Origin of the sequence: Bradyrhizobium sp. IC4060, from assembly GCF_020193715.1 — a bacterium.
GTDB lineage: Bacteria > Pseudomonadota > Alphaproteobacteria > Rhizobiales > Xanthobacteraceae > Bradyrhizobium > Bradyrhizobium yuanmingense.
In genome coordinates this window covers 397,450-452,979 of record NZ_JADYVJ010000002.1, presented here as the reverse complement: position 1 = coordinate 452,979, position 55,530 = coordinate 397,450, and the positions used below count along the sequence as shown (strand labels likewise).

Below are 55,530 nucleotides of genomic sequence, written 5' to 3'. Positions count from 1 at the left end.
CCGCAGCCGCATCGGCACGCCGCCGCCGCGCGGCGGGTCGTCATTGTCGTTGTCGCCGTCGAGCTTGCGCAAGGCGGCTAGAATGTCGACGAGCCGGACCATGTGGCTCATGCCGGGAATCTCGCGCAAGGCGGGACAGGATTCGACCGCATACATGTCCGATGCCCAGGACGACAGGATGACGCGCTTCTCGGGCGACGAGAGATCCTCGGCATTCAGGACGTCGGCAGGCGAGTCGTAGTGGGCGGCGGGATGAAACAGCGGATTGAGAGTGCCGGAATTGGTATTCACGTTGGTCATCGATGGGTCTCCCACATGCTCCTTTCCAGGGGGACGGCGTGTTGACAGGAGACGGCGGCGCCACATCGCCGCCGTCCCGCTTGACTAGTGTGTGTTGATCGCGATGCGCTTGACGCCTTCGCGTGCCTTCTCCGACTTCGGCAGCGACACGGTCAGGACGCCGTTCTTGAACGACGCCTCTGCCTTGTCCTCCTCGACACCCTCCAGCGGAATCTGCCGTTCGAAGGCGCCGTAATAGCACTCGGTGAAGAACCTGCCTTCGCCGTTGCGCTCCGCCTTCTTCTCGCCGCGGACGGTCAGCACGCCATTGGCGATCTCGACCTGAACGTCCTTCTCCGTCAGGCCGGGAAGCTCCGCCGAGACGGTCAGCGTCTTGTCGGTCTCGCTGAGCTCGACCTTCGGCCAGCCGAAACGGCCCTCCATCAGCGGCGACAGGCTGGTCGCCCCGAAGCCGCGGAAGACATCGTCGAACAGACGGTTCATCTCGCGGTGAAGCGTCAGGAACGGATCGAAATTGTCGCGCGCCGGCGCAAGCTCCTGGTTCTTCGACCAGGGAATGAGATCACGAAAAGCCATGGTACCCTCCTTCATGCATCGGAAAGCGCGGCCCGCGCACGCGCGCGCCGCGTTCCGCTACCTGTTCGATCGAGCGATCAGGCTGCTTTCTTCTGCTCGATCTGCGTTGCCGCAGGAGCGCCGCCCGCGATCGGAATGCGGCGCGGCTTCATGGCTTCCGGAACCTCGCGGACGAGGTCGATGATCAGGAGCCCGTCCTGGAACGAGGCCTGCTTCACCTGGACATAGTCGGCGAGGTTGAACACGCGCCGGAACGGACGCGCGGCGATGCCCTGGTAGAGGTATTCGCGCGCAGCCGTCTCGGGCTTCTTGCCCTCGATGGTGAGCGCGTTCTGTTCGGCCGTCACGGTGATGTCGTTGGCGCCGAAGCCTGCCACCGCAAGGCTGATCCGGTAATGGTCTTCGCCGGATCGCTCGATGTTGTAGGGGGGATAATTGTCCTCGGTCGCCTGGCGGAGCGTGCTGTCGACGAGGTCGGCCAGGTGGTCGAAGCCGATGGTGGAGCGCCACAGCGGCGCAAAGTCAAAGCTGGTCCTCATAACCAAGTCCTCCAAAGAGCAAGATGGATACGAAGGAGCGCAAGGCGGGATTTCAGACGGGTCCGAAAGACCAACCCGGCGCCCGTGCCGGACCCGGTTGGCATCCGACACACCGCTCTCGCGGCGAAAAACGACTTAGAAAACCGCAAACCGGTTTCAAGAGGGGCCAACGGATTTTTTTCGACCCCATCGATGGTCCGCCGAGCCCGGACGCACTTGGCGGCAACGGCAAGGTAAAAAAGGGGTAAAATGGGCGGGTCGAGGGTAAGGCCAGGTTGCCTCCGCGCGTCTGGCCCCGGGGCAACGCGCATGACGAACCAGGCGGCAGCACACCGCAGACCAGGGACCCGACCGCGTCCGGCCGGTCGCACGGCCGGCGCGATTGCCCTGCTGGCCGCCGCAACCACCTTTGCGGCGCAGGCCGACGACATTGCCATCTCGCCTGCCGGGCTAAAGACGCTCGGAACGATCGATGCGCGCTTTCAATCCTACAACATCGAGATGGTGGAGGTGACCGGCGGACGGTTCTGGAAGCCTTATCCGCGAACCGCACGTGCCTTCGACGAACGGGATCGTTACAGCGCGCGGCCGCCGATCGATCTTGCCAATGCGCGACTGCGCCTGCTCGCCGCGGCGTTGTCGCCGGCCTATCTTCGCGTGAGCGGCACCTGGGCCAATGCGACGTTCTTTGCCGAGGCGCCGGGAGCCCCACCGCCGGGATTCAAGACGGTGCTCAGCCGAGCGCAGTGGCGCGGCGTCGTGGAGTTCGCGCATGCGGTCGATGCGGAGATCGTCACCTCCTTTGCGATCAGTCCCGGCAGCCGCGATGACCACGGCATATGGAAGCCGGATCAGGCGCAGCAGCTGGTCGACACCACGCGCGCTCTGGGTGGGCGCATCGCCGCCGCCGAATTCATGAACGAGCCGACGCTCGCAGCGACGGGCGGTGCACCGGCGGGCTATGACGCGGCCGCGTATGGCCGCGACTTCAAGGTCTTTCGCGAGTGGATGCGGCGCGCCGCACCGGAGACGCTGATCCTCGGTCCCGGCTCGGTCGGCGATGCACCATCGCCGTCCGGAGCGGGGCTCACCACGCGGGACCTGCTTGCCGCATCCGGTCCCGGCGTCGATCGGTTCTCTTATCACCATTACAACACGATCTCACCGCGATGCGGCGGGCACGACGATCCGGCGCAGGCCCTCTCGGAGCAATGGCTGGGCCGCACGGATACGACACTCCGGACCTACCAGGCGCTGCGCGACGCATTCGAGCCGGGCAAGTCGATCTGGCTGACCGAGACGGCTGATGCCGCCTGCGGCGGCGGCTTATGGGACAGGACTTTTCTGGACACGTTCCGCTATCTCGACCAGCTCGGACGCCTGGCGAAGGCCGGCGTTCAAGTGGTGATGCACAACACGCTGGCTGCCAGCGATTACGGCCTGCTCGACGAAACAACGTTCGGACCGCGGCCGAGCTATTGGGCCGCGCTGCTCTGGCGCCGGCTGATGGGGACGATCGTGCTCGACGCAGGCAAACCTGCTGCGCGCGATCTCCATCTTTACGCGCATTGCCACCCAGCCACGACAGGTGCGGTGTCGCTGCTCGCAATCAACACGTCGCGCGGCACATCGCGCACGCTATCGCTGCCGGATTCCGCCGAGCGGTACACGCTGCACGCAGCGCAGTTGCAGGGTACGATTGTGCAGTTGAACGGCAAGAGGCTCACGCTGACCCCTGAGGGCCAGCTGCCCCGGCTCGAGGCACGCGCAGCACCGCCGGGAGCAGTCAGGCTTGCGCCGACGACCATCACCTTCCTGGTGTTTCCGAACGCTGCAAATCCGGCTTGCTTGTCCCGACGCTCAGGATCTTAGCGAGTCCCGCGCCGTCTCCGGCGCCAGCAGCGTCGCGACGATCGTGATGACCGACAGCGCGACGATGTAGACCGACACCGCCCAGTACGATCCGGCCCAGGCCAGCAGCGCCGCCGCGATCAGCGGCGAGAAGCCGCCGCTGAGCGCCGCCGCGACGTTGGCGCCGAGCGAGGCGCCGCTGTAGCGCACCTGGGTGCGGAACAGCTCCGGCATGAACGCGGCCTTGGGCCCGAACAGCAGCGCATGGGTGAGCGTCATCGTGACGACGAGCGCAAGCGTGATCAGCGCCGGTTCCCTGGTGTCGAGGAACCAGAACAGCGGAAACGCCAACGCCACCGAGAACACGCCGCCGGCCAGATACAGCGCCTTGCGTCCGAAGATGTCGGACAGCCAGCCGGCAAGCGGCAGCGTCGCGAACTCGACGATCGCGGCATAGACCACCGCATCCAGGATCACCTGCCGGGGCAGGCCGAGCTTGGTCGTCGCGTAAACCACCGTGAACACGGTGAGGAGATAAGCGAGCCCGACCTCCGACACCGTGATGCCGATCGCGAGCAGAAAGCTGCGCCAGTCGCGGCGCAGCACTTCGAGGGCCGGCTGCGCCAGCACCTCCTTGCGCTCGACGATCTCCTTGAAGTGAGGCGTCTCCGCGAGCTTGAGCCGCACGATGAAGCCGACGCCGACCAGCAGAATGCTGATCAGGAACGGCACGCGCCAGCCCCAGCTGAGGAAGTCCGCCTCGGGCAGCTTCGTCATCAGGGCGAAGATGCCGGTGGAGGCGGCGACGCCGACGGGGAAGCCGACCTGCACCAGGCTGCCGTAGAAGCCGCGGCGATTGCCGGCGTGCTCGATCACCATAACGACCGCGCCGCTCCACTCGCCCCCGAGCCCGATGCCCTGAACGAAACGGAGGATCACGAGCAGGATCGGGGCCCAGACGCCGATCTGATCGTAGGTCGGCAGGCAGCCGATCAGGAAGGTGCCGAACCCCATCGCGATCATGGTCGCAACCAGCATGGTCTTGCGGCCGAGCCGGTCGCCGTAATGGCCGATGATGGCACCGCCGATCGGCCGCGCGACGAAGCCGACCGCATAGGTCGAGAATGCCGCCAGCGTGCCGACAAAGGGATCGAAGCTCGGGAAGAACAGCTTGTTGAAGACCAGCGCCGCCGCCGTGCCGTAGATCAGAAAATCGTACCACTCGATCGCGGTGCCGAGCGCGCTCGCCCACACCACATGCGCCGTCGTCGATCGCTCCGCGGAAGCGGAGACCCGCGTTGCTGTCGTCATGCCCTGCCCCAACGATTCCAGTGGGCATCATGGCCAAACGTTGTGACGGCTGCAATCTGTGGAGGTGCTGCCTCCCACAGGATTACGGCGCGGGATTTTGTGCGCAGGTGGCGCAACACCCGTCATTGCGAGGAGCCCTTGCGACGAAGCAATCCAGACCGCCTCCGCGGCAAGACTCTGGATTGCTTCGCGGAGCCTGTCATCGGGCCGCGCTTCGCGCGGACCCGGTGGCTCGCAATGACGGGTGTTGAGGCAGGAGCGCTCCTTACGCGGCATCACCCGGCCATCGTGGAACCGGCCCGACAGCCGTTATTCGCCATTGACAAACTAATTTGCTATTATCTAATTTGCCTCCACAACGACCCTGCCGCGCCAAGCGGCCAATGAAGAGAGGAAACGATAATGAGAGGGCTTCTGGCCTGCGCCGTGCTCGCGGCCATGACTTCGGCTGCCATGACCACAGGGGCCAGCGCGCAAGTGTCCGACGACGCGGTGCGGATCGGCGTGCTGACGGACCTGTCGAGCTGGGGCCGCGACAACTCTGGGCCGGGCTCGGTCGAGGCCGCCAAGATGGCCGTGGAGGAATTCGGGCCGACCGTGCTCGGCAAGCCCATCGAGATCATCAGCGCCGACCACCAGATGAAGACCGATGTCGGCGTTCAGATCGTCCGCGGCTGGTTCGACAACGGCAAGGTCGACGCCGTCGTCGACATCCCCAATTCCGGCATCGCCATCGCCGTGCACAACATGGTGCGCGAGCGCGGCAAGGTCGCCCTGCTCTCCGGCCCCGGCGCGAGCTCGCTGACCGACGAGCTGTGCAGCCCGAACACCGTGCACTTCACCTACGATACCTATGCGCTCTCGAAGGTGACGGCCTCCGCCGTCATCAAGGAAGGCGGCAAGTCCTGGTACTTCATCACCGCGGACTATGCCTTCGGCCAGCAGCTCGAGAAGGACGCCACGCGCTTCATCAACGAGATGGGCGGCAAGGTGCTCGGCGGCGTCAGGCATCCGACCAACACCGCCGACTTCTCCTCTTTCGCGCTGCAGGCGCAGAGCTCGAAATCCGACGTTGTCGCCTTCGCCAATGCCGGCCAGGACACGGACAACGCCATCAAGCAATCCGGCGAATTCGGCCTGGTCCAGGGCGGCCAGAAGCTGGTCGGCCTCTTGATGTTCGACACCGACGTGCACGCCATCGGCCTCAAAGCCGCGCAGGGCACCTATATGACCACGGCGTCCTACTGGGCCATGGACGAGGCGACCCGCGCCTGGTCGAAGAAGTTCTACGAGCGCACCAAGGTGATGCCGACGATGATCCAGACCGGCGTCTACGGCGCGGTGCTGCATTATCTCAAGGCGATCAAGGCGGCCGGCACCGACGATTCCGCCAAGGTGATGGCGAAGATGCGCGAGCTGCCGATCGAGGATATCTTCGTCCATGGCGGCAAGTTGCGCGAGGACGGCCGCGTCATCCGCGACATGTATCTCGCCAAGGTGAAGACCCCCGCGCAGTCCAAGGAGCCGTGGGATTATCTGGACATCGTCAAGACCGTGAAGGGCGATGACGCCTTCCGTCCGGTCTCCGAGTCCAAATGTCCGCTCCTGAAGAAGTGAGGCCCGATATGGCTGGCAACGAGCATGGCACCATGGAGACGTACGAGTGCGACGTGCTCGTGGCCGGATCGGGTTGCTCCGGCATGTCGGCCGCGATCACCGCGCGTTATCGCGGGCTCGACGTGCTGATCGTCGAGAAGGAGCAGCGCTTCGGCGGCACCACCGCCCGCTCCGGCGGCTGGCTGTGGATTCCCGGCACGTCGCTGGCAAAGGCATATGGCATCGAGGAGACGCCGGAGCAGGCCCGCACGTATTTGCGGCATGAGGCGGGCAACAATTACGACGCAGCACGCGTCGATGCCTTTCTGAGCGCCGGCCCCGAGGCGGTCGATTTCTTCACCACCAAGACGGCGCTGCGCTTCGACATGCCGCTGGTGTTTCCCGATTATCACGCGGAAGCGCCCGGCGGTGCCCAGGGCGGCCGCTCCATGGTGACGCGCCCGTTCGACGGCCGCGAGCTCGGCATTCTCATCAAATCGCTCGGCATGCCGCTGCCCGAGCTCACCGTGTTCGGCATGATGTTGGGAAGCGGCAAGGAGATCATCCACTTCATGCGGGTGACGAAGTCGCTGACCTCGGCGGTCTATGTCGCGAAGCGCCTGACGCGGCATTTCACGGACGTGCTGCGCTATGGCCGCGGCATGACGCTCACCAACGGCAATGCGCTCGCAGGCCGCCTCGCAAAGTCAGCGCTCGACCTGAAGATTCCGATGTGGCTGTCCTCGCCGGTGCGCCAGCTGACGGTCGAGAACGGCGCCGTGACCGGCGCCATCGTCTCGCGCGAGGGACGCGAGGTGCGCGTTCGTGCACGACAGGGCGTTGTGCTCGCCTCCGGCGGCTTTCCGCATGACGTCGGGCGGCGCAGGAAGATGTTCCCGCATGCGCCGACCGGCGTTGAGCATTATTCGCCCGGGCCTACGGGCAATACCGGCGACGGCTTGCGCCTTGCAGAAGGCGCCGGCGGCCGCATCGAGGACCGCCTGCCGAACGCGGCGGCCTGGGTGCCGGTATCGCTGACCACGCGCAAGGACGGCTCCAAGGGAGTGATGCCGCACTTCATCGATCGCGCCAAGCCCGGCGTGATCGCGGTGATGCGCGACGGCAGGCGTTTCGCCAATGAGGGCAATTCCTATCACGACTTCGTCCAGGCCATGATCAAGGCCGCCAAGCCCGGCGAGGAGATCGCCGCATTTCTCGTCTGCGATCACAAGACGCTGCGCAAATACGGCCTCGGCTGCGTGCCGCCGTTTCCGATGCCGCTGGGTCATCATTTGAAGACCGGCTATCTCATGCGCGGCCACACGTTGGAAGCGCTGGCGGCGAAAGCCGGGATCGATTCCAAGGCGTTCGCCGAGACGGTCAGGCAGTTCAATGAGACGGCGCCGCTGGGACGCGACGCCGCTTTCGGCAAGGGCTCAAAGGCCTATAACCGCTACCAGGGCGATGCGTTGCACGGCCCCAACCCCTGCGTCGCACCGATCGAGAACGGCCCGTTCTACGCCATCAAGATGGTGATCGGCGATCTCGGCACCTATGCCGGCATCGTCACCGACGCGAACGCACGGGCGCTCGATGCCGAGGGCCGCGTGATCCCCGGCCTCTATGCCGCCGGCAACGACATGGCGAGCATCATGGGCGGCAATTATCCGGGCGCCGGCATCACGCTTGGGCCGGCGCTGACCTTCGGCTACATTGCCGGCAGACATCTTGCCGACAGCGCCGCCAAGCGCGACGCGGCGTAGAGCATGATCCGGAAAAGTGTGCAGCGGTTTTCCGAAGAGATCATGCTCAAACAACGACCCAAGCGCATCGGAGGCGCATGAAGAGAGAGAGCCGCGGCATCCAGTCGATCGAGGTCGGCGGCGAATTGCTCCGCGCGCTCGCCCGCAGCGGCGAGCCGATGATGCTGCGCGATCTCGCCCGCGAGGCCGGCATGACGCCGGCCAAGGCGCATCCTTATCTCGCCAGCTTTTCCCGCATCGGCCTGATCGAGCAGGACGAGAGCACCGGCCGCTACGAGATCGGCGCACTGGCGCTGGAGCTCGGCCTGATCAGCCTGCGCCGCCTCTCCGGCGTACGCATCGCGCGTCCCAGGATCGCGGGCCTTGCGAGCCAGATCGGCCACCCCGTCTCGCTCGCGGTCTGGGGCACGCACGGCCCCACCGTTGTGCAGCTCGAAGAGCCGGCCCAGCCGGTGCACATCGTGATGCGCGTCGGTTCGGTGATGGCGCTCTTGGAGACCGCGACGGGCCGCGCGTTTGCCGCGTTCCTGCCGGAGAAGACCATCAGCGCCGCGCTCGACAGCGGCCTCGACCGCCACGGCGTCGGCTACAACCCGAAGCGCACCGTGAAGGGGGCCAAGGTCGCCGACATGCTCGCCGAGGTGCGCAAGCACGGTCTCGCCCGCGCGCTCGGCGATCCCCTACCTGGCGTGAACGCGTTCGCCGCGCCGGTGTTCGATCATTCCGGCCACGTCGCGCTGGTCATCACCGCGATGGGCCCGGAAGGCACCTTTGATGCCCGCTGGGACAGCCCGATCGCGCACGCGCTGCGCGATTGCGCCGGGGGCATCTCCAAGCGGCTGGGTTACGGGATCAATGTTGCGGCGGAGTGAGGCCCTACTTCTCCTTCACCGGCACCGTGTAATTCAGGACCAGTCGGCCGCCGTCCGGATAGATCGTCTGCCCGGTGATATAGGACGCATCGTCGCTGGCAAGGAAGGCCACGACGGAGGCCACCTCGCTCGGCTCGCCGCCGCGGCCCGCCGGCGTGCGCGACAGCACGGTCTTGCGCGCATCCTCGGACGTGTAGATCGCCGAAGCCACCATGTCGGTCAGGATCGTGCCCGGCCCGACCGCGACGACACGAATGTTGTGCGGGGCCAGCGCGACGGCGGCGACCGATGTCAGCTGCTTCATGCCGCCCTTTGACATGGCGTAGGTCGCCAGCGCCGGGATCGCCAGTAGCGCGTTCACCGAGGACATGTTGATGATGACCCCGCCGCCGCCTTGCGCGATCATTTGCCTCGCCGCCGCCTGCACGCCGAAGAACGCGCCCTTCAAATTGATGCCGATGATCTCGTCGAATTCCTGCTCGGTGATATCGAGGATATCCCGGTTGCGGGCGACCCCGGCATTGTTGACCATGATGTCGAGCCGGCCGAACTCCTTCACCGCGGTCGCGACCAGCTGATCGACATCGGCACGCCTGGCGACGTTGCCCACGACGGTACGCAACGCATCCGGCCGCCCGAGCTCGGCGGCCGTCGCAGCCAAGCCTTCGGCATCGACGTCGGAGATGACGACCTTGACGCCGTCGTCCAAAAATCTCTTCGCGCAGGCCTTGCCGATGCCGCGCGCCGCGCCGGTGATGGCGGCGACCTTGCCGGATAGTTTCATGGGTTCACTCCTGGACTTGAGACAATCTCACGCAAAGACGCGCGGGCGCAGCCCGGCATGAAACCAGGTAATCATGGAATAGATGTCGTAGACCGGCAGCCCCACCTCGGCCTGAAGTGCTGCGGCATAAGGCGGCATGTTGGTGCATTCGAGCACGATGGCGCCGACATCCGGATGCTTGGCAACGAGCTCCTTGCCGGCCTCGACCACGTCGCGCTCGGCTTGCGCGATATCCATGTCGTCCTTCTCGGCCTTGATCAGGACGCGGAAGAACTCCTTGCCGCTCTCGGTGCCGACCAGCGGCGTGTCGAGCGGCACGCCGGCGCCTTCGAGATGGGCCGGTGTCAAGGTCGAGCCCGACACCGTGACGAGGCCGACGCGCTTGCCGGGCGGCAGGGTCGCCTGCACCCACGGCACCTGCATCAGCGAGGAAGTCGCGACGGGAACGCCGACGGCCGCCGCGATCTCCTTCTGGAACAGCGAGAGGAAGCCGCAATTGGTGGTGATGGCCTCCGCCCCGAGCCGCACCAGATCCTTGGCCGCATCGATGAAGTCGGGCAAGAGGCCGGCCGCGCCCTTCAGCACGACCTTTTCCGGCGAGGCGCCGCTCACCACGCGATAGAGCACCGGGAATGGCCAGGTCGTGCCGTTGCCCATGTCGCCGGGAATGCGGGGAAAGCGCGCCTCCAGCATCAGGATGCCGAGCGGCGCGCCGTAGATGGCCTTGCCGCCACGGGCGATGCGGGAGGACGAGCTGGCTGAGGTGGTCATGGTGCGCTCTCAGAGGAAACGATCGGGCGCGAACGGCGCGAGTGGAATCTCCGGCGCCTTGCCGCTCACGAGCTGGGCGACCAGACGGCCGGTGCGGGCCGAGCCGACCAGGCCGACATGGCCGTGGCCGAAAGCATAGACGATGTCGCGCGAGGCGCGCGCATAGCCGATGCAGGGACGTCCGTCCGGCATGCTCGGCCGATGGCCGAACCAGGTCTTGACGCGCGAGACCGGAATGTCCTTCGGCAGTTTCGGGAACATGCTGACGAGGTGGTTGCGCAGAATCTCGGCGCGCTTCCAGTTCGGCGCGGCCTCGAGGCCGGCGATCTCGACCGTGCCGGCGGCGCGCAGGCCCTTGTTGGTCCAGTTCACCACCAGCTTGGCGTCGGAGGCCATGATCGAGCTGCGCGGGCCGACTTCCGGATTCTCGATCACGACATGATAGCCGCGCTCGGTCTCGAGCGGGAGGGGATCGCCGACCGACGCGGTGAGCTGCTTCGAGCGGGCACCGGCCGCGACCACCGCGGCGTCACAGGCGATCTCGCCGGTCTCGGTGACCACAGCGACGAGCTTGCCGCCCTTGAGCTTCAGCCCGGTCGCCTTGGCGCGTACGTGCTTCGCGCCGCTGGCAATCGCATGATTGGCAAGGGCTGCAACATAAGCGCCGGGATCGCGGCAGCGCCCGGCTTCCTCCACCACGACGCCAAAGGTGTAGCGCGGATGCAGATCCGGCTCACGCTGGCGCATTTCGTCGGCATTGAGCTCCAGCCATTCGACGCCAACCTTCCTGCGCAGGCGCCAGCCGAGATCATTGTCGAAATTGCCGCGCGATGTGAACACGTGCATCACGCCGTTGCGCTCGATCAGCTCGGGGACGCCGGCTTCTTCCGCGAGCTTCCTGTGCAGCAGCGGCGCGTCCTTCAGGAGATCGCGCAGCGCGAACGCCGTGGTCTCGACCCGCGCCGCGGTCCAGCCCGACAGCAGATACTTGATCAGCCAGGGCAGCGCCTTCGGCAGGTAAGACCAGCGGATCGCAAGCGGGCCGAGCGGGTCCAGGAGATAGCCAGGCACCTTCTTCCAGACGCCCGGCTCCGCCGGCGGGATCACCGAATGCGACGACAGCCAGCCGGCATTGCCGTAGCTCGCCGCCTGCTCGCCGCCGGGCTCGCCCGGATCGATCAGCGTCACGCGATGTCCCTCGCGCAGCGCCTCGATGGCGCTGATCACACCGATCGCGCCGGCTCCGATGATGGCGACGTGGCGACCTTCAGGCATCGCCCTAAGCCTTCACCGCCGAGACAAAATCCTTGCCGACCGAGATCGCCCTGGGATCGATGATGCAATGGAGGATCGACGGCTTGCCCGAGGCGAGCGCGCGCTCGAACGCCGGTGCGAACTCTTCGGTGCGCTCGACGCGCTCGCCATGCCCGCCGAACGCCTTCGCATACATCGCGAAATCCGGGTTCTTGAGCTGGGTGCCGACGACGCGGCCGGGATAGTAGCGCTCCTGGTGCATGCGGATGGTGCCGTATTGCGAATTGTCGATGATAATGACGACGAGCGGCGCGTCGTACTGCACGGCGGTGGCGAATTCCTGGCCGTTCATCAGGAAGCAGCCGTCGCCCGCAAACGCGACGACGACGCGATCCGGATATTGCCGCTTGGCCAGCACGCCCGCCGGCACGCCATAGCCCATCGAGCCCGAGGTCGGCGCGAGCTGGGCGGCGAAGCTGTGGAAGCGGTGATGGCGATGGATCCAGCCGGCGTAATTGCCGGCGCCGTTGCAGACGATCGCGTCGTTCGGCAGGCGGTCGCGCAGCCAGGTCATCACCTCGCCGTACTGGAACCTGCCCGGCAGCTCGCGCGCCTTCTCGGTCCAGGCCAGATAATCGGCATGCGCCTTCGCGGCCTCGCCCTTCCATGCCACCGCACCTGACGGCTTCAACGTCTCGACGGCGGCGGCGAAGGCGGCCGGCGTCGCCTGGATCGCCAGTTCAGGCTGATAGATGCGGCCGAGCTCTTCGGAGCCCGGATGCACATGGATCAGCTTCTGCTTCGGATTGGGAATGTCGAGCAGCGTATAGGACGACGATGGCATCTCCGACATGCGGCCGCCGATCAGCAGGACGACGTCGGCATTGTCGATGCGCGCCTTCAGGCCGGGGCTCGGCCCGATGCCGAGGTCGCCGGCATAATGCGAATGGTCGGCGTCGATCAGCGCGGCCCGGCGGAACGAGGTCGCGACCGGCAGGTCGAACCGCTCGGCGAACCGCGCGATGCTCTTGGCCGCCTCGTCGGTCCAGCGCGAGCCGCCGAGAATGACGAGCGGCGCCCTTGCGCCGGCCAGCATGGCGCCGAGCTTTTCGATATCGGCAGGCGCCGGCCAGCTCACGGCGGGCTCGATGCGCATGGCATCGGCAACGGCCGCGGTCTCGGTCAGCATGTTCTCCGGCAGCGCGATCACCACGGGACCGGGGCGGCCCTGCATGGCGACGCGGAAGGCGCGCGCGACCAGCTCCGGAATGCGGTCGGGACGGTCGATCTCGACCGCCCATTTCGCCATCGAGCCGAACACCGCCTTGTAGTCGAGCTCCTGGAACGCCTCGCGCTCGCGCATGCCGGTGTCGACCTGGCCGACGAACAGGATCATCGGGGTCGAATCCTGCATCGCGATGTGGACGCCGTGGCTGGCATTGGTGGCACCGGGGCCGCGGGTGACGAAGCAGACGCCCGGCCGCCCCGTGAGCTTGCCATAGGCTTCCGCCATCATCGCCGCGCCGCCTTCGGCGCGGCAGATCACGACGTCGATCGGGCTGTCATGCAGCGCATCGAGCGCCGCCAGATAGCTCTCGCCCGGCACGCAGGTGACGCGCTCGACGCCCTGGGCGACGAGCTGATCGATCAGGATCTGGCCCCCGGTGCGGGTGTTGCGAATGGTCATGTCGGCTCCCTCAAGACTTCGGCGATACGCACGTGTTCGGGAACTGGCCTAAGACAGGCCGAGAGCGTGCGCAAGGTCGAAAGGCTTCTCGCAGCCTGCGCAGGCGTCATGCCCGTCCCTGCCGTTTGCACTACAGGCCCTGCCGCGGCCATGATGGCGAGCTTCGGCATCTTCGTCTAAGATCCCTCTGAATCACTGTTCGGGAGCACCGGAATGCAAACCATTGGCCTGATCGGAGGCATGAGCTGGGAGAGCACCGCGCTTTACTACAAGCTCATCAACGAGCGGGTCCGCGACCGCATCGGCAAGCTGCATTCGGCCCCGCTTCTGATGTATTCCTACGATTTCGAGGAGATCAAGCAGATGCAATATGCTGGCCGCTGGCAGGAGGCGGCGGCGAGCCTGGCGGAGGTCGCGCGGCTGCTCGAAAGTGCCGGCGCGCGGGCCATCGTGCTGTGCACCAACACGATGCATAAATTGGCGCCGGAGATCATCTCCAGCGTCAACGTTCCGTTCATCCACATCGGCGATGCGACGGCCGAGCGGATTCGCGCCAAAGGATATCGGCGGGTCGGCTTGCTCGGCACCAAGTTCACGATGGAGGAAGACTTCTACATCGACCGATTGCGCGCGCACGACCTCGACGCCATGGTCCCTCCCGCGGACGAGCGCGTCGAGGTGAACCGCATCATCTACGACGAGCTGTGCCTCGGGAACGTCGCCGCGCCCTCGCGCCGCCGCTACCAGGAGGTGATGGCGGCGCTCGTCGCCGGCGGCGCCGAGTGCATCATCCTCGGCTGCACCGAGATCACCATGCTGGTCGGCCCTGATGACACGTCGGTCGAGACATTCGACACCACCGCCATTCACGCAGAGACGGCCGCCGATTTCGCGATCGGGTGAATTGATCTCCTCAGTCCAGCCCGTGCCGCGAGGTCCCGGGGGACGTGGACTACCCTGACCCGCTCCGCTTCTGTCGCGCGCTCGCCAGCAGCACCAGCATGAATGAGGCCGCCGTCATCAAGGTCGAGATCGCGGCGATGGTCGGATCGATCTCGTCGCGCAGCGCGGTGAACATGCGCTTGGTCAACGGCTGATACTGGCCGCCGGAAATGAACAGCGCGACGATGGTCTCGTCCATCGCCGAGATGAAGGCGAAGATTCCGCCCGCAACCACGCTGGACTTGATCTGCGGCAGCGTCACCGCGAAGAAGCTGCGCAGGCGGTTCATGCCGAGGCTGCGCGCCACCATCTCCTGCGCCGGATCGAAACTCTGCAGGCCCGCGAGCACCGAGATGACGACATAGGGCAGGCCCAGCATCACGTTCGCCAGCACGAGGCCGGGCATGGTCGCGACCAGACCGACTTTGGCATAGACGAAGAAGATGCCGACGGCGGTGATGATGATCGGCACCACCAGCGGCAACAGCAGCGCCAAGTGGATCAGCCTCATGATGCGTAGCTTCGACTGGCTGATGGCATAGGCAGCGGCCACCCCGAACGGGGTCGCGATCACGACGGTGAGGAGGGCGACGGTCAGCGTCACCCGCGTCGCCTGCATCCAGGCGGGATTTGAGAAATATTGCTGGTACCAGCGCAGCGAAAAGGACGGTGGCGGAAAGGTCAGAAAGCGCGCGCTGGAGAACGAGATCGGCGCGATGATCAGAACGGGAATGATCAGATAGACCAGCACCAGCGCGCTGATCACGTAGAGGGCAATCCGTGCGGGCGAGGCGCGCATCATTTCTGCCCCAACACGCGGTCGAGCGAGATGAAGCGGCTTACAATGAAGAAGATCACGAGCACACTGATGAGCAGCACGACGGCGACCGCGCTGGCCGCGCCGAACTGGTTGTAGAGCTCGACATTGCGGCTCACCAGCATCGACACCATCACGGTGCGGCCGCCGCCGAGCAGCTCCGGCGTGATGTAGAAGCCGAGGCAGAGCACGAACACCATGGTGCAGCCGGCGAGCACACCCGGCAGCGACAGCGGCAGGAACACGCGCATGAAGGTGAGCGACGGGCTCGCGCCCAGGCTGGCGCCGGCCTGCATGAGATCGTTCGGAATCTTCTGCATGGTGGCGTAGAGCGGCAACACCATGAAGGGCAGCAGGATGTGCACGGTCGCAACCACCGTGCCAAAGGTGTTGTGGACCAGCGCGAGCGGCTCGGAGATGACATCGAGGTAGCGCAGGAGCTGGTTGATCACGCCGGTGCGCTGCAGCAGCGCCAGCCAGGCATAGGCGCGGACCAGCACGCTGGTCCAGAACGGCAGCACGACCAGCGAGAGGATGACGATGCTCCACCCTTTCGGCACCGAATTGGCAAGGTAGGCCACGGGATAGCCGAGCAGCAGCGCGATGGCCGTGACCGCGAGGCTGATCTCGAAGGTCAGCGCAAAGCTGCGCCAGTAGACGTCTTCGGTGAAGACGCGGCGATAATTCTCCAGCGTGAAGCCGTCATGGTAGATCGACTGCCAGGCCAGCCAGCCCACCGGCAGCACGATCAGAGCCAGGATCACCAGCAGCGCCGGCGAGACCAGTGCCAGCATCAGGCCGTGCTCACGGCGCTGATGTTTTTGGGAGGGATCTGGCACTGAAGTCGTCAACGTTGCCTCGCTCACTTCTGCATGAAGGACGCCCAGCGCTTCTCGGCGGCTTCGCCCGCCGGCGAGGACCACCAGGCGTAGGACATCAGCGCCTGCTTGGCCGCATTGGCCGGCTCGCTCGGCAATTGCGCGGCGCGCTCGGGCTTGATCACGCTGGTCTCGAACGCCTTCGGGTTGCCCGGACCATAGTCGATGTGCAGTGGCAGATTGGCCTGGTGCACGGGATCGACGGCCTCGTTGAGGAATTTTATCGCGGTGGCGAGATTCGGCGCGCCCTTGAGGATGCAGAGCGAGGTACTCTGCAGGATGCCCTGGTTGTAGGTGAAGGTGACCTTCGCGCCTTCCTTGGCGACCGCGCTGACGCGACCGTTCCAGGCCATCTCCATGTCGACCTCGCCGTCATTGAGCAACTGCGCCGACTGCGCGCCCGAGGTCCACCACACCGTGATGTGCGGCTTGATCTCTTCCAGCTTCTTGAAGGCGCGGTCGACGTCGAGCGGATAAAGCTTGTCCGGTGCGACGCCGTCGGCCATCAGCGCCGCCTCTAACGTTGCAAACGGATGGTTGCGCAGCGCGCGGCGGCCGGGGAATTTCTTCACGTCCCAGAAATCGGCCCAGCTGTTCGGCGCGTCCTTCGGGAATTTCTTCTGGCTGTAGGCAAGTACGCTCGAATAGAACTCGTAGGACACTGAATAGGGGCTGCGATAGGCCTCCGGCATCGCCGCGCCGTTTGGAATCTTCGAGAAGTCGAGCTTCTCCATCAGCCCCTGTTCGCCGCCGCGCAGGCAGTTACCGGTCGGGGTGTCGACGACGTCCCAGATCGGCTTGCCGCTGCCGACCTGCGTCTTGATCGCGGGCCAGGCATCGGGAATGGAGTCTTGGTTGATGGTGATGCCGAGCTTCTTGGCGGAGGGATCGAGGATCGCCACCGTCTGCGCCTGCTGATAGGCGCCGCCCTGCGAGACGAAGGTGATCTGCTCGGCGGCATCAGCCGCGCTGGTCAGTCCGATTGCGCCCAGCAGCGCGCAGCCCAATCCAAATTTCTGCTTCATCGTCATCCTCACCTCCTCCAAATGATCTCACCGACCGATCGCATCGAGAAACTGGTACCAGCCGGCGACCATGCGCACGGCGGGCTCCCGCAGCGGATAGAACGGAATCGCCTTCATGCGCCGCGCGTCGAGCAGGCCGACGTCGGGCGTCTCGCCGCGCACGAAGGCAGCGAGATAGCGGCCCATCAGGCTCGACATCGCGACGCCTGCGCCGTTGTAGCCGACCGAGAAGAGCGTGCGGTCATCGAGCCGGCCGATATGCGGGACCGAGTCCAGCGTCATCGCGACCAGGCCCGACCATTTGTATGCGAGCGGGACATCGGCGAGATCGGGGAAGATGCCGACCATCGCCTTGCGCAAGGCGTCGAATGCGGCCTGCGAGTCCTGCTTGCCGAAGGCGCCGCGGCCGCCAAAGATGACGCGGTTGTCGACCATGCGGAACCAGCGCATCATGCGCTTGGTCTCGGTGTAGGTGCGCCCCGTCGGCATCAGTTTTCCCGCGAGATTGCCGGGAAGCCGCTCGGTTGCGACCATGGCGCTGCGGAACGGGATCAGCGTGCGCTGCAGATGCGCGGTGGCACCGGTCAGATCCGAATAGCTGTTGGTGGCAATGATCGCCTGTTTTGCGCGCACCGCGCCTTGCGGTGTCTCGGCAACGATGCCGTCCTTCTCGCGCCGGAGCTTGACGACCGGCGACTCCTGGAAAATCGGAACGCCGCGGCTTGCAACGCCGTTTGCGAGGCCGCGCAGATAGTTCAGCGGATGGATCCCGCCCGAGCCGGGATTGAGCACACCGCCGACAAAGATCTCGGAGCCGGTCTCCTCGCGCACCTGTCCCTTGTCGAGGATGCGAACGGCGGCGGAGCCCATTTCGCGCGTCATCCAGTTGGCCTCGTCGGTCGCGGCCTTGAGCGTCGTCTCATTGTGCGCGGCCTTGACCTGGCCGGTGCGCACAAGGTTCGCGCTGGTAATGCCGAATTCGGAGACGAGCTCCTCGACCATGTCGGTCGATTCATGCGCGATCTCGTACATGCGCCGCGCCATGGCGCGACCATGCGCGGCGTCGATCTCGCGGAACGAGAGACGGAATTTTGCGGTGATCACGCCGCCATTGCGCCCGCTCGCGCCCCAGCCGGGACGGTTGGCCTCGAGCACGACGGGGCTGAGCCCGCTCCTGGCAATGTGGTGCGCGGCGGAGAGGCCAGTGTAGCCGGCGCCGATGATCACCACATCCGCCTGTTGCTCGCCCGACAGCACGGGAAACGCGCGCGCCGGCTCCGCCGTGGCTTCCCACAGCGAATTGACGGAAGGCAGCGCGCGCCAGTCCCGTGTCATGCCACAGCTCTCCGTTACGTCGCCGGCCCGATGGCCGCGTCGGCAAGCGCCTTCAACGTCGGATAATGGAAGTCCGGCTTGGTCAGCGTCTCCACCGCCGGCGTGCCGCCGAATCCGGCGATGCCCTGGCGGCGCTCGATCCAGCACACCTTGTAGCCGAGCTTCCGCGCGATCCCGATGTCGTGATATTGGCTCTGCGCGACGTGCAGAATGTCGGACTGCTTGTACCCGAAGGCGGACTGGCGGCCCTTGTTGTAGGCGAAGAATTCCGGGTTCGGTTTTGCAACGCCGGTGTCGTCGGCGCAGACGGTGTCATCGAAGGGATTACCGAGCGCATGCGCGTAGCATGAGAGTGCCACGCGGTCGGCATTGGTCATCGCGACCAGGCGGAATTTTGTGCGCAAGCGCTTCAGCGCCTCAACGGAATCGGAGAACGGGCCCCAGCGCAGCACGGCGAGCTGGAACACGTCGCAGGAGGCATCGTCCGCCGGCAGCCCCAGCTCCTTGGCGAGATAGCGATACACGTGGAACATCACCTCGCTCGAGCGCTCGTAATGCTTGTCGCGCCCGCGCTTGTAGGATTCGAAGATCTGGTCATCACTGAGCTCGGCCGCCTTCTTGCCTCCGATCTTGCGCACCGCTTCAAGTACGCCGGTCTCGAAATCGATCAGGGTGCCGACGACGTCGAAGGTGAGGACCTTGAAATTGCTGAACGCGGCTTGGGTCGACATATCAGTTTCTTCTCTCGGGTTGGATGAGGCTTGAGTTCAGTCCCTCACCCTGGGCACGACGATGGTGTCCTCGGGATGAAGGGTGACGGTGAGGCTGCCGCCGAGCGGCGGAATGCGGTGATAGGCCTGGTGATAGCTCGGCTGGCGCAGGCTGAGCGCGACGCCGCCTTCGAGCGCGAGGAAAATGCGCAGGCTCTCGCCCTGATAGACGATGTCGGTGACAGTCCCGGTCAGCCGGTTGCAGGCGGCATCCTGCGCGCCATCATCGATCAGCAGTTTCTCGCTGTGCACGGCCAGCATCAGGGCATCGCCATCCGGAATGGCGCGTGCGCTGCGCAGCAAGGCATTACCGAGCGCAACGCTGGAGCCACCGACGCGGCGGACCGGCAGCATCGTGGCTTCGCCGATGAAGCTGGCGACGAAGGAATCGACGGGATGGTCATGCAGCCGCGCCGGCTCATCGATCTGAACCAGCCGGCCGTCCTTCATGACGGCGACGCGGTCGCTCATGGTCAGCGCCTCGCGCTGGTCATGGGTGACGTAGATGATGGTCGCGCCGATCCGCTTGTGCAACGCGCGCAGCTCGATCTGCATGGATTCGCGCAGCTGCTTGTCGAGCGCGGAAAGCGGCTCGTCCATCAGGATCAGGCGCGGCTCGAAGATCATGGCGCGCGCCAACGCCACGCGCTGGCGCTGACCGCCGGAGAGCTGCGCGATGCCGCGCTCTTCATAGCCGGCAAGCCCGACCATGCTGAGCGCTGCGCGCACCTTGTCCGGCCAGATGGATTTCGGCAGGCGTCGCGCGCGCAAGGGAAAGGCGACGTTCTCGCCGACGCTCATGTGCGGAAACAGCGCGTAATTCTGGAACACCACGCCGATGTCGCGCTTGTGCGGCGGCATGTAGGTGACGTCACGGCCTCCGAATAGAATCGTGCCTGAGGTCGGCAGGATGAAGCCGCCCAAAATGCCGAGCAGCGTGGTCTTGCCGGAGCCGGACGGGCCAAGCAGTGAGACGAATTCACCGGCGCTGACATTGAGCGAAACGTCGTCGAGGGCGCGAACGGCGCCATAGGCCTTGCTGGCGGACCTGATCTCGACGCTCTCCGCGCGCTTGTCCAACGATCGACCTCGCGATGTCCCTCAGCCGGCGTGCCTCACTACGCGCCATAAGCCTGCTTTATAGACAGGGATTTGGAGCACTCACGGCAAAGCGTGCGCTGCACCAAATCCTCTCTCGAAGGGCCTGTCTTTAAGCTGTCATGCTGATGACACCAGACTTGGCAAAATCCGGCAATTGCCAAATTCTCACCGCGCCCATAACATGACGTTATGCCAGAGCTCCGTCGCATGCTGCCGTCCAGCAACGCCCTGTTCGTCTTCGACGCGGCGGCGCGCAATGGCAGCTTCACGGCTGCGGCCGCCGAGCTGAACGTCACGCAGCCGGCGGTGAGCCGGATGCTCGGCCAGTTCGAGGAGCATCTCGGCGTTCGCCTGTTCGATCGCAAGGCGGGCCGCGCGGTGCTCACCGAAGAAGGCGAGCTGCTCTATCGCCGCGTGCTCGAAGGCTTCCGCAGCATCGAGAGCGGGCTCGTCGAGATCGAGCGGCGCCGCAAGGGCACCGAGACGGTGACGCTGTCGGTCTCCTCCGCCTTCACCACGCACTGGCTAATGCCGCGCATCGACAAGCTGCAGAAACAGTTTCCGCAGGTCGATCTGCGTTTCCAGCTGATCTCCGGCGCGCTGCGCGGACCGGTGGAGAATGTCGATCTCGGCATGCGCTTCCGTGACCGCGACGAGCCGCCCTCCGGCGGCACGCTGGTGATGAAGGAAGTGATGCTGCCGATGTGCAGCCCTACCTATCTCGGCGAGACCGATCCCGCCGAGGGCAACACCATCATTCGCCTCGCCGAGACACCGGGCGACTGGGCTGCGGATTACACTTCGCTCCTCACCGGCCGCCGCGGCGCGGCCAAGGCGCTGAGCTTCACGGATTATGCCGTGGTGGTGCAGGCCGCGCTGCTCGGCCAGGGCATCGCGCTCGGCTGGCTGACGGTCGCCTCGCACTGGCTGCTCACCGGCGCGCTGGTGCCGGCCTCCGACCGGCTCACCACCACGCGCCGCATCTGCGAATTCCTGCCGCCGCGCAACCGCCCGATGCGCCCGATCGCCGCCGAGATCCGCGACTGGATCATCGCGCAGATGAAAAGCGAGATCGCCGCGATCGACCGGCTCTATCCGAAGCTCGGCGCCATGGATGCGTGCTATTGAGGCGCCCTCTCCCCGTCTATCGCAGATGACTTGTGGCGGCCGCCTGCGCGCACGCCTCGTCCTTCGAGACGGCGCTGACGCGCCTCCTCAGGATGAGGCTAATCAGCATCAGTGCTCGTTGAAACTGTTACCGCGCACTCGGCCCTCATCCTGAGGAGCCCGCCCAAAGCGGGCGTCTCGAAGGATGGCCGCAGGGAAAACTCCCAGATGCGATAGCTCTGCCGCAAGCGGGGAGAGGCGCACCATCCCTCACCGATGCTCGATCGCCCTGATCGCGCCGCGCAATTCCGCGAGGCCGCGCAGGCGGCCGATCGCGGTGTAGCCGGGATTGGTGCGCTTGGTGGCGGCGAGATCGTCGAGCATGCGGTGGCCGTGATCGGGACGGAACACGATTCTCTTGTCCGGTGCGCGCCGCGCGTTCTCCTTCAACAGCGCCTTGAGCACCGCGATCATGTCGACGTCACCGTCGAGATGGTCGGACTCGTAGAACGACAGGACGTCCGCCTCGCGCTTGGTCGCGCGCAGATGGGCGAACGCGATGCGCGGGCCGAAGCGCTCGGCCATATCAGGGAGATTGTTCTCCGCGCGCACGCCGAGCGAGCCGGTGCAGAAGCAGATGCCGTTGGCCTTGGACGGCACGGCATCGAACAGCGCCTGATAATCGTCGGCGCTGGAAGCAATGCGCGGCAGGCCGAACAGCGGCCGCGGCGGATCGTCCGGATGCAGCGTCAAGGAGAGACCGAGCTGCTCGGCCACCGGCGTCACGCGCGCGAGGAATTCCGCGAGATGCTGCCGCAATATCTTTGGCGTGATGTCGCGATAGGTGTCCAGCCGATCGCGGAATTGCGGGATCGTCATCGGCTCGGTGGTCGAGCCCGGCAGCGCGCTGGCAATGACCATGACGAGATAGTCGATATCCGCCTGGCTCATCTGCTCGAACAGGTTTTTCGCGCGCGCCTGCTGCTCGGGGGTATACTCTTGAGCAGCCGCCGGGCGCTTCAGGATGTGCAGCTCGAATGCCGCAAAGCGGTCCTGGTCGAAGCGCATGGCACGGGCGCCGTTCGGCAGCTCCCATTCCAGATCGGTGCGGCACCAGTCCACCACGGGCATGAAGTTATAGCAGATGATCTTGATGCCGGACGCGGCGACCGCCTCCAGGCTCGCGATCCACGCCTCGATCGACTTGGTCGCTTTTCCGCCGAGGCGCTTGACGTCGTCAGGGATCGGAATCGATTCCACCACCGACCAGGTCAGCTGCGAGCGGCCGGGCTGGCCGTTCTCGATGAAGTTCTTGCGCTCCTCGACCGCCTTGCGCGTCCAGGCCTCTCCGATCGGCACCTGATGCAGCGCCGAGACGATCTGGCTCGCCCCGGCCTGCCTGACATCATCGAGCGAGACCGGATCATCCGGCCCGTACCAGCGCCATCCCTCCAGCATCATGTGCTGCCTCCCAAAGCGTTTTCGAGCGAAGTGGGTACCGGTTCGCGTGAAGAAAACGCGTCAAAACAAAAGTCAGTTCGCGGTCAGCACGACCTTGACGCTCTGCGAACGGTCGAGCGCCAGCCGCAGCGCGTCGGGCGCGGTCGAGAGCGGCCGCTCGGCGGTGACCAGCGACAGCACATCGACGCTGCCGTTGCCGATCAGTTCCACCGCATTCATGAACTCGAAGCCGAAGCGGAACGAGCCGCGCAGGTCGATCTCCTTGGCCATCACCGCATTCGACGGCGTCGGGATCTGGCCGCCCGGCAGGTTGCCGATCTGCACCACGACGCCGCCGCGCCTGACGATGCCGATCGCACTGGCAAGGCCGGCAGCCGTGCCCGAGACCTCGAATGCGACGTCATAGGGGCGCAACGCGGCCTGCGCCTTCAGCCCTTCCTCGCCGGCCGAGACATTCTCGACATGGGAGGCGCCGAGCTTGGTCGCAAAGGCCAGCGGCGCCGGAGCGATGTCGGCCACGGTGATGTCGGCCATGCCGGCGCGGTGCGCCGCGAGCATGGTCAGAAGCCCGATCGGGCCGGCACCAAAGATGATGCCGCGCTTGCCCTCGATCTTGCCGGCGCGCGCCACCGCGTGCAGGCACACCGCGAGCGGCTCGGCCAGCGCGGCCGCCTGGTAGGACACGTGATCGGGAATCTTCACGCACTGCGCAGGGATCGCATCGAAGTAGTTGGCGAAGCCGCCCTGCATGTGCGGCGTCTTCGAAGCCGAGCCCATGAAATAGATGTTCTCGCACAGGTTCGGCCGGCCCTCGCGGCAGGCGACGCAATGGCCGCACCAGCGCGAGGGGTTGACGGCGACGCGGTCGCCGACCTTCAGGTTCGCAGCGGCACCGGAGATCTCCACGACCTCGCCCGAGATCTCGTGTCCCAGCACCAGCGGCGACTTCACCACGAAGTCTCCGGTGCGGGCATGACGAAAATAGTGCATGTCCGAGCCGCAGATGCCGCCGGCGCCGAAGCGGATGCGCACCATGCCGTCAGCGAGCCTGTCGAGCGGATGCTCGATCATGCGCAGGTCTTCGGGGCCGAACAGGGTCGCGGCGAGAGCGGTCGAGGTCATTTGGAGAGTCCCATGTATTTTGGCAGCCAGAGGGTCAGTTCGGGAATGAAGGTGATCGCGATCAGCGCCAGCAGCAGCGGAACCAGCCAGGGCAGGATCGCCACCGTCGTGCGCTCGACGGAGAGCTTTGCCACGCGGGCGAGCACGAACAGCACCATGCCGAGCGGCGGATGCAACAGGCCGATCATCAGGTTCAGCGTCATGATCAGGCCGAAATGAATGGGGTCGATGCCGAGCTTGAGCACGATCGGGAGCAGGATCGGCACCAAAATGGTGATTGCCGCCGTGGTGTCGATGAAGCAGCCGACAAACAGGATCAGCACGTTGGCGAGCGCCAGGAACACCCATTTGTTCTGGGTGATGCTGAGCATCCAGTCCGAGAGCATCTGCGCCGCCTGCGACACCGTCAGCAGCCAGGCGAAGATCGACGCCGCCGTGACGATGAACAGCACCGAGGCCGTGGTCTCGATGGTATCGAAGGTCGCCTTGGCGACGGTCTGGAACGTCATGGTGCGGTAGCGGACGAGGCCGAGGAACAGCGACCAGATCACCGCGGCGACGGCGGCTTCCGTCGGCGTGAACCAGCCCAGCGTCATGCCGCCGATCAGGATCACCGGCGCCATCAACGCCATCACCGCCGAGAAGTCGAAATACCAGTCGATCAGGAGCAGCGTGCCGAGGCCGATGACGACGGCCATGTTGACCGAGAGGCCGGCGAGGACCATCAGCCAGATCGCCATCGGGAACGACAGCACGATCAATATCTCGAGCCCGGCCGAGCCGAGCTGCGGCCAAGAGAACGGCGTGTCGCTGCCCCATTTGTTCTTGTGCGCGAAATAGGTGACGGTCACCATCATGAACAGCGTCAGGACGACGCCGGGAATGACGCCGCCCAGGAACAGCGCGCCGATCGAGACGTTCGCCATCATGCCGTAGATCACGAACGGCAGCGACGGCGGAATGATCGGCCCGAGCGTTGCCGAGGCCGCGGTGACGCCGACCGAGAACTCGGTGGAGTAACCGTGGTCCTTCATCGCCTTGATCTCGATGGTGCCGAGGCCGGCGGCATCCGCAATCGCGGTGCCCGACATACCGGAGAAGATCACCGAGCCGATGATGTTGACGTGGCCGAGGCCGCCGCGCATCCACCCCACCAGCGCAACCGCGAATTTGTAGATGCGCCCGGTGACGCCGGCGATGTTCATGAGATTGCCGGCCAGGATGAAGAACGGCACGGCGAGCAGCGGGAAGCTCTCGACGCCGGCGATCATGCGCTGCGCCAGCGTGACGTCGGGCGTCACGCCGCTGACCAGGATATAGAGCAGCGACGACACCGCCATGGCGATCGCCACGGGAACGCCGAGCAGCATGAGAACGAGAAAGCCTCCGAGCAACAGCAGCATGGTTTTATCCTTCCGATCCGTCGTAGGCACCGGGACGTTCGAGGACCGAGTAACCCTGCCGCCAGTTCTGGATTGCCACCTGCACAGAGCGTGCGAACATCAGCACGAACCCGAGCAGCACGGCGTAATAGACATAGTCCTTGGGAAGATTGATGGTGGTCATCTGCTCGTCGCCGATGATCCTGATGTAGACCCAGACCAGCTTGATGGCGTAGCCGAAGAAGGCGATCCGGATCAGGTCGATCGCGGTCGACAGCACGCGCCCTACGGCATGCGGCAGGTAGCGATAGACGAGGTCGACCTGGATATGCCGCGACAGCCGTACGCACATCGACGAACCGATGAAGACCACCCCGATCAGGCAATAGGTCGCGATCTCTTCGGTCCAGGCGTAGCTGTCGTTGAGCACGTAACGGGTGAAAAACTGCAGGAAGACGGCGAGCGCCATCACCCAGAAAATCGCGAGCGCCACCCAGTCCTCGAAGGCGTAGACGCCGAGATCGACCTTCGGCGTCGCCTCCTCCTCGAAGGTGTGCGCGATCTCGTCCGCGGTGATCTGCCGGTGGATTTCGGCGGTGGACATGGGGGCTCCTCAAACTCGCTACGTCGTTCCGGGATGGTGCGTTAGCACCAGACCCGGAACCTCGAGATCCCGGGCTCGGTCTGCGGACCGCCCCGGGATGACGGCTACGTCGTCACTTCACCGCCTGGATCTTTTCCCAATCCGCCTTGCGGTAGCCGAACGTCTCGAACGCGACGTTCTTCAGCACGGTGTCGCGGAACTCGTTCTTGTCGACCTCGGTCACGGTCAGGCCCTTGTCCTTGAAGAAGGCGACCAGCTTGGCCTCGTTCTGCTTGATCTCTCCGGTGGCCTTGGCAGCCGCCTCCTGCGCCACGTCGGTGAAGATCTTCTTGTCCTCGTCGCTGAGCTTCTTCCACAGCGCGCCGGCGATCACCGTGTTGAGATGGTCGACGATGTGGCCGGTCAGCACGATGTGCTTCTGCACCTCGTAGAACTTCTTGGCCTCGATCGTTGTCAGCGGATTTTCCTGCGCCTCCACGGTGCCGTTCTGGAGCGCGAGATAGACCTCGGCGAACGCGATCGGCGCGGTGTTGGCGCCGCAGGCGCGCGGCATCGCCAGATAGGCCGGAACGTCGGGCACGCGGATCTTCAGGCCCTTCATGTCCGCGCAGGTCTTGATCGGCTTGTTGGACGAGGTCTGGCGCACGCCGTAATAGGTCACCGCGACGATGTGGTGGCCGCTCTTGTCCTCATAGCCCTTGGCGAGCTCCTTGAAGATGTCGCTCTTGGTGTAGGCGAGCAGATGATCGGCATCGCGGAAGGTGTAGGGATAATAGGTCACGCCGATCGGCGCGAAGCTCTTGGCCGCGAAGCTCGATCCGGAGATGATGATGTCGACCGAACCGAGCGAGAGGCCCTGGTTGATGTCGGTCTCCTTGCCGAGCTGCGAGGCCGGATAGACCTCGATCTGGTAGCGCCCGTTGGTGCGCTTATTGATCTCCTGCGCGGCCCAGACCGACGCCGTGTGGAACGGCTCCGAGGGCTCGTAAACATGGGCCCATTTGAGCTTGGTCTGCGCCATGCTGGCGCTGGTCGCCGCCAACAGCGTGGCGGCGGAAATCGCTGCTGCAATCGTCATCTTCTTTAACATCGACTTTTCCTCCATCGTTCAAGTCTGCTTCTTGTTCGCCCGCCCCGGCATGGATGCGGGCCGCCCAATCTCATCGCCGCCGCGAGCTGCCGCTCTTGGCCTGTTTCTTCGATGGTCGTTTTGATTTCGCCGGCTGAACCCCGGACGGCGCCGCCCGCCTCCGTGCAGCCGGCGCCCCTGCTGATGTCTCGGCACCAAAATTCTGTGCAAAGCGCTCCTGCGAATGCGCGAGGTGATCGCGCATGGCGTCATGGGCTGTCAGCGGCCGGCGCGCAGCGATGGCGTCGCGCACGGCCCGGTGCTCATCGAGCGCGGTTCGCCACGTGGTGGGATTCTCGAAATAATGCGCTAGCTGCGCGAAATAGGGATTGAGGCGCTGGTCGAACAACTCGCCGACAACCCGTACCAGCACGGCATTGCCGAGACATCCTGCCACGGCGATATGGAAGGCGCGGTCATGAACCATCGAGGCTTCGCCAGGATGGTCGACATTCTCCATCGCGACGAGCGCGGCGTCGATGCGGTCGATGTCATCTTTGGTCGCCACGCGCGCGGCCTGTTCGGCGATGGCGCTCTCCAGGAATTCGCGGGCGCGCAAGAGTTCGAACGGGCCTTCGATGACGGCAGTAGCTGTCGGCGCGGCCACGGCGGCGGGCTCGATCACATAGATGCCGGACCCGACGCGGATGCGCAGGCGCCCTTCGACCTCGAGCGCAATCAAGGCTTCGCGCACCGTCGGTCTCGACACCTTGAGCTGTTCGGCGAGGTCGCGCTCGGTCGGCAAGCGGCTGCCGACCGCGTACTCGCCGCTGTCGATCAGGCTTCGCAATTGATCGGCGACCTGGCGATAGAGCCGTCTCGCCTCCACAGCTTCCAGCGGCACGCTGGTCCTCCCGAAAGGGTCTCGCGCGGCGCCTCCGGCGCCCGCGGCCCGCCAATTTTGGAAAATTGGTCTTACCAATTGACCGGAGCATTGACCTGATACGGACGCCATGTCAAGCAGCGGCAAAGCAAAGGGGAGACGTCCATGCGCCAGAGCTCGATGCGCCTTGGTCACGCCAATCTCGACCGGCTGGCACCTGCCATCCGCTATCCGGCCTATGACCGATCGCGCGTCACGCCCGGCATCGTGCATCTCGGCCTCGGGGCGTTTCATCGTGCCCATCAGGCCGTGGTCATCGACGATTGCCTTGCTAGCGGCAGCATGTCCTGGGGCATCGTCGGCGCGAGCCTGCGCAGCCCGGAGACGCGCGACGCCCTCGCTCCGCAGGACCATCTCTACACAGTCGCTGTGCGTGCCGCCGTAGGTACCGAGCACCGGGTCATCGGCGCCCTGCTCGACAGCGTCGTCGCGCGCGAGAAGCCGGCAGCCCTGGTGGAGCGGATGGCCGATCCCGCCATCCGCATCGTCTCGCTCACGGTGACGGAGAAAGGCTATTGCCACACGCCGCAGACCGGCGATCTCGACGAGCGGCATCCTGATGTCGTGCACGACCTCAATAATTTCGACGCGCCGCGCTCGGCGCCGGGCTTCATCGTCGCCGCGCTGGCACGCCGGCGGGCGCAGGGTCTTTCGCCCTTCACCGTGCTGTGCTGCGACAACCTCGCCGCCAACGGCCACACCGTGCAGCGGATCGTCACGCAGTTCGCCGCGCTGCGTTCTAGGGAACTCGGCAAGTGGATCGCCGACACGGTTGCGTTCCCCTCGACTATGGTCGACCGCATCGTGCCGGAGACGACGGATGCCGACTGCGATGCGGTCGCATCCGCGCTGGGCATGCGCGACGCCTGGCCTGTCATGACCGAGCCGTTCACGCAATGGGTGGTCGAGGACCGCTTCACCGCGGGCCGGCCGGACCTTGCCGCAGCGGGTGTCGAGCTCGTCGGCGACGTCAAGCCGTTCGAGCTGATGAAGCTGCGGCTGCTCAACGCCAGCCATTCCGCGCTGGCCTATCTCGGCTATCTCTCCGGCTACGAGACCATCGCCGACACGATGCAGGATCCGCATTTTGCGCGCCTCGCCGCGCAGGTGATGGAAGAGGCCGCGGTGACGCTGACCATGCCATCAGGCACGGATCTCGCCGCCTATCGCGCCTCGCTGCTCAAGCGCTTCGCCAATCCGGCGCTGCACCATCGCACTTGGCAGATTGCCATGGACGGCTCGCAAAAGCTGCCGCAGCGGCTGCTCGGCGCGATGCAGGATCGCCTTGCCAGAGGCCTGCCCATCGCAACGCATGCGCTGGCGGTGGCCGGCTGGATCCGCTACGTCAGCGGCGTCGACGAGCAGGGACGGCCGATCGACGTGCGCGATCCATTCGCCGCCGAGTTCGCCGCGCTGGCGCGCGAGGCAGGACCCGTTGCCGAGCGCCTCGCGCCGGCACTGCTCGGGGTGGCGAAGGTGTTCGGGCCGCTCGGCGCCGAGCCGCGCCTGCGCGAGGCTGTCACCGCGGCGCTCGGCCGCCTCTATGCCGACGGCGCGCGGCGGGCCGTGGAGACGCACGTCTCGGCGTGACCACGACGCGGGCAGCATCCTGAATGCTGCACTGCGGCCAAAGTCGACGGAAAGTCGCGCTTGATTTTTGCCTGTCCTTGCCCCACCCGAGAGCGATGGGAAACGACACCAAGGTCATCGCCGCCAACGCGGCCTTTTACGCGGCATTCTCGACCGGCGACTTCGCCGGCATGGAACGGATGTGGGCGGATGACGACGGCATCTCCTGCATCCATCCCGGCTGGCCGGCCATCATCGGCCGCGCCACCGTGATCGGAAGCTGGCGCGACATCCTGCAAAACCCGCAGCGGCCGCAGATCGTCTGCGCCGAGCCGCAGGCCATCGTCGACGGCGACAGCGCCCGCGTGCTCTGCATCGAGATCGTCGACGGTACCGCGTTGGCTGCGGCCAACCATTTTCGCCGCGTCGGCGACGACTGGCGCCTGGTGCACCATCAGTCCAGCCCGATCGCGCAGATTGTCGAGCAAGCCGAGGACGATAGAGCCAGTCACCGCGTCCATTGAGCACGGCGATCACGCGAGCGTGATCTACTGTGCATGGGGTTGTTTTTCAGCTTTTGTCCGGCGGTCGGAAAGTTCCGACAGATCGTCGAGCACGATGTGCGCCCCGGTGAAGTCGTCGTCGCCGAAGAACATGCTGCGGGTGATCAGAACCGGGATGCCGGCGCGCGAGGCCGCGATCAGACCGTTGGCGGAATCCTCAATCGCAACGCAATCGGATGCCTCGAGGTTCAGCCGCGCCAGGATCTCGAGATAGACATCCGGCGCCGGCTTCTTGTGCCTGACATCATCGCCGGCGACGATCGCATCGAAATCCGCAGCCCAGCGTTTGCCGAGCGCCCGCGACAGCAGCGCATCGATATTGCCGTGCGATGTGGTGGTCGCAATCGCAAGCCGCTGGCCCCTCGCCTTCGCGGCCGTGAGCAAATCCGTCACGCCCGGCCGCAAGGGACAGCAGCCGGTCTCGACCAATTCGGCATAATGCTTGGTCTTGATGCGGTGGAGCTCTTCGATCTCCATGTCCGACAGTGGCGGAGCGGTCACCAGCCTCTTGTGGTGGGCGCGCATGCGTTCCTTGCCGCCCGTCACCCGCAACAGGTCCTTGTAGACGGCGCGGTCCCACTGCCAGTCGAGACCGAGGCGGGCGAAGGCGAGATTGAAGGCCTGCCGATGCAGCTCCTCGGTTTCGGCCAGGGTGCCGTCGACGTCGAAGATCAGCGCGGCCGCGCGCCGGATCAGTTCGGCGGCGTCTGCTGGCGCCTGAACCAACGCTTCGGCCTGCATGATCGATGCCTCCTGTCCCAAGCGAACATCGCCCGAAGCGACAGACGAGTAAAATCGCAATATCTTTTGCCGGACCCAAAAATCTCTTATGAGCGAACGGTGCGCGACGGCGCGAACGGGAACTTTCGACCTGCACGGGAGACGCATGCGGCTCTTCATCCTCGGCCTCGGCTACAGCGCCCGGCATTTCGTCCGCAAGCACGGCCGCAGCTTCTCGCATGTCGCCGGCACCGTGCGCGATCCCGCGCAGCGGAATGACCTCGCCGGGATCGAGGTGCATCCGTTTTCCGGCAGCCTTCCGTCGCCCGAGACGGTTGAACGGGTTCGCGACGCCGACGTCCTCCTGGTGTCGATTCCGCCCGGCAGCGGCGGCGATCCCGCGCTCGCAGCCTTCGCGGACGTGCTGACAGGGCGGAAACGCAAGGCCATCTATCTCTCCACCATCGGGGTGTACGGCGATCACGCAGGCAGCTGGGTCGACGAGAGCACGCCGCCGCAGGCCATCCTCGACCGCACGCGCATGCGGATCGCCACGGAGCAGGCCTGGACCGATGCGGCGGGCGGCGATGCCGCGATCCTGCGGCTTGCGGGCATCTACGGTCCCGGCCGCAACGCGCTGGCGACACTGCGCGCGGGAACGGCGAGGCGCATCATCAAGCCGGGGCAGGTGTTCAACCGCATCCACGTCGATGACATCGCGAGCGCGATCATGGCCGCTATTCATCACCAGGGCGGCGGCGTTTGGAACGTCTGCGACGACGAGCCGGCGCCGCCGCAGGACGTGATCGGCTATGCCGCGCAGCTGATGGGCGTGGCGCCGCCGCCGGAAGAAGCGTTCGCCACCGCCGAAATGTCGGCGATGGCGCGCAGCTTCTATGCCGGCAGCGCCCGCGTCTCCAACGAGAAACTGAAGCGCGAGCTCGGCGTCACGCTGGCCTGCCCCACCTATCGGCACGGCCTCGACGCTCTCTGGCGCGCAGGCGAAGGACGTTAGGGTTCCTGCGCTCCGATGCGTCCCAGACATGCCGCCCCCACGCTTGACTTCGTCCCTGTGCGGTCATGATCTAGGCATCGAGCGAGCCACCGCACAACGAGTTCGCGTCTTGGGAGAATGCAATGAATAAGACGATCGCCATGATCGCGGCAACGATTGCTGTCGTCACGCTCGGCGCCGCGCGCGCTGCGCCGCTGCCCGAAGCCAATCCCGACGATGTCGGATTTTCGAAGCAAGGCCTTGCACGCCTCGATAATTTCTTCGCGCGCGAGATCGCGGCCAAGCGCGTTCCCGGCGCAGTGATCGCCATCGCGCGCGACGGCAAGCTCGTCCACTACAAGGCCTATGGCCTGCTCGATCCGGCCAAGGGTACGCCGATGCCGCTCGATGCGATCTTCGCGCAGGCCTCGATGACCAAGCCGATGGCAGCGGTCGCCGGCCTGACGCTGATGGAGCAGGGACGGCTGCCGCTCCAGGCCAAGCTGTCCGAATACTACCCGGGCTTCGCCGACATGAAGGTCGGCGTGCCTCAGGCGGATGGATCACTCAAGCTCGAACCGCAGGCCTCGCCGATCTTCATCCACGATCTCTACCGGCATACGTCGGGGCTGATATATGGCGGCCGCCCCGACTCATCGAGCCCGGTGGCGCGGCAATATCCCGATGGCATTGCGCCGGCGATCGAAGGCGACACCCAGGCTTTCATCGATCGCATCACCAAGCTGCCGCTGGCGCAGCAGCCCTCGACCGCGTTCGAATACGGCTTTTCGATCGATGTGCTCGGCGCTGTCGTCGAGAAGGTGAGCGAGCAGAAGCTTGGCGACTATCTCGCTGCCAATGTCTGGCAGCCGCTCGGCATGAAGGATGCGACTTTCCATCCGACCGAGGCGCAGCGCCCGCGCCTCGCCCGCCCCTTCCCGAACGATCCGCTGACGGGCAAGCCGCAGGCCATCAAGCTCCTGGACACTCCAACCAAGTTCGACTGCGGCGGCGCCTGCTCCTTCGCGACGGTCGGCGACTACATCCGCTTCGGACAGATGTTGCTCAACGGCGGCGAGCTCGACGGGCAGCGCATTCTCGGTCCGAAGACCGTCCGTCACATGACGGCGAACCATCTCGGCCCCGAGATCAAGAACAACGTCGCCAATGTCGAGCCGCATCGCGGCGGCTTCGGCTTCGGCCTTTCGGTGGCGGTCCGGACCAGCGAAGGATTGTCGTCGGTCCCCGGCAATCCGGGCGAGTTCACCTGGAACGGAGCCTACGGGACGCAGTTCTTCTGCGATCCCAAGGAGCGTCTCGTCGTCGTGGTGGGAACGGCGGCACCGGGTGAGCTCAGGAAGTATTATCGCGAGCAGGTCCAGGACATCGTCTACGGCGCGATGACGAGGTGAGACCGTCACATGAAAGAGAAAGGGCGGCCACTTGGGCCGCCCTCTTGATTGACCGTCAGCTCAACACGCCGTGTTTCTTGAACCAGGCCTCTGCCTGCTTCCAGGCATCTTCCGCGGCGTCCTTGCGGTAGCTGCCGCGATAGTCGGCATGGAAGCCGTGCGGCGCTTCGGGATAGATCTTGAAGTCGGCCGTCTTCTTGCTCTGCTCGAGCGCGGCCTTCATCTGCTCGACCTGCGCGACGGGAATGCCGGTATCGGCGCCACCATAGAGGCCGAGCACCGGCGCCTTCATCTCGGGCGCGAGCTGCAGCGGGCTCTTCGGCCACAACGGGTTGGCTGGATCGACCAAGGTCCCGTAGAAGGCAACGCCCGCCTTGAGCGCACCGCTGTGGGCGGCATATTCCCAGACCGTGCGGCCACCGCGGCAGAAGCCGATGATGCCGAGCTTCGTCGTGTCGCCGCCTTGCGATCCCGCCCAGGCGACCGTCGCGTCCAGATCCGACAACAGCTCCGCGTCCGGCTTCGCATTCACCACCGGCAGCAGCTCCTTGATATCCGTGACCTTGGTCAGGTCGATGCCCTTGCGGAAATAATAGTCGGGCGCCACCGCGAACGCGCCGAGCTTGGCGAGGCGGCGCGTCACGTCCCGGATGTATTCGTGCAGCCCAAAGATTTCCATCGCCACGATGACCACCGGCGCCTTGGCGTTGCCGGCCGGGCGGGCGAAATAGGCGGGCATTTCCTCAGAGCCGACCTTGATCTTGGCATCGCCGGCCTGGAGGCCGCTGGTATCCGTCGTGATGATGTCGGCCCGGACCGGACCGGCCGCGAGCGTGTAGCCAGCGGCGACGGCCGCGGTGGCGCTCATGAATCCGCGGCGCGAGAGCGGGGCGACTTTCGTCAGTCCAACGACGTCGGATGTCATGGTGGTTTCAAAGCTCATCGATCTTCCCATTCCTGATTCCCATGCTGATGCCCCTCGGGCGCCGCATTCGCCAGTAATTGCCAGATAAACGCAAGTCACCAGCCTGCGAGCACGCGGCTCACCACTTCATCCCTTCGTTAGCGAGCGCCGGTGTCCGCCGCCCGCCGAAGAGTGGGCCGTGTGCCGGACTTAACCGTCTGGCTGCACTGCACCGCAACATCCATTAACCGAAAAGAATGGTTCTTTGCCTGCCGGCCAGGCCGCTTGGCGCTGCGCAGAATGCGCCTGAGCGCAGACCCGACAGGCTCTGCCGCAACAAATAGCAATCGCAGCGACGATGGTGACACATCATGTTGCTTACGCATCGCTCATCATCACCAAATCACGTGCGAACCGCCGTCATTTGATTGAAATTTTCGGAGGATCTTGGCCGCGCGATTTACCCGGTCTTTCTTTGTGACACCCTAGTTCCACGGCCGGAAGTTCCATCTTCGGAAACGCAGAGGCTTCTTCCCGCGACGCGCGATGCTCGCCCGCAACGGACGGCGGAGCGCGAGCGGGTCTCATTCTCGTCCGCCCCGATTGCGCTACCCGAGGCCCAATTGAATAAACGTTTATGCGACCTGGAACTGAAATGAATTTGGCTCGTGAATCGATTGAACTGTTGGAGCAGGCCGCACGCATCCTGTGGTTCGAAGGCACCAAGCACGGTTTGCGCGACCGCGAATGGATGGCGCTGCGCTTCCTCTCCCGCGCCAACCGATTTTCCCGAACCCCCTCGGCGCTGGCGAGCTACGTCGGCACCACGCGCGGCACCGCCTCGTTCATCATCGGCGAGCTCGAGCGGCACGGCTATCTCGAGCGGAAGCGCTCGGCCACGGACAAGCGTTCGGTGACGTTGAGCGTGACCCAGCAGGGCAAGAAGTTCCTGGTGCGCGATCCCGTCAACGTCCTCATCGAAGCGATTGGCGTTCTGGACGACGAGGTCAAGATCCGCTTCCGCGACACGTTCCGGCACGTGCTGGACCACTCCGATGCCGCCGAGCAGCGGCACCACACCGACGTCTGCAAGCGGTGCATCTTCCTGCGGGAGGATCGCGCCAATACCGACAGCAAGACGACGGCCGAGTTCAGCTGCCGCCTGTTTCGCGCACCGATCGCCGAAGCGGAGGTCGATCTGCTGTGCACCAGCTTCGAGCATCACCGCCAATAAAAGGCGGCTCGTTCAGGGCGTTGCCTTGCGCGACGAATAGATGACGCCGCCGCTTGATTCCACCACCAGGCGCCCGTTCTCGTTCCTGATCTCTTCGATGCGGCCAAGACCGGGCACCTGTTGTCCCAGCACGGCTTCGATGACACCGTTCGGGCCCTGCAGGATCGCAATTCCCTCATAGGCCTGGCGGACCGACCAGCCCTTGATCGCCTTGCGCGGCGCCAATGCACGCTCGGGTGCAGGCACCGATCCCGTGAATTCGGGCGCGGCGACCGCGGCCATCATCGGCCCTTGCGCTGACACCGGCTGCGTCTGCACCGTCGCCGGCGCGGGAGCTTGGGCTTGCACCTGAGCGAGCTTGTCGAGCTTCACCGTAGAGGACGAGCTCACCCGCTCGATCCGGTCGAGATTCTCGGCAAACCGGCCGAAGCGATCGTTCGTGACCTTGCTGGATTGATCGACCGCGGTCCGCAAGCCATCGAGGTTTTCAGACACGCCCGACACTTGCTTGCGCAGTTGCGCGACGGTCTCGCGCAGAATCCTGATCTCCGCATTGGCCGCAACGTTGTTTGGCGCGGGCTGGGTGGTGAGATAGGCGATCACGCCGGTGCAGGCGCAGACCACCAGCATGGCAGCGACCGCCAGAGTTGCGAGCGGCGCGACCCAGGTCGGACGGGGTGGCGGCGGCTTCGCCACGATCACGGCCGGCTTGATCACGACCGGCGCCGGCTTCGGGATCGCCATCTTGTCGAGGCGGGCCTTGGCACGAATCCGCTTCAAGCCGTCGAGTGCCTCCTTTGCGAGAGCCTCGTCGCTCGCCGTCGCCGATACGCGCTTTGCACTCGCGGCAGGCTTGGTCGTCCGCGCCGCGTTGTCCATTGAATCGCTCGCCTCCGGCTCTGGCTTCGCCGCCGCGGAAGCGTCCGCGGTCGCGTTGGGACGAGCTTGTCCATCGGACAACATATGAAAATGCTCCGTTCGGTTCGGTCTGTCGAGCGACGACGTTATCTGTCGAAGCTTGCCTGAAACGTGCGGGTCGAAAGCCGTTCATCGCGCGTGATGCGACGTCGCATGAGTCGATTGCGCCATACACGTGGCGATAGTGCGACTCGAAAGACACACACTCGCCAAGATTTCATCAAGCTGGAGGCGCGGCGCAGACGTGAGTCGAACTTCCGCATGCGGAAAAGCGAGTTCCAGAGTCAATCCGGGGTTGAAAACCCATCAATGTGCGTGCCTCGGAGCACCACCCGAAATAGCTGTAATTGTACGGGGATGCGGAACTATACAACCATCACAATGCAAAACTAGTTCAGTATCAAAATCAACTGATACGTTTGGATGCATCAAGAAACAACCAGAAACAAATCAACAGCATCAAGTGCGTGTAGCAATCGCTTTCTTTCGCACGCTTGATCGGGAATCGGCAATCGCTACGGTTCTACTCAAGTGATTCTCGCCAGTTGGCGAGGAGATCGACATGGTTCAGCAGTGTTCGGACGCGATGAGCAACTTGGCGCAACTGTTCTAGGTCGTTTCTCAATCTGCTCCGCGAGGTGATCAGTAAGACACCCGCCGAGCCTCACGCAGTAAGCGTTTCAGTATCGAGTTGAAGTAACAGGCCTGCGAGACGCAGGCACTGAACGCGTAGGGCTGCCCGCGAATATCGAAACCACAACAACGGTTCGCGGGATGGAATGTCGTCAAACAGCATCGTTGCCGAGGCGGCGCATCACAACAACCAGCCGGCCGCAACAAGTGCGAAACAGGGGCGAAAGACTGATGTATATTATCGTTGATGATCGTGAGAGCGTCGCGAACAGCTATGTCGGAGGGCTCGTTCGCGAAGGCGTATCGTCGATCGGGTTCTCCTCCGGAGAATTCTGGGACTGGCTGCAATCTGCGAGCGAATCCGATCTGGCGGCGGTGGACGCCTTTCTCCTCGGGGATTGCGATGCCCGCGGAAGCCTGCCGCGTGCGATGCGCAAGCGCTCCTCGGCTCCCATCATCGCCATGAGCGGCCAGAAGATGCTCAAGAACACGCTGGAGCTGTTCGAATCGGGCGTGGACGACGTCGTACACGTGCCGATCCACCTGCGCGAGATCCTGGCACGAACGGCCGCGATCGCGCGCCGCCGGGTGGGCGAGCTGCCGAGGCCCTGCGAGAGTAGGATCCAGGTCTTCTTCAACGGCCGTGATCCCGAAATCGCGGGCCACGCCCTCACCCTGCCCCGCCGCGAACTGCGCATTCTCGAATATATGGTGGCCAATCACGGCAAGTGGATCACCAAGACGCAGATCTTCAATGCGGTCTACGGCATCTTCGAGTCCACCTTCGACGAGAGCGTGATCGAGAGCCACGTCAGCAAGCTGCGCAAGAAGCTCCGCGACCGCCTCGGCTTCGACGCGATCGTGGCAAGGCGTTACGTCGGCTACCGCCTCAACATCCCGGCGGGCGAAACTCTCGACGAGCCGGTGCAGGAGCTCGAGGACGTCGGCATCCTCTTGAACCGGGCGCAGGCCGCCCCCGCGGCATACCCGGCCGGAAACTGACACGGCAGGACAGCGCCACGAACCGGCAACGGCCTCTGCGAAGCAGCTTCGCGGAGGCCGTTACACTTTTGGCGGCGAGCTGAGCGCACGCCTCGTCCTTCGAGACGGCGCTGACGCGCCTCCTCAGGATGAGGCTAATCGGCCGCGGTGCGCGCTGAGACTGGCGCCGCGCATTCCGTCCTCATCCTGAGGAGCCGCGTAGCGGCCTCTCGAAGGATGGCCGCAGAAAAGAGCTACGGCTTCTGCTGAAATTCTTCCTTGGAGACGTAGTTGAAGTCCTCGACCAGGACGTCCTGGACAATGTCACCCTGCATCCGTTCGTTGACGCGCTGCTTGATGGCCGTCGTCAGGATGGCGAGGTCGTAACGGGCGAGCTTCCTGAAGTCGAGACGATCGTCGGCATAGATCCTGCGGAAGGCCTCGTCGACGACGAACGGCTCCGGCGGGACGTTCAGCTGGTGCATGGTCCGCGCCTCCATGGTGTAGACGAAGCGCGCGACGATGTAGCCCTGGACATTGCCGTTCTCGACCATCGGCACGCTCAGCGCCCGCGTCTTGTGATATTGCAGCCCTTCGAGATATTCGTCCTTCGCCGGCAGCAGGCTGCCCTTCTCCTTCCAATAGGCAACGGCATAGCTCGTGCCTGCCGTGAGGATGCATACCCAAAGCCCGGCCAGCACCAGCCTGATCATTTTCCGTCCTGCGCCGTGCGACCGGTATAGGTGCCGTCGGACTCGGCGTCCTTGACCGCCTTGACGATGATGCCCGCGACTTCGCGGACCGCGTCGTAGTGCATCTCCAGAATGGACCGATTCCGCTCGAGCTTCTCGCGCAGCCGCTGAATCTCCTCGGTGATCTCGACCTCGCCGCCGAGGTGCATCCGCGCCCGCATCAGGCGGACGAACTCGAGCATGCTCCGGCTCTTCCGCGCGCTGAAATCGTCGAAATCGATCTTTTGGCCGGTCGCGAGCGCTGTCGTCTCCTCCTCGACGATACCTGCGAGCCGGCGGATTGCGGCCAGCAGGCCACGCATCTCGTCCGATCTCACCCTGTCCGCGGCGTCGACCCTTGCCTCGTCACCCCCGATCGGCAGCAGCACGGGCAGCAGCGCATCGCTCGCTGCGGCTTCCGTCGTCACCATCTCGGTGTCCGCGACCGCCTGGTCCATCGCCACGGCCACCGCGCCTTCTTGTGCCTGCATTGGAAATTCACCTCTCAACTTCTGTCACCCGTTCGCGGATCATGATTTGGCCTTCGCAGCGTCCGGTCCAGCCGGATGCGCGGCGGCGAGCTGCCGGGCGATGCCGACACCGTTGCCCTTTGCCAGCTGACTGCCGAGCTGCTCTGCAAGCATCGACTTCCAGACGCCGCCAGCCGTGCCCTTGCCAAAGACCTCCTCCGACTCCTTCGGCAACATCGTCTCGACGAAGGTCTGGAGGATGAAGGCCTCGAACTTCCGGTAAATCTCGCCGGATGCCGGCGCCTTGATCACCTGCACCGGCGCGCCATTCACGGCACCCGACTGCGCTTCCGCGTCTTTCGCCGCGGCTTGATCGGCGGTCGCCGCTTTGGCCTTGCCGACTTCCGCCTCCATCGTGGCGGCGAAATCGGCGTCCGACGATTTCAGCGCGTCGAGCTTCGCGGTCGCGGCGCGCTGCGTCGCGGGGTCCGCGGCTTCGAGGACGTCGAGGACGAGGTCGGGCGTCGCTGTCACGATCATGTCTTGTTCCGGTTGGCTGGCTGTGGCGTCCAGGCGTGCACGGTAAGGCTCGTTCCCGTCATGTCCTCGAGCGAGCGCTTCTCGGCATCGCGGAGCTTGTCTGCGAGTGCGGCCTTGGCGACCTCCTCCAGCTGTTTCACGCGGCGGGTCTCCCGGCGAACCTGGTCGAGCTGCTGCGCGGCCTGCGCCTGCACCGCACGGGCGCCGACGCTCGCCCTGTTGAGACGCCGCGCGATCGATTCGTTCGACGATCCCGCCGGCGGCTTTCCATCGTTCAAGGCTCCGACCAGCCATTCCTGCTCGTCCTGCAGGCTGCGCTCCTGCTGCCGCAATTGCGCGAGCTGCCACTCGGAGAGCCGGAGCTGCAGCTTCACCAGCGAGACCATCCGGCCGAGCTTGTCCGCGCGCGATGTCATGACCCGGTCACTCCGCCAGCCACGACGACACGCCCAGCATGAACTGCGTCAGCAGCTCGTCGCTGGTGAGGTAGAGCAGCAGGAAGCCGCCGAACAGCACGAAGGGCACCGAGATGAAATAGACCGGAATGGCCGGCGTCAGCTTGTTGATCAGGCCGACCGCCAGGTTGACGATGACCGAATAGACGATGAAAGGGCTCGAGATCCGCAGCGTCAGCACGAACGCTTCCGAAAGGCGGCCGACGAGCAGCTCGAGCGCGACGCTGCCGCCCAGCCTGCTGCCGGGCTTCCAGACGTCGTAGGAGTTCATCAGCCCCCGCAGCACCTGCCAGTGCTGGTCGGTCATGAAGAACAGCGTGGTGACGGCCGCCATGATCAGCGGCACCAGGGCGGGCGCCGGATCGGTGTCGGCGATCGGTGTGCCCGGGATGTTGCTCAGCCCGATCGCGCTCGCCATCATGGTCGCCATGGTCTGGAGGGCGAGGAAGAACACGCGCCCGCCGAGCCCGATGACGCTGCCGACCACGAGCTCGGAGCAGATCAGGAGCGCGAGCGTCAGGGGAGCCGCGTTGTCCGTGAGCGGCTTCAGGACGGCAATCAGGATCGGCGTCAACGCAAACGTCGTGACCAGCGCGACGAACAGGCGCACCTGAGGCGGCACGTTGACGCTGGAATAGCCGGGCACCAGCATCAGGCAGGCGCCGATGCGGCAAAACACGATGAACGTCACCAGCACGCTGTCGGCGAGCCCTGAGATCACGATATGGCTCCCAGCGCCCTGATCTCGGCGCTACGCGCGACCTCGACATGCGACAGGATCGGCAATGTCGGAAACACCCGCTCCAGGATCATCCGGACATAGGGGCGCGCTTCCGGCGTCACCGCCAGCACCACGCTGGTGCCGCTCTCGGTGAATTTCCGGATCGCGGCGCTGGCTCCGGTCGCGAACTGCTCGATCAGGCGCGGGTCTGCGTCGAACTCGACGACGTCACCCTTGGCATCGCGCTTCAGGCTCTGGTGGAAAGCGAGGTCCCAGCGGTTGCCGAGACGGACCACGTTGAGCACGCCATTGTCGGAGAGATCGCCGCAGATCTGCTGGGCGAGCCTCGTCCGCACGTGCTCCGCCACCTGCTCGGAGCGCCGCACATGCGGCGCGATCTCGGCGATCGCCTCGAGGATCAGGTGAAGATTGCGAATGGAGACTCGCTCGGCCAGCAGGATCTTCAGGATCGCCAGCAGGCCCGAATAGGAGATCTGCGACGGGCAGAGATCCTCGACTAGGCGCTTGTATTCGGGATCGAGCCGGTCGAGCAGGGCGCGCATGTCCTTGTAGGACAGCAGTTGGGCAAGGTTCGCCCTGATCACTTCGCTCAAATGCGTGAGCAGCACCGACAGATTGTCGACCGGCTTGCAGCCCTGCCGCTTGACTTCGTCGGTGAAGGCTTCCGTCACCCACAGCGCCTTCATGCCGAACGCAGGCTCGATCACCTCGTCGCCCGGCACGTCGGGCTTGCCGTCCTTGTCGACCAGCACCAGCACCTCGCCGAGCCTGAGCTCGCCATGGGCAACGCGCGTGTCGTGAATCCTTATCTGGTAGCTCTTAGGATCGATCGACAGATTGTCCGTGAGCTTGATCTCGGGAATGACGAAGCCGTACTGTTTGGCGAATTTCTTGCGGATCTTGGCCACGCGGTGGGCAAGCTCGGTGCGCGAGCCCAACAGATGGATTGAAAGGTGGCCGCCGAGCGCCAGCTCGATCTCGGCGGTCTTGAGCTGCTCCTTGACGGACTCCTTGGCCTCAGCCTGCGCGCGCTCGTCGGCCTTGCGGGCCTCCTCCTTCTGCTTCAGCGCAGCCTGCCGCTTCGGCAACGAATAGCCGACGAAGGCCATGACACCCCCAAGCAGCACAAACGGCGCCATCGGCAGTCCCGGCATCAAAGCGAGCACGAACATCATCAGCGCGGCGGCCGACACCGCGCGCGGATAGCCGCCGAGCTGCCGCAGCACCGCCTGCTCTGCCGAGCCCGTGGTGCCGCCCTTGGAGACCAGGAGGCCCGCCGACAGCGACACGATCAGCGCCGGCATCTGCGACACCAGACCATCGCCGACGGAAAGCTTGGTGTAGACGTCGGCCGCGCGGGACAGAGTCAATCCGTGATGGGTGACGCCGATGACGATGCCGCCGAAGATGTTGATCGCGGTGATGATGAGACCGGCAATGGCGTCGCCACGGACGAATTTCGAGGCGCCGTCCATGGCGCCGAAGAACGCGCTCTCCTCTTCGAGCTCGCGGCGCCGTCGCTGCGCTTCCTTGTCGTCGATCAAGCCGGCGGACAGGTCCGCATCGATCGCCATCTGCTTGCCCGGGATGGCGTCCAGGGTGAAACGGGCGCCGACTTCGGCGATACGCGTCGCGCCCTTGGTGATCACGACGAAATTCACCGTCACCAGGATCGCGAAGATGATGAGACCGATCACGAAGTCGCCGCCCATGACGAACTTCGAGAAGCCTGCAACGACATGGCCCGCCGCATGTTCGCCCTCCCCGCCCCGTGACAGGATCAGGCGCGTCGTCGCGATGTTCAGCGCCAGGCGCAGGATCGTCGCGATCAGCAGAACGGTCGGGAAAGCAGAGAAGTCGAGCGGGCGCTGAATCCACAGCGCCACCATCAGGATCAGGGCCGAAAGCGCGATCGAGAACGCGAGGCCGAGGTCGATCAGGATCGGAGGAATCGGCAGGAACAGGATCGTGAGCATGGTCACGATGCCGGCGGCAAAGAAGGCATCCGTTCCGAGGCGACGCGGATTGGGCGGGCTAGCAGCTAACGTATCGGCCATGGGTCACCGGCAGAGGGGTCCGGTCGCAATCTGCCGCGCAAAGCTTACGCGGGGATGGTGCCGGGGCCGTCCGGATCAGAAGCCGCGCTCGATCCTGGAATAGACCATCTCAGTGAAGGTCGACAGATGCGCGCCGATGAAGGAGCCGGAGACGGCAACGACCAGGAGAATGACGATGATCTTCGGAACAAAGGTCAGCGTCACCTCCTGGATCTGGGTCAGCGCCTGGATCAGCGCGATGACGGTGCCGACCAGCATGGCTGCGCCGACCGCAGGCCCGGAGGCGACGATGATGGTCCAGATCGCCGCCTGGACGATATCGAGGGCGTCCCGCTCGTTCATGACTGGCTGATCGTGAGGCCCGGTCCGACCGCGACCTTGGTGCCGTCCTGAAGCGTCGCGATGGAGCCGTCGCTGTTGATGGAGACCGAGACGACCTTGCCGCTGAAGGTCGCGCCGGTCGAGTCGGTGAAGCTGACCGTCTTCCCGATCAGCCCGTTGGCCTGCGACAAAGACTGCGAGGACAGCAGCGCGTCCAGCTTCGCATTCGTCTGCATCGCCTGCTCGACCGTCGAGAGCTGGGCGAACTGGCTCATATACTGCGCGGTGTCCATGGGATTGGTCGGATCCTGGTTCTTCATCTGGGCGATGAGGAGCTGGAGAAACGTGTTGTAGTCCACGCTGTTGCTCGACGTCGTCGAGTTGGTGTCGGTCGAACTGGATCTGCTGGTGCTGTCGGTCGCGCTGTTGACGTTCATCTTGTCTCTCCGCTGTCAGGCAGCTTCGACTGGGGAAACGGCGGCGGCGCCCGCCAGGATGGCCTGCTCCACCGGAAACAACGCGCGAATCCGCTTGAGCGCCTCGAAATAGCGGGTCGCCCCAACCAGTTCGTGGATCGCGCCGAGCCCATCGAGCATCTCGCGGTTCTCGCAAACGGCACAGAGGGCCGCGTGATGCTGGGCGTAGAGCGCCGCAGCGTCGCGAACGTCGGTCGGGTTCATCAGCATGAGCTGGACGATGAAATAGAGCTGCCGCAGCGCCGTGGTGGCGTCGGACGCCTGCATGACCTGCCCTTCGAGCAGGAACATCACGTCGTTGACGAGCTCGACGGAGACCTTGCGGTCGACGCGGAGCACCGCGCCGTTGATGTAGACCCGTTCGCCCGCGCGCAAGGAGATCTTCATTAAAGCGCGTCTCGGATCAGGCGGTTGATTTCGATGAGCTGCACCACGTCGCTGGACCGCTGCTCGCGGAGACGATCGGCTTCCTTGACCACCCACAGGCCGATCGAGATGATGTCGGCACGCAGCTTGTCCGGCAGGCCGTTGTCCGGGTGCGCGAGATCCTCGATGAAGATCGTCCACAGCCGCCGCACATAGAGCAGGCTCTCGACCTGATCCTCGGGGCTGAAACGCCCCTTCTGGATCCGCTCGAGCCGGTCGATGCCAAGGCTGAGGGCCTGCCGCTCACGGCTGCGCGCCTCATAGCCACTATCGTCAACGACCGCTTCATAGGCTTCAAACGTCATCAGGACCACTCTTCGCAGAAAACCGAACAACTGGACAAAGGTTACGAGCCTGACAGCGCAGCCTTGGCTCAGAGATAATTGATGAGGCTGATCTTCTGGAGCTGCGAGGTGAGCGCCAGCGCGGTCTGGATCTGTGTCTGCAGCGTATTGACCCGGACCGAGGCTTCGGTCGGGTCGACCGCTTCCATTCCGACGATCTGATTGTTCAGAATGTCCTGCTGCGTCTTGAGCTTGGCGGTTGCGGTGGTGACCCGTTGCTGAACCGTGCCGACGCTGCCGCCGAGCGCAGCGAGATCGTTGATGGCGTTGCCGACCAGCCCGATGGCCTTGTCCACGACGACCTGGAACGTCTCCTGGCTCAGCTTCACGTTCCCGAGATCGGCCATCATGGTGTAGGCCTCGGCGAGCCTGCGGAACCCGATCTGATTGGCGCTCACCGACGTCTCGGTGATCTCCGTCGTGGAGATGCGGCTTTGCATCGTTTGATCAGTCGCCGACGACCAGTTGGTGTTCCAGGCCGGGCTCGCGAACTCGGCATCGAAGGTGGTATCGAGGAAGGTCTGCATCTGGGCCGGGGTGATCGTCGCCACGCCGGGCGCGGATTGCGAGAAGCCGAAGGCCGCGAGAAAATCGGCATCGACCTGGTTCTTGCTGGCCGAGCCCGCGGCGTACGGCGTGATCGGCGCGTTCTGCGTGTTGATGCCCGAGAACAGCGACGAGCCGTTATAGGAGACATTCAACGCGCCGATCAGGTCCTGGAGATTGGAGGCTGCAGGCGGCAGGATGACCCGCCCGCCGCCGTCGGTGCTGCGGGCCGCGATCAGATCCTTGAGGAAGTCGGTCGCGGTCTTGTTGAGCTGGGTGATCCTGTTCTGCGTCACGTCCAGGCGTCCCGAGACGAGACCGTTGGTGTCGACGAGCTGGTCGGCAAAGCTCCAGTCCGCCCGCAGCGTGAGGTCGCTTCCCGTCGTCGCACCGAGTTCCAGACCAACGTCGTAGAAGCGGCCGGTGGTCGCTTCGGTCGAGGCCTTGCTCAGCGCCGCCTGGTTGTTCGTGATCGAATACCTCAACGACGAGGACAGCATCAGGGTGGAAACGTAATTCGCGCTCATCATGGCTCAGTTCCCCACGGCGGCCAGCAGGCTCTGCAGCATTTCATCGACGGTCGAGATGATCTTCGACGAGGCCGAATAGGTTCGCTCGACCTGGAGCATCAAGGCCATTTCGTCGTCCATGTTGACGCCGTTGACGTTTGACAACGCCGTGATGCTGCGGTTGAGCAATGTGCTCTGGTACTCGGAGTTGGCGTCGGCGACCTTGCGCTGGTTTTCGATCCAGCTCGCCGACGACGATGCGAAGTCGATCAGGCTGCCGCTCGGCTTGCCTTGCGTCGTTGCGTCGAACGGCTGCGCGGCATCCATGCCGCCGATGAGCTGCTGCAGCCGGGCCGAATAGCCGCCGTTGCCGGCGGTGTTGTATTGGTAGGCGGGGTTGCCGCTGATCGCGCCGTCGCGCAGCAGATTCGGGTTGCCGCCCAGGGTCGGATCGACCGATGCGGCGACCGAGATCGTGCCGGCGAGGCCCACCGAGACGGTTGCGCTCGCCGGCATCGCCGGTGCGCCCGGATAGGTGAAGAGACCGGGAACGTCGGGCAGCGCCGCGGCGGTCTGATCGCTTTCCCTGAACGTATTGATCAGGCCGCGCGCGATTTCGTCGAGCTGGCCCTGATAGGTGACGGTGTCCTGGTCGCGCAGCTGGGCGAGGCCTGCGAGCTTGCCCGACTTCAGCGGCATCACCGAATTGGCGCCGGTCACCGGGACCCCGTCGATGTAGACGGCGTTGCCCGTGGTGCCGGCGGTGTAGGCATTCGTCGGCGCAAAGCTCACCGTCCGCGCCGTCTTGTCGAACAGCACCACGCCGCTATCGGCGTAGAGCGCCGCGTCGCCGTTGGGGCGGATCGACATGTTGACGCCGACCTCCTGCGACAGCTGCGAGACGATGCTGTCGCGCTGATCGAGATAGTCGGTGATGTCGTCGCCGGAGATCGTGCCTTTCACGATCGCGGTGTTCACGGTCTCGAACCGGGAGAGCAACTGGTTGATATTCTGAACCGACGTCTTCATGTCGGCATCGGCGCTTTCGCGGACCGACTGCACGGTCCGGGTCGCCTGGTTGAGCGCGGTCGCCATGTCCTTGGCGGACGCGACGGCCGCCTGCGCCAGGGTGGCGTTGTCAGGGGCGTTGGCATATTTCTGCAACGCCTGCTTCAGCGCGTTGAGCTGCGCCGTCGGCGACTGGTCGAGCTCCGGATCGTCCACCGTCGCGGTGGCGATCTTCTGCAGGCCGTCATAGATCGCGGTCTGCTTGGCGGACGACGAGGTCGCGATCAGGACGTTGTTGTAGAGGCCCGAGCTGGCGGCGCGCTGGATCGCCGCGACGTAGACGCCGGCGCCGGGCAGATTGTCCAGCACGGTGAGCTTGCGCGAATAGCCGGTGGCGCTGGCACCGGCGATGTTGCGCGAGATGACCGACGACTGAACGCTCGACGCCATGAGCGAGGAGCGAGCCGAGGTGAGAGCGGCGGTAAGCGACATGGCGTGCTCTTGCCCGAAACGAGCGCCGAGGAATTCAGCGCTTCAAGTTGACGACGACATCCAGCAGATCCGAGCCGGTCTGGAACGATTTCGAGTTCGCCGTGAAGCCGCGCTGGGCCTCGATCATGCCGGTGAGTTCGTCCGCAAGGTCGACGTTGGAGTCCTCCAGGGCACTGGACTGGATCGTGCCGAGCCCACCCGTGCCGGCATTTCCGACCTGCGCGTTGCCGGAATTCATGTTGGTCGAATAGACGTTGCCGGGCTCGGGCGTCAGATTGTCGGGGCTCGCGACGTCGGCGAGCATGATGGTGTAGAGCGTCAGCTGCTGCCCGTTCTTGAGGATCGCCGTCACATGGCCGGCATCGTCGATATCGACCTTGTCGATCGCCGAGGGAACGCTGCCATTGACAGTGGCCTTGAAGCTGAAGTCGGTGCCGACCTGGGTCAAGTTCGACAGGTCAAAGGTCATCGCCGCACCTCCGGGAACGGTGAAGGCGAGACCGGTCGGGCTCGCCGCGGCGAGCGCGCCCCTGCCGGCCGCCGTGGTGTCGAAGGTGAAAGTGGTGGCGGCGCCGAGCGAGGTGCCCGTCGCGGAGTCGTAGACCCCGATCTGCCAGGTATCCGAGCCGGGAGCCGTCGCCGTGTGGGACATATAGACGTCGAGCGTAACGGCCTGGCCGATATTGTTGTAGGCCACGATCGAGCTCTTCGATGAATATGACGCCGGGCCGGGCGGGCCAGCAATGACAGCCGCTTTCGGATCCAAATTGCCGGTCGTGAGCGTTCCCGCCGTTGACGGCACCGGCACCTGCGAGACCTGGGCGATGTTGACGATCTGCATCCCGGACAGGCTGTTCTGCGAGAAGTTGGTCACGTTGCCGGGCTGGCCGAGAAGATAAAAGCCGGCCCCGTTGACCAGATTGCCCTGGCTGTCGGGCACGAACGAGCCGGCCCGCGTCAGATATTGCTGCGTGTTGTTGGCGTTCGACACGACGAAGAAGCCATTGCCCTGGACGCGGAGGTCCGTGGTCGACGTGGTATACTGCGTATTGCCCCCGTCGCTGATGGCATAGCGGACCTTGGTTTCGACAGCGCCGGAATCGTAATTGCCGGAGCCGCTCTTCAGGATCAGCGAGGAGAACTCCGTCGAAGCCCGCTTGTAGCCCGTCGTGTTGACGTTGGCGATGTTGTCCGAGACCGTCGACAGCTTGTTGGACTGCGCGTTCATCCCGGAAACGCCGGTGCGCATAACACCATACAGGCTCATGAATTGGGCTCCTTTGGTAGGTTGCAGCTACAATGGGGGTTCTTGCTTGCGCGGGGCTGATGATTGGGCGCGATGCACAACTTGTCGTGGTCCGGTCAGCTCTGCTTCAGCTCGTCTTGGGCTGGCAGAACGAGCGCGCCTTGTCCGTCCACGCGCCGAAACCGCTCGAGACGAGATGCGCAACGATGTGACAGACATAGCGCTTCTGCGCCGGCTGATTGTTGGGACCCGCGTTGTAGCGCGCGACAGCCATGGTCCAGCTGCCCTCGCGCTGCTTCAACTCCTTCAGGAACCGCGCGGCGTATTCGACGTTCCCCGCGGGATCGAACATCGCCCGGACCGAAGCGAACTTGTCGCCATGATAATAATGGTTGATCTGCATGCAGCCGAGATCGATCAGCTTGATGCCTTTGCTGCGCATCGCCTCGAAATTCGCGATTGCATCGTTGATGTCCTTGGCGAACACGGTCTGGCCGTCGGCCCCGAGCGCGTAAGGATGGAGCGCGCCGCGCCGGCCGGTCTCGGTGAGGCCCACCGCATAGAGAATGCCGAGCGGAATCCCATGCTGCCGGGCCGCGCGCGTCATCTCGCGCTCGCAGGGGCGCGCAGTCTCGGCGGCGGCTTCCGAAGCGCTCGCGTTACAGATAAACAGGGCCGCGACGGTGATGCGGCGCCACGTCCTGCTCATGACGCGTCTCCTGGTTGAACTGGCGCTCCTGGCGAGCCTGTTTCGCGCCGCCGTCGGATTGCCCCGACGACGTGCCGGCACCGCCGAACGCGCCTTGCGACTGCGGCGAGGATTGTTGCTGGCCCGAGAGCTGGGGCTGGGACTGGCCGGAGCCGCTCTGGAATCCGTCCAGCGAGCCGTGCTGGACCGGCGCGACGTCGGCGACGTAGCCGGCCGACTGCATGAGCTCGCGGATCTGGTCGCGCTGCTGGTCGAGCATCTGGCTCGTGTCCTTGCGCTCGGCCGCGAGCTGGACGGACACTTCGGTGCCGACGAGACGCAGGCGCACCGTCACGTTGCCGAGCGCGGGCGGTTCGAGATTGACCGTCAGGATCCTGAGCGGCTGATCCGGTGCGTTGGTCTGGGATGCGGCGAGCTTGGGTGCCGCGGACGCAGCCGGTGCCGAGGACTCCTTCAGTTCGGCGACGACGGCATTGGCAACCTGCTGCGGGGCGTTGAACTGCGCCGGTGGCAGATGGGTTTCCTGCTGGACCACGGTGACCTTGGTCGTCTCGGGTAGCGCGGCGCGCGCCGAAGCCTTGGCAGCGCGCTCGACATCGGCCGTAACCGCCTCGAAGCCGGGTGATGCCGGCCTTGCGCTCGAGGCTTCCGCACCTTGCGTCAGCGCAGATTGCGACGCCGCCATCGCTTGCGAAGCCGCCGCCTGCGAGCGCGCGCCGGCCGCGGCAGGACTGGATGGACCGGCATCGCCGGTCGCCGCCTTCACCGCGCCCGGTGCCTCGTGCTTCGCCGAGGTTGACCGCTCATCGCGCGCGGGCGCGTCCTTGTCTGCGGAGGGCACTTGCATCTGCGGCTTCACGGCAGACACAGCAGCGATCTCCTGCCCGACCATCACAGCGATGCCGGATTGATCCTGGCGATCTGTCCCGGTGAGATGATCGACCGGACGTGGTTTCTCCGCCAGCTTGTCGGACTTGGTGTCGGAGGTCTCGTCCATGGACTTTGGATCAGCAATGGTCGCGACGCGTTCGCGCAGCGCCGCCTCCTTCGGCTGCTCCTGCTCGGCCGGATGGATCGGACACGTGCGCAGCGTTCTGGTCTTCGCGGCCGCCTCGCTGCCGTCTTCGCTCAGCGCCTGCTTGGCGAGGTTCGAGACGGTGTGGAGCAGATCGTTGAAGGACGAGTTCGCCTGTGGTTTGGTCGCGGCACCCTTTGCCGCGCGCGACCCGCGCATGTTGAGACTCTCGGCGAGACCGTTGAAGAGCTGTCCGGAGGTTCCGCTGAGCTTGGTCATGGCCGGCGATCCTTGGTCAGGAGTTCGAGCTCCCCGAGCTGCTTCTGCGCGCGTGCGAGCGTCGCGGTCGATGACGCCAGATCGAGTCGCGCCGGCGTTGCCGGGGGCTTATCCGCCGCCGCGGCGGATCCGCCCGCGAACGGCTTGCGGACGTCGAGCGCGAGCTGCACCGTGGCATTGAGAAGGGGGACGTCGCGTTCGGGCAGCTTCGACCGGTCGAGCGCCTTCAGTTCGGCGAGACCGCCGTCATATTCGTCGGTGAGCACGCGCGAGGCGCCGCGGAGGAAATGGGCGCGCTCGCGTTCCGCCGATGTATCCGCGCTGAGGGTCAATGCCCGCTCGCCGGCCAGCCGGGTCACGGTCAGCCGTCCGCGCACCATCGCGGCGCGTGCCATCATGAGATAGAGCTTGAGGCGGCTGGCGCGATCGATCTGCTCGAGCAAGGCTGAGATCCGCGCAAAGCGGCGCTCGTCGAGTGCCAGGCTCGATTGCGTCAGCCCCGCGGAGAAGCGCTGCCAGAAATCGCCCGCATAGATCGAGTTGCGGTAATGGCGGATATAGGCCAGCGTCAGGAACTCGAACTTCTCGAAATCCTCCGCCTGCCCCACCAGCAGGATCTCGCGCCGCAGCGCCGCCTCCTCGACCAGCGTGCCGGGCAACAGCAGGCGCGCATCGTCCAGGCGCTCGATCGCGAGCGAGGCCTCGGCGCGCGCGAACAGCGCGCCCTGAACCAGCGCGACCTGTCCGCCCAGTCCCGAAGGAATCGTCCGCGGCTTGATCTCCTTGAGCAGCTCCCGTGCTTCCTCTTGGCGACCCTCGACATAGGCGAGCGCACCGTTGAACAGCCGCTCGTCGACGTTCAACTTGTCGCGCGGCAGTTTGCGGACGATTTGCGGCGCACCGCCGCTGAGCAGGTAGATAACGACCGCCTGGCCGTTCCGCGGATTGCTCCACACCGCGGGATCGGCCGCGAGAAACTTCTCGCCGATTTGCCGGATCAGCGCGATATGACTGCCATGTGCGGCGGTGTCGCCATTGGCGATGCCGTCCTGCACCGCTTGCAGCGCGCGGACGAGCTCATAGGGTTCGCTGCCCTGGGGTGCAGGCTGGGCAAGCGCATTTGCCGCGATGAACGGCAGCAGCAAGACGGCGCGGCGCAGCAGCCTGATCAAGGTCGCTTCTCCCGGATCAGGATTTCGATCCGGCGGTTCTGGGCGGCCGCCGGATCGTTCGGGAGCTTCGGCCGCCGATCGGCGTAACCTTCGATATGCTCGATCCGCCGCGCATCGACGCCGGAACGGACCAACATGTAATAGGCCATCTGCGCACGCGCGGTCGACAGCCTCCAATTGTCGTAGGTTTCCGATCGATACGGCCGATTGTCGGTATGCCCGCGGACGATGATCATGCCCTGGCGCTTCATCAGCAGCGGCCCGATCTTGTCGATCACGCGGATCAGCTCGGGCCGCGGCTCCGCCGAGCCGACCGCGAACATGCCGAAGCTCGCATCGTCGGTGAGGCTGACCAGGAGCCCTTCCTCGACCTGACGCACCTCGGCCGCCGGCCCCGCCCCTGCTTTGATGTCCGACAGCGCCTCCGCGACCGCGGACTGAAGCTGCTTGAGGGTGGGCTGCTGTGTTTGCGCCGCGTCGCGCGCCTCCGGCTCCTTCGCCGCATCGTTGGGACGAGCCTGCGGGGCGGTGCTCACCTGGACGCCAGCTTGGGCGCTGCCCTCGCGCGGCGACTGCGTCGGTGCGGCGCCCGGCGGCATCAGCGGCGACAGGCTTGCGGACGAGCTCTCCGGGCCCGGAGCCACGTTGCCGCTGGCATCATCCGTCCTGCTCCGGCGCGCCTGCACCTCGCCCGGATTTGCTCCGGCTGCGCCGTCTCGCGCGGAGGCATTCGGCTTCGGCTCGCTCTCGATGAAGCGATCGGCGTCCTTGGACGCCTGTGGCGCCAGCTTCCAATAGCCCGGATCGAATGGATCGCGATAGGCATCGCCCCCCTTGAGGCCGTCCTCTTCAGCGGAGGTCAGAGCGCCGGCGCGCCGCTGGCCCGTCGACTGGTTCGCGCTGTTGGCGATCTCGGCGAGCGTCGCATAGGGGTCACGGAACAGGACCTTCTCCTCGAAAGAGGCCGGCTTCTCAGCCGTCGGAGAATCGCCGCGCCTTTCCTCGTTCGTGCCGGCCGGCTGACGCTTGCCGTCCTGGCCTTCGAACGACGACGGCTCTTTGTTGGAGAGATCCTTGAGGCCCTTTGGGGCAGGTGAGTTCTCAGCGAGCTTGATCGGGTTGAAATAGCTCGCGACGACCTGCTTCTGGTCCTGGTTGAGCGCGTTGAGCAGCCACATGACCAGGAAGAACGCCATCATCGCGGTCATGAAGTCCGCATAGGCGATCTTCCAGACGCCGCCGTGATGCGCCTCCTCGGCGAAGGCGCTGCGGCGGCGGACGATCACGATCTCATGCTTGACCTCCTCCATGGCGGACTACCGGCGCGCTTCCTTGAGGCGTTCACTCCAGGCGGAGATCTGCGTCTCGATCACGGTCTGGTCGGCCACGACGCGCACCTCGAGCGTCTCGGCGGCCACGTATGCGATGCCCGTTCGCCTGGACGCCTCGAGCTGCGTCTTCACGAGGTCCAGCAACTCGCTCGGGCCGGTGACCTTGAAGGCGGGCGCCGACGAGCTGCCGGTCAGCGCCGCGATCTGCTCGACCAGCGATCCGATCGCCTTGTCGCGCACCGCATCGGCGAGGAACGGCAGCAGGATCCGCGCCACGGAGCTTGCGATGTTGGTCTCGATCTCGCGGCAGGCCGCCTCGAAGCCGCTGACGATCGCGACCGCCTGCTGGTCGGACCATTTGGCCCGCTCTTCGCCGAGCCGGATCGCACTGCGGACGCGCTCCTCGGCCAATTTGGCGTCGCCTTCCGCGACGCCCGCGGCATGGCCGCGCCGATAGGCATCGTCCAGGAGATTGACCGGCGGCGCTTCCGTCGCGGGCGCAGGGGACTGAGCCTGAAGCTGCGTGTGGGCCTGCGGCTGCGATTGAGGCTGCGGATCGCGCCTCGCCTCCTTTGGCCTGGTCAGCACGTCCTGGATTTTTGGAGGCGGGGGCGGCGGCGACGACTTGACCCGGCCGTTCGCATCGAACTGCGTCAGGAGTTTTCCGATTGCCGCGTTCATGCCGCCTCCTCGCGTCGCATCCAGTCTTTAAGGATCGCCGCCGCCTGCATCTGATCGAGCCGGACGATCTGCTCGAGCCGCTTCTGCGGCGTTCGCTGCATCTTGCCTTCGAGGTCTTCGACGAGGTTGAGCTCGGCCTCCTCGCCGTCGGGCAGCGCAAGGGCCGCCGAGGCCTCGAGCTGGGCGGCCTCGGCCGCCTCGGCCTGCTCCTGCTCCGCGCGATGGGTCAGGATGCCGTTGACCGCCGGCCGCAGCCCGAACCAGACCAGCATCGAAGCCACGGCCAGGATCGTGATCGCGTTGATGACGCTGCCGAGCTGCTTGTTGATCATCTCGACGAAGCTGATCGGCGGCACCGGCGCCAGCTCACGCGAGCCCTCGATGAAATCGACGGCCGTCACCTGGATCTGATCGCCGCGCGCCTTGTCCAATCCGCCCGCGGTCGCCGCGAGCTGGCTGATCTCGGCGAGCTTGCTGTCGATGATGGCCTGGTTGCTCTTGTCGCCGAGATCGGCGACCAGCCGAGCGCGATTCACCAGGACGGCGATGAACAGCTTCTTGACCGAATAGCCGTCGCTGACCGTGGTCGTGGTCTTGGAGGAGACCTCGAAATTGGTGACGTCCTCGCGGCGGGTCTTGTCCTCGCTGGAGTTCTTGCCGCCGCCCGCATTCACCTGCTGGTCGGGGAGATTCTGCTGCACCGTGGTCGGCGACGAGCGGTCGGCGTTCTGCGAGGATTCCTTCTCGCGTACGGCCCGCACCGAGCGCTCGGCGCGGTTCTCGGGATCGTAGACCGTCTCGTTGATCTGCCGCTTGTCGGTGGACAGCTGCGGAGCGACGCTCACCTCGAAATTGTCGAGGCCCAGATACGGCGTCAGCGCCTTGCGGATGCTCTCCTGCACCATGCCGCTGACCGTCTTCTGCAGGCTCGCCATCTTGGTTGGCGCGGCGCTGGCCTCGTCCTCTTCGGCGAGCAGCATCGAGCCGTCGGCATCGAGCACCGTCACCTTGTCGCGGCTCATGCCGGGAATGGCGGCGGCGACGAGATGCCGGATCGACTGTGCCGTGCGCGCCTCGATCGCGCCGTCGGTGCGCAGCACGACCGATGCCGAAGGCGGCTGCTGCGTGGCGCGGAACGAGCCGCGCACCGGCAGCACGATATGCACGCGCGCCGCCTTCACGCCCTTCATCAGCTGGACGGTGCGGGCGATCTCGCCTTCGAGCGCGCGCAGCTTGGTGACCTCCTGCATGAACGAGGTCAGCCCGAGCGAGCCGATCTTGTCGAACAGCTCGTAACCGGAATTGGCGCTGGTCGGCAGCCCCTTCTCGGCGAGCAGCATCCGCGCCTGCATGGTCTGGCTTGGACGCACCGAGACCGCATCGCCGGCGGAATTGACGTCGAAGGTGATGTTCTGCTCGCGCAGTGCCGCGCCGATGCGCGTCACGTCTTCGCGGGTGAGGCCGGTGTAGAGCGTTTCGAACTCGGGGCGGCTGAGATAATAGGCGCCGCCGACGACGGTGACGAGAACCGCAAAACCGATCAGTCCCAAGGCCATCAGGCGTCGCGGCCCAAGCTCCAGCAGATTGTTGAGCAGTTGCTGTACCTGCGCACGACTGAGCATATGACCTCGTACCAATGCGAATGGTGACGACACTCAGCTGCCAACCTTGTCTGAAGGTTGCGCGAGGCGCGAATGTGTGGGTTCGCTGGCGAGGCGTTGCAATTATGCAAGACGGGGCGACGCAATCGGTTTGGCAGCCGCGAGCGAGCGCCGGGCGCACGGCAGCCCGACCGGCCGCGGCATGTCGCAAGACGTATGACGAAGGTTCGATTGCCGGCATATCGCGTGTCGGCGCCCACCATCATGGCGGGGACCGTGCTCCCTGAGGGAGCACGGTCGTTTTCGAGAGCGCCGCTTAGCCGCGGAACAGCGACAGGATGCTCTGGCTGTTCTGGTTGGCGATCGACAGCGCCTGAACGCCGAGCTGCTGCTGCGTCTGCAGGGCCTGAAGGCGGGTCGATTCCGCGTTCATGTCGGCGTCGACGAGCTGGCCGACGCCGCGATCCACGGAGTCCATCAGGGTCTTGACGAATTCCGTGTTGGTCGAGATGCGGTTCTTGACCGCGCCGAGATCGGCGGCGGCCGAGGCCACCGAGTTGATGGCGGCGGTGACCTGCGCGATGTAGGCAT

Annotated in this window: 55 protein-coding genes (2 of these 55 cut by a window edge); 12 read left to right on the top strand and 43 right to left on the bottom strand. The window is 65.2% G+C overall.

Annotated elements, in window-relative coordinates:
* From I6F16_RS08990 to I6F16_RS08980, 3 genes are all read right to left on the bottom strand, one after another.
* On the bottom strand, positions 1–300 hold the 5' portion of the coding sequence (locus I6F16_RS08990) for a hypothetical protein (RefSeq protein WP_225173620.1). It extends 36 nt beyond the left edge of the window; 300 of the gene's 336 nt are visible here — the first part of the coding sequence; it begins with the start codon at positions 298–300; the stop codon falls past the left edge of the window.
* 84 nt (positions 301–384) lie between these two features.
* On the bottom strand, positions 385–876 hold the full coding sequence (locus I6F16_RS08985) for an Hsp20/alpha crystallin family protein (RefSeq protein ID WP_225173619.1): 492 nt from the start codon (positions 874–876) through the stop codon (positions 385–387).
* Positions 877–953: 77 nt separating this feature from the next.
* Positions 954–1,415, bottom strand: a complete 462-nt coding sequence (locus I6F16_RS08980) for an Hsp20 family protein (RefSeq protein WP_036007176.1) — start codon at positions 1,413–1,415, stop codon at positions 954–956.
* A gap of 309 nt (positions 1,416–1,724) precedes the next feature.
* On the opposite strand from I6F16_RS08980, the gene I6F16_RS08975 reads away from it, so the two are divergent.
* Entirely contained in the window at positions 1,725–3,287 is a 1,563-nt protein-coding gene (locus I6F16_RS08975; protein WP_225173618.1) for a hypothetical protein, read from the top strand.
* Here the strand turns inward: I6F16_RS08975 and I6F16_RS08970 are convergent.
* Positions 3,276–4,577: an MFS transporter gene (locus I6F16_RS08970; protein ID WP_225173617.1), complete on the bottom strand. Its 1,302-nt coding sequence runs from the start codon at positions 4,575–4,577 to the stop codon at positions 3,276–3,278. The genes I6F16_RS08975 and I6F16_RS08970 overlap by 12 nt on opposite strands.
* Before the next feature lie 402 nt (positions 4,578–4,979).
* Between I6F16_RS08970 and I6F16_RS08965 the strand changes: the two genes are divergently transcribed.
* The 3 genes from I6F16_RS08965 to I6F16_RS08955 all read left to right on the top strand — a co-directional run bounded on the left by I6F16_RS08965 (position 4,980) and on the right by I6F16_RS08955 (position 8,808).
* A complete protein-coding gene (locus I6F16_RS08965; protein ID WP_225112087.1) occupies positions 4,980–6,194 on the top strand; it encodes an ABC transporter substrate-binding protein in 1,215 nt (404 codons plus the stop codon).
* A gap of 8 nt (positions 6,195–6,202) precedes the next feature.
* The gene (locus I6F16_RS08960; RefSeq protein ID WP_225173616.1) at positions 6,203–7,936 is read left to right on the top strand and encodes an FAD-dependent oxidoreductase; all 1,734 of its coding nucleotides are present in this window, start codon (positions 6,203–6,205) and stop codon (positions 7,934–7,936) included.
* Positions 7,937–8,013: 77 nt separating this feature from the next.
* Entirely contained in the window at positions 8,014–8,808 is a 795-nt protein-coding gene (locus I6F16_RS08955; protein ID WP_225112085.1) for an IclR family transcriptional regulator, read from the top strand.
* Between the two features lie 4 nt (positions 8,809–8,812).
* On the opposite strand, the gene I6F16_RS08950 is transcribed toward I6F16_RS08955, so the two are convergent.
* From I6F16_RS08950 to I6F16_RS08935, 4 genes are read right to left on the bottom strand one after another with little or no spacing between them, the layout of a single operon-like run.
* Positions 8,813–9,592: an SDR family oxidoreductase gene (locus I6F16_RS08950; RefSeq protein WP_036007160.1), complete on the bottom strand. Its 780-nt coding sequence runs from the start codon at positions 9,590–9,592 to the stop codon at positions 8,813–8,815.
* 27 nt (positions 9,593–9,619) lie between these two features.
* On the bottom strand, positions 9,620–10,363 hold the full coding sequence (locus tag I6F16_RS08945; protein WP_036027373.1) for an aspartate/glutamate racemase family protein: 744 nt from the start codon (positions 10,361–10,363) through the stop codon (positions 9,620–9,622).
* A 9-nt stretch (positions 10,364–10,372) separates the two neighbouring features.
* Complete coding sequence (locus I6F16_RS08940; protein WP_225112084.1) at positions 10,373–11,638, bottom strand: FAD-binding oxidoreductase; 1,266 nt, start codon at positions 11,636–11,638, stop codon at positions 10,373–10,375.
* A 4-nt stretch (positions 11,639–11,642) separates the two neighbouring features.
* A complete protein-coding gene (locus tag I6F16_RS08935; protein ID WP_225112083.1) occupies positions 11,643–13,304 on the bottom strand; it encodes a thiamine pyrophosphate-binding protein in 1,662 nt (553 codons plus the stop codon).
* 213 nt (positions 13,305–13,517) lie between these two features.
* Here I6F16_RS08935 and I6F16_RS08930 point away from each other — a divergent pair, with 213 nt between their 5' ends.
* Positions 13,518–14,207, top strand: coding sequence for an aspartate/glutamate racemase family protein (locus I6F16_RS08930; protein WP_109145921.1), 690 nt, complete (start codon positions 13,518–13,520; stop codon positions 14,205–14,207).
* A 49-nt stretch (positions 14,208–14,256) separates the two neighbouring features.
* Here I6F16_RS08930 and I6F16_RS08925 read toward each other — a convergent pair whose 3' ends face one another.
* The 6 genes from I6F16_RS08925 to I6F16_RS08900 all read right to left on the bottom strand — a co-directional run bounded on the left by I6F16_RS08925 (position 14,257) and on the right by I6F16_RS08900 (position 20,151).
* Positions 14,257–15,048 (bottom strand): ABC transporter permease, encoded by a 792-nt coding sequence (locus I6F16_RS08925; RefSeq protein ID WP_225173615.1) that lies wholly within the window; start codon positions 15,046–15,048, stop codon positions 14,257–14,259.
* Complete coding sequence (locus I6F16_RS08920; RefSeq protein WP_225173614.1) at positions 15,045–15,857, bottom strand: ABC transporter permease; 813 nt, start codon at positions 15,855–15,857, stop codon at positions 15,045–15,047. The genes I6F16_RS08925 and I6F16_RS08920 overlap by 4 nt, the downstream gene beginning before the upstream one ends.
* Before the next feature lie 68 nt (positions 15,858–15,925).
* A complete protein-coding gene (locus I6F16_RS08915) occupies positions 15,926–16,972 on the bottom strand; it encodes an ABC transporter substrate-binding protein (RefSeq protein WP_225146830.1) in 1,047 nt (348 codons plus the stop codon).
* 21 nt (positions 16,973–16,993) lie between these two features.
* Complete coding sequence (locus I6F16_RS08910; protein ID WP_225173613.1) at positions 16,994–18,301, bottom strand: FAD-binding oxidoreductase; 1,308 nt, start codon at positions 18,299–18,301, stop codon at positions 16,994–16,996.
* Positions 18,302–18,315: 14 nt separating this feature from the next.
* Positions 18,316–19,032 (bottom strand): HAD family hydrolase, encoded by a 717-nt coding sequence (locus I6F16_RS08905; protein ID WP_057026006.1) that lies wholly within the window; start codon positions 19,030–19,032, stop codon positions 18,316–18,318.
* A gap of 36 nt (positions 19,033–19,068) precedes the next feature.
* Entirely contained in the window at positions 19,069–20,151 is a 1,083-nt protein-coding gene (locus tag I6F16_RS08900) for an ABC transporter ATP-binding protein (protein WP_225173612.1), read from the bottom strand.
* 210 nt (positions 20,152–20,361) lie between these two features.
* Here I6F16_RS08900 and I6F16_RS08895 point away from each other — a divergent pair, with 210 nt between their 5' ends.
* The gene (locus I6F16_RS08895; RefSeq protein ID WP_225173611.1) at positions 20,362–21,300 is read left to right on the top strand and encodes a LysR family transcriptional regulator; all 939 of its coding nucleotides are present in this window, start codon (positions 20,362–20,364) and stop codon (positions 21,298–21,300) included.
* Positions 21,301–21,549: 249 nt separating this feature from the next.
* Here I6F16_RS08895 and uxuA read toward each other — a convergent pair whose 3' ends face one another.
* The 6 genes from uxuA to I6F16_RS08865 all read right to left on the bottom strand — a co-directional run bounded on the left by uxuA (position 21,550) and on the right by I6F16_RS08865 (position 27,821).
* Positions 21,550–22,740 (bottom strand): mannonate dehydratase, encoded by a 1,191-nt coding sequence (gene uxuA / locus I6F16_RS08890; protein WP_225173610.1) that lies wholly within the window; start codon positions 22,738–22,740, stop codon positions 21,550–21,552.
* 72 nt (positions 22,741–22,812) lie between these two features.
* On the bottom strand, positions 22,813–23,862 hold the full coding sequence (locus tag I6F16_RS08885) for an L-idonate 5-dehydrogenase (protein WP_225173609.1): 1,050 nt from the start codon (positions 23,860–23,862) through the stop codon (positions 22,813–22,815).
* A complete protein-coding gene (locus I6F16_RS08880; RefSeq protein ID WP_109144799.1) occupies positions 23,859–25,265 on the bottom strand; it encodes a TRAP transporter large permease in 1,407 nt (468 codons plus the stop codon). The genes I6F16_RS08885 and I6F16_RS08880 overlap by 4 nt, the downstream gene beginning before the upstream one ends.
* Before the next feature lie 4 nt (positions 25,266–25,269).
* Complete coding sequence (locus tag I6F16_RS08875) at positions 25,270–25,848, bottom strand: TRAP transporter small permease (RefSeq protein ID WP_036007120.1); 579 nt, start codon at positions 25,846–25,848, stop codon at positions 25,270–25,272.
* Positions 25,849–25,960: 112 nt separating this feature from the next.
* Positions 25,961–26,938 (bottom strand): sialic acid TRAP transporter substrate-binding protein SiaP, encoded by a 978-nt coding sequence (locus I6F16_RS08870; RefSeq protein ID WP_036007140.1) that lies wholly within the window; start codon positions 26,936–26,938, stop codon positions 25,961–25,963.
* Positions 26,939–27,008: 70 nt separating this feature from the next.
* Entirely contained in the window at positions 27,009–27,821 is an 813-nt protein-coding gene (locus I6F16_RS08865) for a FadR/GntR family transcriptional regulator (protein WP_036007117.1), read from the bottom strand.
* A 144-nt stretch (positions 27,822–27,965) separates the two neighbouring features.
* Here I6F16_RS08865 and I6F16_RS08860 point away from each other — a divergent pair, with 144 nt between their 5' ends.
* Together I6F16_RS08860 and I6F16_RS08855 are read left to right on the top strand one after the other, a co-directional pair.
* Positions 27,966–29,450: a mannitol dehydrogenase family protein gene (locus I6F16_RS08860; protein ID WP_225173608.1), complete on the top strand. Its 1,485-nt coding sequence runs from the start codon at positions 27,966–27,968 to the stop codon at positions 29,448–29,450.
* Between the two features lie 95 nt (positions 29,451–29,545).
* Positions 29,546–29,953 carry a nuclear transport factor 2 family protein gene (locus tag I6F16_RS08855; protein WP_036007097.1) on the top strand — a complete coding sequence of 136 codons (408 nt, stop codon included), beginning with the start codon at positions 29,546–29,548 and terminating at the stop codon, positions 29,951–29,953.
* Between the two features lie 24 nt (positions 29,954–29,977).
* Here the strand turns inward: I6F16_RS08855 and I6F16_RS08850 are convergent, their stop codons facing one another.
* Complete coding sequence (locus I6F16_RS08850) at positions 29,978–30,733, bottom strand: HAD family hydrolase (RefSeq protein WP_225173607.1); 756 nt, start codon at positions 30,731–30,733, stop codon at positions 29,978–29,980.
* Positions 30,734–30,878: 145 nt separating this feature from the next.
* On the opposite strand from I6F16_RS08850, the gene I6F16_RS08845 reads away from it, so the two are divergent.
* Positions 30,879–31,727: an SDR family oxidoreductase gene (locus tag I6F16_RS08845; protein WP_225173606.1), complete on the top strand. Its 849-nt coding sequence runs from the start codon at positions 30,879–30,881 to the stop codon at positions 31,725–31,727.
* Positions 31,728–31,849: 122 nt separating this feature from the next.
* The gene (locus I6F16_RS08840) at positions 31,850–33,118 is read left to right on the top strand and encodes a serine hydrolase domain-containing protein (RefSeq protein WP_225173605.1); all 1,269 of its coding nucleotides are present in this window, start codon (positions 31,850–31,852) and stop codon (positions 33,116–33,118) included.
* A gap of 55 nt (positions 33,119–33,173) precedes the next feature.
* On the opposite strand, the gene I6F16_RS08835 is transcribed toward I6F16_RS08840, so the two are convergent.
* On the bottom strand, positions 33,174–34,061 hold the full coding sequence (locus I6F16_RS08835) for a dienelactone hydrolase family protein (RefSeq protein WP_225173604.1): 888 nt from the start codon (positions 34,059–34,061) through the stop codon (positions 33,174–33,176).
* Positions 34,062–34,677: 616 nt separating this feature from the next.
* Here I6F16_RS08835 and I6F16_RS08830 point away from each other — a divergent pair.
* Positions 34,678–35,256 (top strand): MarR family transcriptional regulator, encoded by a 579-nt coding sequence (locus tag I6F16_RS08830; RefSeq protein ID WP_225134454.1) that lies wholly within the window; start codon positions 34,678–34,680, stop codon positions 35,254–35,256.
* Between the two features lie 12 nt (positions 35,257–35,268).
* Here I6F16_RS08830 and I6F16_RS08825 read toward each other — a convergent pair whose 3' ends face one another.
* A complete protein-coding gene (locus I6F16_RS08825) occupies positions 35,269–36,219 on the bottom strand; it encodes a hypothetical protein (RefSeq protein WP_225173603.1) in 951 nt (316 codons plus the stop codon).
* 819 nt (positions 36,220–37,038) lie between these two features.
* Between I6F16_RS08825 and I6F16_RS08820 the strand changes: the two genes are divergently transcribed.
* Entirely contained in the window at positions 37,039–37,809 is a 771-nt protein-coding gene (locus I6F16_RS08820; protein WP_192893304.1) for a response regulator transcription factor, read from the top strand.
* A gap of 233 nt (positions 37,810–38,042) precedes the next feature.
* Here the strand turns inward: I6F16_RS08820 and I6F16_RS08815 are convergent, their stop codons facing one another.
* The 20 genes from I6F16_RS08815 to I6F16_RS08720 form a co-directional block, all read right to left on the bottom strand.
* The gene (locus I6F16_RS08815) at positions 38,043–38,501 is read right to left on the bottom strand and encodes a hypothetical protein (protein WP_036007081.1); all 459 of its coding nucleotides are present in this window, start codon (positions 38,499–38,501) and stop codon (positions 38,043–38,045) included.
* Positions 38,498–39,010, bottom strand: coding sequence for a flagellar biosynthesis protein FlgN (locus tag I6F16_RS08810; protein ID WP_225173602.1), 513 nt, complete (start codon positions 39,008–39,010; stop codon positions 38,498–38,500). Before I6F16_RS08810 ends, I6F16_RS08815 begins: the two co-directional genes overlap by 4 nt.
* Positions 39,011–39,049: 39 nt before the next feature.
* On the bottom strand, positions 39,050–39,529 hold the full coding sequence (locus tag I6F16_RS08805) for a rod-binding protein (RefSeq protein WP_036027409.1): 480 nt from the start codon (positions 39,527–39,529) through the stop codon (positions 39,050–39,052).
* Positions 39,526–39,945: a hypothetical protein gene (locus tag I6F16_RS08800; RefSeq protein WP_036007058.1), complete on the bottom strand. Its 420-nt coding sequence runs from the start codon at positions 39,943–39,945 to the stop codon at positions 39,526–39,528. Before I6F16_RS08800 ends, I6F16_RS08805 begins: the two co-directional genes overlap by 4 nt.
* 7 nt (positions 39,946–39,952) lie before the next feature.
* Positions 39,953–40,705 (bottom strand): flagellar biosynthesis protein FliR, encoded by a 753-nt coding sequence (gene fliR / locus I6F16_RS08795; RefSeq protein ID WP_036007054.1) that lies wholly within the window; start codon positions 40,703–40,705, stop codon positions 39,953–39,955.
* On the bottom strand, positions 40,702–42,783 hold the full coding sequence (flhA, locus tag I6F16_RS08790) for a flagellar biosynthesis protein FlhA (protein ID WP_225173601.1): 2,082 nt from the start codon (positions 42,781–42,783) through the stop codon (positions 40,702–40,704). Before flhA ends, fliR begins: the two co-directional genes overlap by 4 nt.
* A gap of 75 nt (positions 42,784–42,858) precedes the next feature.
* Positions 42,859–43,125, bottom strand: a complete 267-nt coding sequence (gene fliQ, locus I6F16_RS08785; protein ID WP_025034323.1) for a flagellar biosynthesis protein FliQ — start codon at positions 43,123–43,125, stop codon at positions 42,859–42,861.
* On the bottom strand, positions 43,122–43,541 hold the full coding sequence (gene flgD, locus I6F16_RS08780) for a flagellar hook assembly protein FlgD (protein ID WP_157281883.1): 420 nt from the start codon (positions 43,539–43,541) through the stop codon (positions 43,122–43,124). Before flgD ends, fliQ begins: the two co-directional genes overlap by 4 nt.
* Positions 43,542–43,556: 15 nt before the next feature.
* On the bottom strand, positions 43,557–43,967 hold the full coding sequence (flbT, locus tag I6F16_RS08775; protein ID WP_036007045.1) for a flagellar biosynthesis repressor FlbT: 411 nt from the start codon (positions 43,965–43,967) through the stop codon (positions 43,557–43,559).
* Entirely contained in the window at positions 43,967–44,311 is a 345-nt protein-coding gene (flaF, locus tag I6F16_RS08770) for a flagellar biosynthesis regulator FlaF (protein WP_036007043.1), read from the bottom strand. Before flaF ends, flbT begins: the two co-directional genes overlap by 1 nt.
* Before the next feature lie 68 nt (positions 44,312–44,379).
* Positions 44,380–45,426, bottom strand: coding sequence for a flagellar hook-associated family protein (locus tag I6F16_RS08765; RefSeq protein ID WP_225112065.1), 1,047 nt, complete (start codon positions 45,424–45,426; stop codon positions 44,380–44,382).
* A gap of 3 nt (positions 45,427–45,429) precedes the next feature.
* Positions 45,430–46,905: a flagellar hook-associated protein FlgK gene (flgK, locus tag I6F16_RS08760; RefSeq protein WP_225112064.1), complete on the bottom strand. Its 1,476-nt coding sequence runs from the start codon at positions 46,903–46,905 to the stop codon at positions 45,430–45,432.
* A gap of 34 nt (positions 46,906–46,939) precedes the next feature.
* Positions 46,940–48,172 carry a flagellar hook protein FlgE gene (locus tag I6F16_RS08755; RefSeq protein WP_225112063.1) on the bottom strand — a complete coding sequence of 411 codons (1,233 nt, stop codon included), beginning with the start codon at positions 48,170–48,172 and terminating at the stop codon, positions 46,940–46,942.
* A gap of 106 nt (positions 48,173–48,278) precedes the next feature.
* Entirely contained in the window at positions 48,279–48,860 is a 582-nt protein-coding gene (locus I6F16_RS08750; protein ID WP_057030130.1) for a transglycosylase SLT domain-containing protein, read from the bottom strand.
* Entirely contained in the window at positions 48,811–50,154 is a 1,344-nt protein-coding gene (locus tag I6F16_RS08745) for a flagellar hook-length control protein FliK (RefSeq protein WP_225112062.1), read from the bottom strand. Before I6F16_RS08745 ends, I6F16_RS08750 begins: the two co-directional genes overlap by 50 nt.
* A complete protein-coding gene (locus I6F16_RS08740; protein ID WP_036007028.1) occupies positions 50,151–51,326 on the bottom strand; it encodes a chemotaxis protein in 1,176 nt (391 codons plus the stop codon). Before I6F16_RS08740 ends, I6F16_RS08745 begins: the two co-directional genes overlap by 4 nt.
* Entirely contained in the window at positions 51,323–52,636 is a 1,314-nt protein-coding gene (locus I6F16_RS08735; RefSeq protein WP_225112061.1) for a MotB family protein, read from the bottom strand. The genes I6F16_RS08740 and I6F16_RS08735 overlap by 4 nt, the downstream gene beginning before the upstream one ends.
* A 6-nt stretch (positions 52,637–52,642) precedes the next feature.
* Positions 52,643–53,338 (bottom strand): hypothetical protein, encoded by a 696-nt coding sequence (locus tag I6F16_RS08730; protein WP_036027422.1) that lies wholly within the window; start codon positions 53,336–53,338, stop codon positions 52,643–52,645.
* Positions 53,335–54,960, bottom strand: a complete 1,626-nt coding sequence (gene fliF, locus I6F16_RS08725) for a flagellar basal-body MS-ring/collar protein FliF (protein ID WP_036046274.1) — start codon at positions 54,958–54,960, stop codon at positions 53,335–53,337. Before fliF ends, I6F16_RS08730 begins: the two co-directional genes overlap by 4 nt.
* 295 nt (positions 54,961–55,255) lie before the next feature.
* Positions 55,256–55,530, bottom strand: the final stretch of a protein-coding gene (locus I6F16_RS08720) for a flagellin (RefSeq protein ID WP_057030126.1). Its footprint extends 640 nt past the window's final position; 275 of the gene's 915 nt are visible here — the last part of the coding sequence; its start codon lies off the right edge, out of view; it ends in the stop codon at positions 55,256–55,258.

What these genes read in the sequence shown, in the direction of transcription:
- I6F16_RS08970 (WP_225173617.1), bottom strand. Translation starts at nt 4,577, where the DNA reads ATGACGACAGCAACGCGGGTCTCCGCTTCCGCGGAGCGATCGACGACG.
- I6F16_RS08925 (WP_225173615.1), bottom strand. Translation starts at nt 15,048, where the DNA reads ATGATGCGCGCCTCGCCCGCACGGATTGCCCTCTACGTGATCAGCGCG.
- I6F16_RS08965 (WP_225112087.1), top strand. Translation starts at nt 4,980, where the DNA reads ATGAGAGGGCTTCTGGCCTGCGCCGTGCTCGCGGCCATGACTTCGGCT.
- I6F16_RS08955 (WP_225112085.1), top strand. Translation starts at nt 8,014, where the DNA reads ATGAAGAGAGAGAGCCGCGGCATCCAGTCGATCGAGGTCGGCGGCGAA.
- I6F16_RS08960 (WP_225173616.1), top strand. Translation starts at nt 6,203, where the DNA reads ATGGCTGGCAACGAGCATGGCACCATGGAGACGTACGAGTGCGACGTG.
- I6F16_RS08765 (WP_225112065.1), bottom strand. Translation starts at nt 45,426, where the DNA reads ATGATGAGCGCGAATTACGTTTCCACCCTGATGCTGTCCTCGTCGTTG.
- I6F16_RS08940 (WP_225112084.1), bottom strand. Translation starts at nt 11,638, where the DNA reads ATGCCTGAAGGTCGCCACGTCGCCATCATCGGAGCCGGCGCGATCGGT.
- I6F16_RS08920 (WP_225173614.1), bottom strand. Translation starts at nt 15,857, where the DNA reads ATGCTGGCACTGGTCTCGCCGGCGCTGCTGGTGATCCTGGCTCTGATC.
- I6F16_RS08825 (WP_225173603.1), bottom strand. Translation starts at nt 36,219, where the DNA reads ATGTTGTCCGATGGACAAGCTCGTCCCAACGCGACCGCGGACGCTTCC.
- flbT (WP_036007045.1), bottom strand. Translation starts at nt 43,967, where the DNA reads ATGAAGATCTCCTTGCGCGCGGGCGAACGGGTCTACATCAACGGCGCG.
- I6F16_RS08935 (WP_225112083.1), bottom strand. Translation starts at nt 13,304, where the DNA reads ATGACCATTCGCAACACCCGCACCGGGGGCCAGATCCTGATCGATCAG.
- I6F16_RS08840 (WP_225173605.1), top strand. Translation starts at nt 31,850, where the DNA reads ATGAATAAGACGATCGCCATGATCGCGGCAACGATTGCTGTCGTCACG.
- I6F16_RS08855 (WP_036007097.1), top strand. Translation starts at nt 29,546, where the DNA reads ATGGGAAACGACACCAAGGTCATCGCCGCCAACGCGGCCTTTTACGCG.
- I6F16_RS08820 (WP_192893304.1), top strand. Translation starts at nt 37,039, where the DNA reads ATGTATATTATCGTTGATGATCGTGAGAGCGTCGCGAACAGCTATGTC.
- flaF (WP_036007043.1), bottom strand. Translation starts at nt 44,311, where the DNA reads ATGACGTTTGAAGCCTATGAAGCGGTCGTTGACGATAGTGGCTATGAG.
- I6F16_RS08930 (WP_109145921.1), top strand. Translation starts at nt 13,518, where the DNA reads ATGCAAACCATTGGCCTGATCGGAGGCATGAGCTGGGAGAGCACCGCG.
- I6F16_RS08945 (WP_036027373.1), bottom strand. Translation starts at nt 10,363, where the DNA reads ATGACCACCTCAGCCAGCTCGTCCTCCCGCATCGCCCGTGGCGGCAAG.
- I6F16_RS08880 (WP_109144799.1), bottom strand. Translation starts at nt 25,265, where the DNA reads ATGCTGCTGTTGCTCGGAGGCTTTCTCGTTCTCATGCTGCTCGGCGTT.
- I6F16_RS08755 (WP_225112063.1), bottom strand. Translation starts at nt 48,172, where the DNA reads ATGAGCCTGTATGGTGTTATGCGCACCGGCGTTTCCGGGATGAACGCG.
- flgK (WP_225112064.1), bottom strand. Translation starts at nt 46,905, where the DNA reads ATGTCGCTTACCGCCGCTCTCACCTCGGCTCGCTCCTCGCTCATGGCG.
- I6F16_RS08745 (WP_225112062.1), bottom strand. Translation starts at nt 50,154, where the DNA reads ATGACCAAGCTCAGCGGAACCTCCGGACAGCTCTTCAACGGTCTCGCC.
- I6F16_RS08915 (WP_225146830.1), bottom strand. Translation starts at nt 16,972, where the DNA reads ATGACGATGAAGCAGAAATTTGGATTGGGCTGCGCGCTGCTGGGCGCA.
- I6F16_RS08810 (WP_225173602.1), bottom strand. Translation starts at nt 39,010, where the DNA reads ATGCAGGCACAAGAAGGCGCGGTGGCCGTGGCGATGGACCAGGCGGTC.
- I6F16_RS08800 (WP_036007058.1), bottom strand. Translation starts at nt 39,945, where the DNA reads ATGACATCGCGCGCGGACAAGCTCGGCCGGATGGTCTCGCTGGTGAAG.
- I6F16_RS08980 (WP_036007176.1), bottom strand. Translation starts at nt 1,415, where the DNA reads ATGAGGACCAGCTTTGACTTTGCGCCGCTGTGGCGCTCCACCATCGGC.
- flgD (WP_157281883.1), bottom strand. Translation starts at nt 43,541, where the DNA reads ATGAACGTCAACAGCGCGACCGACAGCACCAGCAGATCCAGTTCGACC.
- I6F16_RS08860 (WP_225173608.1), top strand. Translation starts at nt 27,966, where the DNA reads ATGCGCCAGAGCTCGATGCGCCTTGGTCACGCCAATCTCGACCGGCTG.
- I6F16_RS08730 (WP_036027422.1), bottom strand. Translation starts at nt 53,338, where the DNA reads ATGAACGCGGCAATCGGAAAACTCCTGACGCAGTTCGATGCGAACGGC.
- I6F16_RS08750 (WP_057030130.1), bottom strand. Translation starts at nt 48,860, where the DNA reads ATGAGCAGGACGTGGCGCCGCATCACCGTCGCGGCCCTGTTTATCTGT.
- flhA (WP_225173601.1), bottom strand. Translation starts at nt 42,783, where the DNA reads ATGGCCGATACGTTAGCTGCTAGCCCGCCCAATCCGCGTCGCCTCGGA.
- uxuA (WP_225173610.1), bottom strand. Translation starts at nt 22,740, where the DNA reads ATGATGCTGGAGGGATGGCGCTGGTACGGGCCGGATGATCCGGTCTCG.
- I6F16_RS08850 (WP_225173607.1), bottom strand. Translation starts at nt 30,733, where the DNA reads ATGCAGGCCGAAGCGTTGGTTCAGGCGCCAGCAGACGCCGCCGAACTG.
- I6F16_RS08735 (WP_225112061.1), bottom strand. Translation starts at nt 52,636, where the DNA reads ATGGAGGAGGTCAAGCATGAGATCGTGATCGTCCGCCGCCGCAGCGCC.
- I6F16_RS08830 (WP_225134454.1), top strand. Translation starts at nt 34,678, where the DNA reads ATGAATTTGGCTCGTGAATCGATTGAACTGTTGGAGCAGGCCGCACGC.
- I6F16_RS08910 (WP_225173613.1), bottom strand. Translation starts at nt 18,301, where the DNA reads ATGACACGGGACTGGCGCGCGCTGCCTTCCGTCAATTCGCTGTGGGAA.
- I6F16_RS08975 (WP_225173618.1), top strand. Translation starts at nt 1,725, where the DNA reads ATGACGAACCAGGCGGCAGCACACCGCAGACCAGGGACCCGACCGCGT.
- I6F16_RS08895 (WP_225173611.1), top strand. Translation starts at nt 20,362, where the DNA reads ATGCCAGAGCTCCGTCGCATGCTGCCGTCCAGCAACGCCCTGTTCGTC.
- fliQ (WP_025034323.1), bottom strand. Translation starts at nt 43,125, where the DNA reads ATGAACGAGCGGGACGCCCTCGATATCGTCCAGGCGGCGATCTGGACC.
- I6F16_RS08805 (WP_036027409.1), bottom strand. Translation starts at nt 39,529, where the DNA reads ATGATCGTGACAGCGACGCCCGACCTCGTCCTCGACGTCCTCGAAGCC.
- I6F16_RS08950 (WP_036007160.1), bottom strand. Translation starts at nt 9,592, where the DNA reads ATGAAACTATCCGGCAAGGTCGCCGCCATCACCGGCGCGGCGCGCGGC.
- fliF (WP_036046274.1), bottom strand. Translation starts at nt 54,960, where the DNA reads ATGCTCAGTCGTGCGCAGGTACAGCAACTGCTCAACAATCTGCTGGAG.
- I6F16_RS08845 (WP_225173606.1), top strand. Translation starts at nt 30,879, where the DNA reads ATGCGGCTCTTCATCCTCGGCCTCGGCTACAGCGCCCGGCATTTCGTC.
- I6F16_RS08815 (WP_036007081.1), bottom strand. Translation starts at nt 38,501, where the DNA reads ATGATCAGGCTGGTGCTGGCCGGGCTTTGGGTATGCATCCTCACGGCA.
- I6F16_RS08875 (WP_036007120.1), bottom strand. Translation starts at nt 25,848, where the DNA reads ATGTCCACCGCCGAAATCCACCGGCAGATCACCGCGGACGAGATCGCG.
- I6F16_RS08870 (WP_036007140.1), bottom strand. Translation starts at nt 26,938, where the DNA reads ATGTTAAAGAAGATGACGATTGCAGCAGCGATTTCCGCCGCCACGCTG.
- I6F16_RS08835 (WP_225173604.1), bottom strand. Translation starts at nt 34,061, where the DNA reads ATGAGCTTTGAAACCACCATGACATCCGACGTCGTTGGACTGACGAAA.
- I6F16_RS08905 (WP_057026006.1), bottom strand. Translation starts at nt 19,032, where the DNA reads ATGTCGACCCAAGCCGCGTTCAGCAATTTCAAGGTCCTCACCTTCGAC.
- I6F16_RS08885 (WP_225173609.1), bottom strand. Translation starts at nt 23,862, where the DNA reads ATGACCTCGACCGCTCTCGCCGCGACCCTGTTCGGCCCCGAAGACCTG.
- I6F16_RS08985 (WP_225173619.1), bottom strand. Translation starts at nt 876, where the DNA reads ATGGCTTTTCGTGATCTCATTCCCTGGTCGAAGAACCAGGAGCTTGCG.